General features: G+C 64.7%; 56 protein-coding genes (2 of these 56 running past the window's edge). 25 read left to right on the forward strand and 31 right to left on the reverse strand.

Features of this window, described 5'->3' with window-relative positions:
* Together F7P65_RS01970 and queF are read right to left on the reverse strand one after the other, a co-directional pair.
* A protein-coding gene (locus tag F7P65_RS01970; protein ID WP_150290066.1) for a M1 family metallopeptidase crosses the window boundary here: on the reverse strand, positions 1 to 1,131 show its beginning. 1,518 nt of this gene lie to the left of the window's left edge; only the first 1,131 of its 2,649 coding nucleotides appear in the window; it begins with the start codon at positions 1,129 to 1,131; its stop codon lies beyond the left edge, outside the window.
* Positions 1,132 to 1,428: 297 nt separating this feature from the next.
* Entirely contained in the window at positions 1,429 to 1,887 is a 459-nt protein-coding gene (gene queF, locus F7P65_RS01975; RefSeq protein ID WP_150290067.1) for a preQ(1) synthase, read from the reverse strand.
* Positions 1,888 to 1,971: 84 nt separating this feature from the next.
* On the opposite strand from queF, the gene F7P65_RS01980 reads away from it, so the two are divergent.
* The 5 genes from F7P65_RS01980 to F7P65_RS02000 all read left to right on the forward strand — a co-directional run bounded on the left by F7P65_RS01980 (position 1,972) and on the right by F7P65_RS02000 (position 7,733).
* Positions 1,972 to 3,219, forward strand: coding sequence for a hypothetical protein (locus F7P65_RS01980; RefSeq protein ID WP_240334166.1), 1,248 nt, complete (start codon positions 1,972 to 1,974; stop codon positions 3,217 to 3,219).
* Between the two features lie 181 nt (positions 3,220 to 3,400).
* Positions 3,401 to 4,273 (forward strand): sulfurtransferase, encoded by an 873-nt coding sequence (locus tag F7P65_RS01985; protein WP_150290069.1) that lies wholly within the window; start codon positions 3,401 to 3,403, stop codon positions 4,271 to 4,273.
* Complete coding sequence (metC, locus tag F7P65_RS01990) at positions 4,225 to 5,475, forward strand: cystathionine beta-lyase (protein WP_150290070.1); 1,251 nt, start codon at positions 4,225 to 4,227, stop codon at positions 5,473 to 5,475. Before F7P65_RS01985 ends, metC begins: the two co-directional genes overlap by 49 nt.
* On the forward strand, positions 5,472 to 6,728 hold the full coding sequence (locus F7P65_RS01995) for a mechanosensitive ion channel family protein (protein WP_150290071.1): 1,257 nt from the start codon (positions 5,472 to 5,474) through the stop codon (positions 6,726 to 6,728). The genes metC and F7P65_RS01995 overlap by 4 nt, the downstream gene beginning before the upstream one ends.
* A 255-nt stretch (positions 6,729 to 6,983) precedes the next feature.
* Positions 6,984 to 7,733, forward strand: a complete 750-nt coding sequence (locus F7P65_RS02000) for a TorF family putative porin (protein WP_150290072.1) — start codon at positions 6,984 to 6,986, stop codon at positions 7,731 to 7,733.
* 116 nt (positions 7,734 to 7,849) lie between these two features.
* Here the strand turns inward: F7P65_RS02000 and F7P65_RS02005 are convergent, their stop codons facing one another.
* From F7P65_RS02005 to coxB, 10 genes are all read right to left on the reverse strand, one after another.
* Positions 7,850 to 8,719, reverse strand: a complete 870-nt coding sequence (locus F7P65_RS02005; protein ID WP_150290073.1) for a class I SAM-dependent methyltransferase — start codon at positions 8,717 to 8,719, stop codon at positions 7,850 to 7,852.
* Between the two features lie 3 nt (positions 8,720 to 8,722).
* Positions 8,723 to 10,123, reverse strand: coding sequence for a threonine synthase (gene thrC, locus F7P65_RS02010; protein ID WP_150290074.1), 1,401 nt, complete (start codon positions 10,121 to 10,123; stop codon positions 8,723 to 8,725).
* A 44-nt stretch (positions 10,124 to 10,167) separates the two neighbouring features.
* Positions 10,168 to 10,794: an SURF1 family protein gene (locus F7P65_RS02015; RefSeq protein ID WP_150290075.1), complete on the reverse strand. Its 627-nt coding sequence runs from the start codon at positions 10,792 to 10,794 to the stop codon at positions 10,168 to 10,170.
* Entirely contained in the window at positions 10,791 to 11,201 is a 411-nt protein-coding gene (locus F7P65_RS02020; protein ID WP_150290076.1) for a DUF983 domain-containing protein, read from the reverse strand. The genes F7P65_RS02015 and F7P65_RS02020 overlap by 4 nt, the downstream gene beginning before the upstream one ends.
* Positions 11,202 to 11,278: 77 nt before the next feature.
* The gene (locus F7P65_RS02025; protein WP_150290077.1) at positions 11,279 to 12,109 is read right to left on the reverse strand and encodes a cytochrome c oxidase subunit 3; all 831 of its coding nucleotides are present in this window, start codon (positions 12,107 to 12,109) and stop codon (positions 11,279 to 11,281) included.
* 35 nt (positions 12,110 to 12,144) lie between these two features.
* Positions 12,145 to 12,720 (reverse strand): cytochrome c oxidase assembly protein, encoded by a 576-nt coding sequence (locus F7P65_RS02030; protein ID WP_150290078.1) that lies wholly within the window; start codon positions 12,718 to 12,720, stop codon positions 12,145 to 12,147.
* Complete coding sequence (locus tag F7P65_RS22460) at positions 12,720 to 12,851, reverse strand: hypothetical protein (RefSeq protein WP_275897541.1); 132 nt, start codon at positions 12,849 to 12,851, stop codon at positions 12,720 to 12,722. Before F7P65_RS22460 ends, F7P65_RS02030 begins: the two co-directional genes overlap by 1 nt.
* Positions 12,848 to 13,768: a heme o synthase gene (locus tag F7P65_RS02035; protein ID WP_150290079.1), complete on the reverse strand. Its 921-nt coding sequence runs from the start codon at positions 13,766 to 13,768 to the stop codon at positions 12,848 to 12,850. The genes F7P65_RS22460 and F7P65_RS02035 overlap by 4 nt, the downstream gene beginning before the upstream one ends.
* Before the next feature lie 122 nt (positions 13,769 to 13,890).
* The gene (gene ctaD / locus F7P65_RS02040) at positions 13,891 to 15,558 is read right to left on the reverse strand and encodes a cytochrome c oxidase subunit I (protein WP_150290080.1); all 1,668 of its coding nucleotides are present in this window, start codon (positions 15,556 to 15,558) and stop codon (positions 13,891 to 13,893) included.
* A gap of 18 nt (positions 15,559 to 15,576) precedes the next feature.
* Positions 15,577 to 16,590 (reverse strand): cytochrome c oxidase subunit II, encoded by a 1,014-nt coding sequence (gene coxB / locus F7P65_RS02045; protein WP_150290081.1) that lies wholly within the window; start codon positions 16,588 to 16,590, stop codon positions 15,577 to 15,579.
* Positions 16,591 to 16,868: 278 nt separating this feature from the next.
* Between coxB and pyrE the strand changes: the two genes are divergently transcribed.
* The 5 genes from pyrE to F7P65_RS02070 are packed head-to-tail and all read left to right on the forward strand — an operon-like array spanning position 16,869 to position 20,641.
* Positions 16,869 to 17,450: an orotate phosphoribosyltransferase gene (gene pyrE / locus F7P65_RS02050; RefSeq protein WP_150290082.1), complete on the forward strand. Its 582-nt coding sequence runs from the start codon at positions 16,869 to 16,871 to the stop codon at positions 17,448 to 17,450.
* A gap of 8 nt (positions 17,451 to 17,458) precedes the next feature.
* Positions 17,459 to 18,196: a pyridoxine 5'-phosphate synthase gene (locus tag F7P65_RS02055; protein ID WP_150290083.1), complete on the forward strand. Its 738-nt coding sequence runs from the start codon at positions 17,459 to 17,461 to the stop codon at positions 18,194 to 18,196.
* Complete coding sequence (acpS, locus tag F7P65_RS02060) at positions 18,193 to 18,594, forward strand: holo-ACP synthase (RefSeq protein WP_150290084.1); 402 nt, start codon at positions 18,193 to 18,195, stop codon at positions 18,592 to 18,594. The genes F7P65_RS02055 and acpS overlap by 4 nt, the downstream gene beginning before the upstream one ends.
* A 31-nt stretch (positions 18,595 to 18,625) precedes the next feature.
* Entirely contained in the window at positions 18,626 to 19,522 is an 897-nt protein-coding gene (gene lepB, locus F7P65_RS02065) for a signal peptidase I (protein WP_150290085.1), read from the forward strand.
* Between the two features lie 24 nt (positions 19,523 to 19,546).
* Entirely contained in the window at positions 19,547 to 20,641 is a 1,095-nt protein-coding gene (locus tag F7P65_RS02070; protein ID WP_150290086.1) for an AI-2E family transporter, read from the forward strand.
* Between the two features lie 120 nt (positions 20,642 to 20,761).
* On the opposite strand, the gene F7P65_RS02075 is transcribed toward F7P65_RS02070, so the two are convergent.
* Both F7P65_RS02075 and rpsU read right to left on the reverse strand, forming a co-directional pair.
* Positions 20,762 to 21,325, reverse strand: a complete 564-nt coding sequence (locus tag F7P65_RS02075) for an FKBP-type peptidyl-prolyl cis-trans isomerase (protein WP_150290087.1) — start codon at positions 21,323 to 21,325, stop codon at positions 20,762 to 20,764.
* A gap of 84 nt (positions 21,326 to 21,409) precedes the next feature.
* On the reverse strand, positions 21,410 to 21,616 hold the full coding sequence (rpsU, locus tag F7P65_RS02080; RefSeq protein ID WP_004208618.1) for a 30S ribosomal protein S21: 207 nt from the start codon (positions 21,614 to 21,616) through the stop codon (positions 21,410 to 21,412).
* A gap of 223 nt (positions 21,617 to 21,839) precedes the next feature.
* Here rpsU and F7P65_RS02085 point away from each other — a divergent pair, with 223 nt between their 5' ends.
* The 6 genes from F7P65_RS02085 (at position 21,840) to F7P65_RS02110 (ending at position 28,188) form a co-directional block, all read left to right on the forward strand.
* Positions 21,840 to 22,598 carry a class II aldolase/adducin family protein gene (locus tag F7P65_RS02085; RefSeq protein WP_150290088.1) on the forward strand — a complete coding sequence of 253 codons (759 nt, stop codon included), beginning with the start codon at positions 21,840 to 21,842 and terminating at the stop codon, positions 22,596 to 22,598.
* A 74-nt stretch (positions 22,599 to 22,672) separates the two neighbouring features.
* Positions 22,673 to 24,544, forward strand: a complete 1,872-nt coding sequence (locus tag F7P65_RS02090; protein ID WP_150290089.1) for a CHASE3 domain-containing protein — start codon at positions 22,673 to 22,675, stop codon at positions 24,542 to 24,544.
* 46 nt (positions 24,545 to 24,590) lie between these two features.
* Positions 24,591 to 25,847 (forward strand): putative DNA modification/repair radical SAM protein, encoded by a 1,257-nt coding sequence (locus F7P65_RS02095; RefSeq protein WP_150290090.1) that lies wholly within the window; start codon positions 24,591 to 24,593, stop codon positions 25,845 to 25,847.
* 74 nt (positions 25,848 to 25,921) lie between these two features.
* Entirely contained in the window at positions 25,922 to 26,263 is a 342-nt protein-coding gene (locus F7P65_RS02100) for a hypothetical protein (RefSeq protein ID WP_150290219.1), read from the forward strand.
* 59 nt (positions 26,264 to 26,322) lie between these two features.
* Positions 26,323 to 26,784 carry a hemerythrin domain-containing protein gene (locus F7P65_RS02105; protein ID WP_150290091.1) on the forward strand — a complete coding sequence of 154 codons (462 nt, stop codon included), beginning with the start codon at positions 26,323 to 26,325 and terminating at the stop codon, positions 26,782 to 26,784.
* A 6-nt stretch (positions 26,785 to 26,790) separates the two neighbouring features.
* Positions 26,791 to 28,188, forward strand: a complete 1,398-nt coding sequence (locus tag F7P65_RS02110; RefSeq protein ID WP_150290092.1) for a UdgX family uracil-DNA binding protein — start codon at positions 26,791 to 26,793, stop codon at positions 28,186 to 28,188.
* A 6-nt stretch (positions 28,189 to 28,194) separates the two neighbouring features.
* Here the strand turns inward: F7P65_RS02110 and F7P65_RS02115 are convergent, their stop codons facing one another.
* Both F7P65_RS02115 and mgtE read right to left on the reverse strand, forming a co-directional pair.
* The gene (locus F7P65_RS02115) at positions 28,195 to 28,593 is read right to left on the reverse strand and encodes a DUF1489 family protein (protein WP_150290093.1); all 399 of its coding nucleotides are present in this window, start codon (positions 28,591 to 28,593) and stop codon (positions 28,195 to 28,197) included.
* Between the two features lie 42 nt (positions 28,594 to 28,635).
* Positions 28,636 to 30,063, reverse strand: a complete 1,428-nt coding sequence (gene mgtE / locus F7P65_RS02120; protein WP_150290094.1) for a magnesium transporter — start codon at positions 30,061 to 30,063, stop codon at positions 28,636 to 28,638.
* Positions 30,064 to 30,219: 156 nt separating this feature from the next.
* On the opposite strand from mgtE, the gene F7P65_RS02125 reads away from it, so the two are divergent.
* The gene (locus tag F7P65_RS02125; protein ID WP_150290095.1) at positions 30,220 to 30,672 is read left to right on the forward strand and encodes a peptidylprolyl isomerase; all 453 of its coding nucleotides are present in this window, start codon (positions 30,220 to 30,222) and stop codon (positions 30,670 to 30,672) included.
* On the opposite strand, the gene F7P65_RS02130 is transcribed toward F7P65_RS02125, so the two are convergent.
* Entirely contained in the window at positions 30,659 to 31,330 is a 672-nt protein-coding gene (locus F7P65_RS02130) for a hypothetical protein (protein ID WP_150290096.1), read from the reverse strand. The genes F7P65_RS02125 and F7P65_RS02130 overlap by 14 nt on opposite strands.
* Positions 31,330 to 31,848 (reverse strand): hypothetical protein, encoded by a 519-nt coding sequence (locus F7P65_RS02135; protein ID WP_150290097.1) that lies wholly within the window; start codon positions 31,846 to 31,848, stop codon positions 31,330 to 31,332. Before F7P65_RS02135 ends, F7P65_RS02130 begins: the two co-directional genes overlap by 1 nt.
* 337 nt (positions 31,849 to 32,185) lie before the next feature.
* Between F7P65_RS02135 and F7P65_RS02140 the strand changes: the two genes are divergently transcribed.
* Positions 32,186 to 32,737 (forward strand): outer membrane protein, encoded by a 552-nt coding sequence (locus tag F7P65_RS02140; protein ID WP_150290098.1) that lies wholly within the window; start codon positions 32,186 to 32,188, stop codon positions 32,735 to 32,737.
* 263 nt (positions 32,738 to 33,000) lie between these two features.
* On the opposite strand, the gene ppc is transcribed toward F7P65_RS02140, so the two are convergent.
* Positions 33,001 to 35,700: a phosphoenolpyruvate carboxylase gene (gene ppc / locus F7P65_RS02145; protein WP_150290099.1), complete on the reverse strand. Its 2,700-nt coding sequence runs from the start codon at positions 35,698 to 35,700 to the stop codon at positions 33,001 to 33,003.
* 112 nt (positions 35,701 to 35,812) lie between these two features.
* On the opposite strand from ppc, the gene F7P65_RS02150 reads away from it, so the two are divergent.
* The gene (locus F7P65_RS02150) at positions 35,813 to 37,267 is read left to right on the forward strand and encodes a helicase HerA domain-containing protein (protein ID WP_150290100.1); all 1,455 of its coding nucleotides are present in this window, start codon (positions 35,813 to 35,815) and stop codon (positions 37,265 to 37,267) included.
* Positions 37,264 to 37,731, forward strand: a complete 468-nt coding sequence (locus tag F7P65_RS02155; protein ID WP_150290101.1) for a low molecular weight protein-tyrosine-phosphatase — start codon at positions 37,264 to 37,266, stop codon at positions 37,729 to 37,731. Before F7P65_RS02150 ends, F7P65_RS02155 begins: the two co-directional genes overlap by 4 nt.
* Before the next feature lie 77 nt (positions 37,732 to 37,808).
* Here F7P65_RS02155 and F7P65_RS02160 read toward each other — a convergent pair whose 3' ends face one another.
* The 6 genes from F7P65_RS02160 to F7P65_RS02185 form a co-directional block, all read right to left on the reverse strand.
* Complete coding sequence (locus F7P65_RS02160) at positions 37,809 to 38,597, reverse strand: PhzF family phenazine biosynthesis protein (RefSeq protein ID WP_150290220.1); 789 nt, start codon at positions 38,595 to 38,597, stop codon at positions 37,809 to 37,811.
* A gap of 67 nt (positions 38,598 to 38,664) precedes the next feature.
* Positions 38,665 to 40,443, reverse strand: coding sequence for an SLC13 family permease (locus F7P65_RS02165; protein WP_150290102.1), 1,779 nt, complete (start codon positions 40,441 to 40,443; stop codon positions 38,665 to 38,667).
* A 300-nt stretch (positions 40,444 to 40,743) separates the two neighbouring features.
* Positions 40,744 to 41,838, reverse strand: coding sequence for a chorismate synthase (gene aroC / locus F7P65_RS02170; protein ID WP_150290103.1), 1,095 nt, complete (start codon positions 41,836 to 41,838; stop codon positions 40,744 to 40,746).
* Between the two features lie 68 nt (positions 41,839 to 41,906).
* Complete coding sequence (fabI, locus tag F7P65_RS02175; protein ID WP_150290104.1) at positions 41,907 to 42,713, reverse strand: enoyl-ACP reductase FabI; 807 nt, start codon at positions 42,711 to 42,713, stop codon at positions 41,907 to 41,909.
* Positions 42,710 to 43,681 (reverse strand): YihY/virulence factor BrkB family protein, encoded by a 972-nt coding sequence (locus F7P65_RS02180; RefSeq protein ID WP_150290105.1) that lies wholly within the window; start codon positions 43,679 to 43,681, stop codon positions 42,710 to 42,712. The genes fabI and F7P65_RS02180 overlap by 4 nt, the downstream gene beginning before the upstream one ends.
* A 14-nt stretch (positions 43,682 to 43,695) precedes the next feature.
* Positions 43,696 to 44,634, reverse strand: a complete 939-nt coding sequence (locus F7P65_RS02185) for a DnaJ C-terminal domain-containing protein (protein ID WP_150290106.1) — start codon at positions 44,632 to 44,634, stop codon at positions 43,696 to 43,698.
* Positions 44,635 to 44,785: 151 nt separating this feature from the next.
* Here F7P65_RS02185 and pdxH point away from each other — a divergent pair, with 151 nt between their 5' ends.
* On the forward strand, positions 44,786 to 45,361 hold the full coding sequence (gene pdxH, locus F7P65_RS02190) for a pyridoxamine 5'-phosphate oxidase (protein WP_150290107.1): 576 nt from the start codon (positions 44,786 to 44,788) through the stop codon (positions 45,359 to 45,361).
* Between the two features lie 159 nt (positions 45,362 to 45,520).
* Positions 45,521 to 46,852 (forward strand): dicarboxylate/amino acid:cation symporter, encoded by a 1,332-nt coding sequence (locus F7P65_RS02195; RefSeq protein ID WP_150290108.1) that lies wholly within the window; start codon positions 45,521 to 45,523, stop codon positions 46,850 to 46,852.
* A gap of 26 nt (positions 46,853 to 46,878) precedes the next feature.
* Here the strand turns inward: F7P65_RS02195 and F7P65_RS02200 are convergent, their stop codons facing one another.
* The 6 genes from F7P65_RS02200 to F7P65_RS02225 form a co-directional block, all read right to left on the reverse strand.
* Entirely contained in the window at positions 46,879 to 47,442 is a 564-nt protein-coding gene (locus F7P65_RS02200) for an NADPH-dependent FMN reductase (RefSeq protein ID WP_150290109.1), read from the reverse strand.
* Positions 47,443 to 47,500: 58 nt separating this feature from the next.
* Positions 47,501 to 47,683 carry a hypothetical protein gene (locus F7P65_RS02205; RefSeq protein WP_007685461.1) on the reverse strand — a complete coding sequence of 61 codons (183 nt, stop codon included), beginning with the start codon at positions 47,681 to 47,683 and terminating at the stop codon, positions 47,501 to 47,503.
* Positions 47,684 to 47,687: 4 nt separating this feature from the next.
* Entirely contained in the window at positions 47,688 to 48,977 is a 1,290-nt protein-coding gene (locus F7P65_RS02210) for an adenylosuccinate synthase (RefSeq protein WP_150290110.1), read from the reverse strand.
* A 143-nt stretch (positions 48,978 to 49,120) separates the two neighbouring features.
* Positions 49,121 to 50,257: an ATP phosphoribosyltransferase regulatory subunit gene (locus F7P65_RS02215; protein ID WP_420853295.1), complete on the reverse strand. Its 1,137-nt coding sequence runs from the start codon at positions 50,255 to 50,257 to the stop codon at positions 49,121 to 49,123.
* Between the two features lie 55 nt (positions 50,258 to 50,312).
* On the reverse strand, positions 50,313 to 51,893 hold the full coding sequence (gene serA / locus F7P65_RS02220) for a phosphoglycerate dehydrogenase (protein ID WP_150290112.1): 1,581 nt from the start codon (positions 51,891 to 51,893) through the stop codon (positions 50,313 to 50,315).
* A 121-nt stretch (positions 51,894 to 52,014) separates the two neighbouring features.
* On the reverse strand, positions 52,015 to 53,175 hold the full coding sequence (locus F7P65_RS02225; protein ID WP_150290113.1) for a phosphoserine transaminase: 1,161 nt from the start codon (positions 53,173 to 53,175) through the stop codon (positions 52,015 to 52,017).
* Between the two features lie 216 nt (positions 53,176 to 53,391).
* Between F7P65_RS02225 and F7P65_RS02230 the strand changes: the two genes are divergently transcribed.
* The 3 genes in view from F7P65_RS02230 to F7P65_RS02240 are tightly spaced (at most 50 nt apart) and all read left to right on the forward strand, a layout consistent with a single transcriptional unit that may run on beyond the window.
* Positions 53,392 to 54,048, forward strand: coding sequence for an extensin family protein (locus F7P65_RS02230; RefSeq protein ID WP_420853296.1), 657 nt, complete (start codon positions 53,392 to 53,394; stop codon positions 54,046 to 54,048).
* 41 nt (positions 54,049 to 54,089) lie between these two features.
* Positions 54,090 to 54,968: an LOG family protein gene (locus tag F7P65_RS02235; protein WP_150290115.1), complete on the forward strand. Its 879-nt coding sequence runs from the start codon at positions 54,090 to 54,092 to the stop codon at positions 54,966 to 54,968.
* Positions 54,969 to 55,018: 50 nt separating this feature from the next.
* Positions 55,019 to 55,229 carry the start of a pyrimidine 5'-nucleotidase gene (locus F7P65_RS02240; RefSeq protein WP_150290116.1) on the forward strand. Its footprint extends 461 nt past the window's final position, so only the first 211 of its 672 coding nucleotides appear in the window; its start codon is at positions 55,019 to 55,021; the stop codon falls past the right edge of the window.

Below are 55,229 nucleotides of genomic sequence, written 5' to 3' on the forward strand. Positions count from 1 at the left end.
CCATTCCGGGTTCAGCTTGTCCGTGACCTTGGTGGCCATCCAACTCGCGAAACCTTCGTTCAGCCAGAGGTCGTCCCACCAGGCCATGGTGACGAGATCGCCGAACCACTGGTGCGCCATTTCATGCGCGACGATGGAATAGATAGTCCGCCGCGTGCTTTCGGAGGTGAAGCGCGGATCGACCAGCAGCGCCCGTTCGAAGGTGAAGATCGCGCCCCAATTCTCCATGGCGGAGAAGAACTGGCTCTGGCCCGGCCCGGCGACATTGTCGAGCTTGGGCAGCGGGAAGGGCACGCCGAAATAGTCGTTATAATAGGGCAGGATCGCCGCCGAGGCATCGAGCGCCAGCTGCGCCTTGCCGGTATTGCCCCGGCCCGTGATGACGCCGACCTCGGTATTCCCGGCCATCTTGGTCGCACGGTCCAGCTCGCCCAGGCCGAAGAACAGCAGATAGGAGGACATTTTGGGCGAGGTGCCGAATGTCACCAGCTTCTTGCCGCCCGCGCTGTCCGCGCTGCTCTTGACCGGCATGTTGCTGACCGCAAGCTGGTCGGCAGGCACAATGGCGGAGAGGTCGAACGTCGCCTTGTAGCTCGGCTCGTCGAAGCTTGGCACGAAACGGCGCGCGTCCGGCGCCTCGAACTGGGTGAACAGCGCGCGCTTCGCCTTGCCGGCATTGTCGGTATAATCGAGCGCGAACAGCCCATTCGCCTGCGTATTGATGATGCCTGCATAGTCGATGGCGAGGCTGTAGCTGCCCGGCTGGACCGGCTTGCCGAAATCGAAAGTCACGGTCTGCGCGTCGGCGTCGATCTTCGCCGTTCCCTTCACTGCCTTGCCCTTTGCCGGGGTGAGCGTGACCGAGCCGATCGTCAGATCGGCGGCGTTCAGCACCAGCACGGGCATCGTCTGCGACACGCTGATGTCGATCACCGTCTGGCCGCTGAATGTCAGGTTCGCCGCGTCGGGCGTCACCTGAATCGCGTAATGGCTGGGCGCGGCGCCGCGCGGCAACTGGGTGGTGACGCCCGCGGCAGGTCCGGCGGGCAGCGCCGTCTGGGCCAGCGCCGGAACAGCCATGGCAATCGGCGCAGCCGCCACCATCAGCGGAAGAATTTTCGAAAAGGACATGAGGTTCACAACTCCGACACGTTGGAACGGCACGGCGAAAACAGGCCGCGCCATGATGACAGGGGATCGCCCCTTTCGCCTCATCGGTCAAGCCGGGCGCCCCGTCGCTGATGTCGTTAGTCGAAGTTTGTTGTTCGTTTGTCAAACAAAGGGATGGCGACGAAGGGTCGGTTGGCTTTTCGTCCCGGTGGAGTCGAAAAGAGTGCACCGGAGCGCAGCGCGCTCATGAGGAGGTGAGCGCGGGAACGCAGGAAATCGCTCTTTGCAGGCCCGCATCGGCGGAATGACGGCCGATCCTCAACCCCGGCCGCGATAGCCCGGCACATCCTGCGCAGGCAGCCACAGACCCGCAGGCGGTTCCCCGGATTGCCAGAACACATCGATGGGAATCCCCCCGCGCGGATACCAATAGCCCCCGATCCGCAGCCAGATCGGGTTCATCTCGGCAAACAACCGTTCCCCGATCCCCACGGTGCAATCCTCATGGAAAGCCGCATGGTTGCGGAACGATCCCAGGAACAGCTTCAGCGACTTCGATTCAACGATGGTCGCGGCGGGCGCATAGTCGATCACCAGATGGGCGAAATCGGGCTGCCCGGTCACCGGACAGAGCGAGGTGAACTCCGGCGCGGTGAAGCGCACCAGATAGGGCTTGCCCGGCCGGGGATTGGGCACATAGTCCAGCGCAGCGTCTTCCGGGCGCGTGGGCAGGGCGCTGTTTTGCCCCAGATGAAGTGGAGTCGGCATGTCAGTCATGGACAGGCCGTCTACGCGATTGCACGGCCAATGTCATCGTCACGCCTCTCTTGCCTTTCATTCATGACAGGTTCAACAGACGCCATGCCTTGGCTGCCACCCATGGGGTTCCGTTTCTCGCCGCTGTTCGCCGCGCCGCTGTTGCTGGCCGCGCCCGCCCTCGCCCAGCAGGACAACAGCACGGAACCGGTCTTCAACCTGCCGAACAGCCCGCATCCGCAAACGACCAATCCCAAACAGCAAGGCCCCGAACTCGACGTCTTTCGGGGCGCGCCGACAAGCGTGACGCCGCCGCCGGTGGTCCTTCCGACGATTCAGGTGCCGCCCGCCGTCACGCCCGCGCCCCAGCCCGCGCCGCAGCCCGCGCCCCAACCGCAACAGCAGCAACCACGCCGCCCGGTGACGCCCCCCGCCGAAACCCCGGGCGCACCCGAACCGACGCCGCCCATTGCAAGCCCGGCACCCGTCGCACCGGCTCCAGCGCCCCAGCCGGTCGAGAATCAGGCGCTCCCGGCTGCCGACAATGCCGCCTCCGCGCCCCAGGCGCCGCCGCTCATGCCCGCCGAAGAGCCGGCCTCCAACTGGACCTGGATCGCTGGCGCAGCCGCAGTCGTCGCGCTGATCGGCGCCTTCCTCTGGCTGCGCCGCCGCAAGCCGGAAGCGGCCGATGCGCCGGCTTATCAAGAGGAACCCGCACCCCAACCGTCGGCGCCGCGCCCCATGCAGCCCCAGCCGGCACCGCCCCAGCCTGCTCCTGTCCCGCCACCGGGCCCGGTCAAGCCCGACCCCGCGCCGGCCGCCATGGATCGCCCCTGGCTCGACCTCGCCATGGACGTGCAGGCCGCTCGCCTGACGCTGATGGGCGCAACCATCGGCTACACGCTGACCCTCCATAATCGCGGCACCCACGCGGCGGAGGATGTCCTCGTCCGCAGCCTGATCGCGAATGCGGACGCCCAGCAACAGCTGCTGTTCCAGCAGTTCTTCGCCGGTGAAACGGGCCTTCCCGTGCACTCCATCGTCACCATCGCGCCGGGCGAAACGCAAAAGCTCAGCGGCGAAATGCGCCTCGGCGCCCCGGAAATCGCGGCGATCCAGATGGGCGAGCGCGCGCTGCTGATCCCGCTGATTGCCTTCGACGCGCAATATCGCTGGACGGGCGAAGGTGAAGGCGCTGAAAATCCGGGCATCGGCCGCACCGGCCGCGCCTTCATCGTGGGCGAGGAGCAATCGCCCCCGGTCGAACGCCTCGCCCCCTTCCGTCTCGACCTCGGCCCACGCCAATATCGCACCCCCGGCAGCCGCGCGACCGCACTGTCGCTCGCCAGCTAGAGCATCGTGCGAAAAAGTGGGCACCGGTTTCCAGTTGGCCGTACGGTCAGCGGCTCGGAAAATGCGGCATCGAAGGATGGGAGCGTTTTCGTCTGGAACGCAAACACGCCCACGCCGATCAGCCCTTCCCACCTTCGTCTGCCGATCCTAGAAAGGACGGGAGTACGAAGGAAAAGGCCGCATGGACATATTGGTATCCACCGACTGGCTCGCTGGAGAGCTGGGTAAAGCCGATCTCGGGGCCGATCTCGGGGCCGACCTCAGAATCGTCGACGCCAGCCTCTTCCTCCCCGGCACCCCGCGCGACCCCAGGGCCGAGTTCGAGGCCGCCCACATCCCCGGCGCCACCTTCCTCGACCTCCCTACCCTGGCCGATCCGGACGATCCGCGCCCCGGCATGCTGCCGACCGACGCCTTCATGACCGAGCGTTGCCAGCAGCTCGGCATCGACGCCGACAGCCGCATCATCGTCTATGACAACAGTCCCACCCACAGCGCCGCGCGCGGCTGGTGGATGATGCGCCTCTATGGCGTCGGCCAAAGCGCCGCGATCCTCGACGGTGGCCTCGTCAAATGGCTGGCGGAAGGCCGGGCCACGCAAAGCGGCAACCCCACGCCTCCGCGCGGCAACGCCGTGGCCCGCCGCGCCCCCGCGCAGGTCCGCACCAGGCAAGACCTGCTCGCCAACCTGCAAAGCCGGGCCGAACAGGTTCTCGACGCGCGCGGTGCCCCCCGCTTCACCGGCGAGGAAAAGGAACCGCGGCCCGGCATGGCGTCGGGCCATATTCCGGGGAGCCGCAACATCCCCTCCTCGACCTTCTACAATGCCGACAACAGCATGAAGCAGGGCGAAGCCCTTCGCCGTCTCTTCCTCGATGCCGGTACGGATTTCGACCGCCCGATCATCACCAGCTGCGGCAGCGGCGTCACGGCGGCCATCCTGCTCGCGGGCCTCGAGCTGCTCGGCAAGACCGACGTTACCCTCTATGACGGCAGCTGGTCCGAATGGGGCCTCGACCCCGCCACGCCGAAGGAAACCGGCCCCGCAGCATGACCAAGAACCGCAAGCCCCTCACCCACCTCGCCCAGGCGGGCCGCAAGTCCGAATGGACCGGCATGCCCGGTCAGCCCGGCGGCATCGTCAGCCCGCCGGTCTGGCGCGCCTCCACCATCCTCTACGACGATGTCGCGCATCTGCGCAGTGCGGCGCGCGGCAGCACCCATGAACGTCTCTTCTACGGCCGCAAGGGCACGCCGACGTCATGGAGCCTCGCCGATGCTCTCACCGAAATGGAGCCGGGCGCCGAAGGCACGATGCTCTATCCCTCCGGCGTTGCGGCCATTGCCTGCGCGCTGATGGCGGTGCTGAAGCCAGGCGACCGGCTTCTGATGGTCGACAGCGCCTATGACCCCACCCGCAATTTTTGCGAACAGATGCTGCGGCCGCTCGGGATCGAGACGGTCTATTACGACCCCGGCATCGGCGCCGGGATCGCGGACCTCATCACCGACACCACCCGCGCCATTTTCATGGAAAGCCCCGGCAGCCTGACCTTCGAGGTGCAGGACGTCCCCGCCATCACCGCCATTGCGCGCCAAAAGGGCATCGCAACCCTGATCGATAACACGTGGGCGACGCCCTTGTTCTTCCCCGCTTTGTCCCACGGCGTCGACATCAGCATCCTCGCCTGCACCAAATATATAGTCGGCCATAGCGACGTGATGATGGGATCGGTGACGGCCACCCCGGCCCTCTTCCCGAAAATCCGCCAGACGGCCTATCTCTTCGGCCAGATGAGCAGCCCCGACGACGCCTGGCTCGCCTCGCGCGGCCTGCGCACGCTGGGCGTGCGCCTTCATCAGCATCAGGCGAGCGCGCTGAAGATCGCCCAATGGCTGTCCGAACAGCCCGATGTCGCCCGCGTCCTTCACCCGGCGCTGCCCTCCTGCCCCGGCCATGCGCTGTGGCAACGCGACTTCACCGGCTCGTCCGGCCTGTTCAGCTTCATCCTGCGTGGCGGCGACGAGCAGGCCCGCGCCGCCCTGATCGATGGCCTCGCCCATTTCGGCATCGGCTATAGCTGGGGCGGCTTCGAAAGCCTCGCCCTGCCGGTCGATCCCGCCCGCTATCGCAGCGCCACGCTCTGGCAGGCCGAAGGGCCCGTGGTCCGCCTGCAAATCGGCCTCGAAGATCCCGACGACCTGATCGTGGACCTCGACGCCGGCCTTGCCCGCTTCCGGGCGGCGCGCGGATGACGCCGGGCTTCCCCGCGCTGCTTGCCCTGATCCCCGGCGATCCCGCCATCGTCCATCCGCTGGTCGCATTGGCGGTTGCCGGGCTGATCTATCTCATTGCCGACGCGGTCGCCCATATTCTGGGGCCGCTGATGCGCCGCCGTATCCGCCCGCTGGGCGACGCGCTGGCGGGGCATCTCCGCCCGATCCTGCGTCACCTGCTGGCGGGCGGGCTGCTCATCCTGCCCACCGCGCTCTGGCCGGTCGACAGCCTTGCCCATCTGCTGCTGGGCGCCGCGCTCGCCTTCGCTTTTTCGGCCCTCGCCGTCCACATCTTGCGCAGCCTCGCCATCCCGCGCTGGGCCGTGGTGCCGATTGCCCTGCTCCTCTTCGTCACGGTCCTCTCCAGCAGCAGCGGCGGTTTCGCGCCCGCGGCCGGCATGCTCGACGGTGTCGGCATCAATCTCGGCAAACGCCGCATCACTCTGCTCGGGCTGGTCAGCATGGCCGCGACTTGCGTCGCCCTGTTCGCGCTTGTCCGCCTCGCCAACCGCATGATCGGGCGCAGCATCACCCACGCCCACGGCCTGGACGCCACGCAAAAGCTGCTCGCGCAGAAACTGGCCGCGATCGCGGTGATCGTCGCCGCCTTCTTCATCGGCGTCGATCTTCTGGCGATCGACCTCACCGCCTTCACCGTCTTTTCCGGTGCGCTGGGTCTGGCGGTCGGCTTCGGCCTGCAAAAGACCTTCGGCAACCTCATCGCCGGGATCATCCTGCTGATGGACCGCTCGATCAAGCCGGGCGACGTCATCGTCGTGGGCGACAGCTTCGGCTGGGTGAACAAGATCGGCGTGCGCGCCGTCTCCGTCATCACCCGCGACGGCAAGGAGCACCTGATCCCGAACGAAAATCTGATGACGCAGGAAGTGGAGAACTGGTCCTATTCCGACCGCAATGTCCGCGTCCGCATTCCGGTGGGGATCGGTTTCGACAGCGATCTCAAGCTAGCGCAGGAGCTGATGCTCCGCGCCGCGCAGGAAAGCCCCCGCGTGCTTCGCAATCCCAAGCCCAATGTCTGGCTGACCGCCTTTGGCGAGAATCGCGTCGAACATGACATATTGGTGTGGATTAGCGATCCGGAGAGCGGGGTCGGCAGCGTGAAGTCGGACGTGCTCAACCGGCTGTGGCTGCTGTTCCGTGAACATGGGATCACCATCCCCTATCCGCAACGCGTCATCCACGCGCCCCCCGGCGGCTCGCGGCCGCAATAGCTTTCCCTCACGGCAATTGCGGCGGAAAGCGCGCGTCCAGGGGATTGTCGCGCCACATTCATGCCCGATTTTGTTGCAGGTCAGCAACATTACGGAACCAAAAGACATGCATCAGCAATAAAATCTTGTGCACCGCAACGGAGACAGGCATCCCAAGGCCGTTGAGACAATCCGGTCCATCCCCCCGCGGGCAATAGAGACCGGGCGTCATGACGCAGGCGGGACGATCGCAGATAACCATCAAGGGGAAACCTCATGCGTAAGTCCATAATCGGCCTCTCGGCCCTCGCTCTTGCCGCGACCGTGTCGACACCGGCCCTCGCCCAGGACGTGCCCACGTCCGACCTGACCGTGTCCGGCAACGCCGCCGTCGTCACCGACTATCGCTTCCGTGGCATTTCGCAGACCGACAAGCGCTTCGCGCTTCAGGGCGGCATCACCGTCACCCATTCCTCGGGCTTCTATGTCTCGACCTGGGGCAGCTCGATCGACGACTATGTCGCCAATGGCAGCGACCAGGAACTCGACCTGATCGCCGGCTATTCCAAGACCATCGGCGCCGCCACGGTCGATGTCGGCGTACTCTATTATTACTATCCCGGCTCGCATGGCGCCAACACCGACTTCGTTGAACCCTATGCCTCGATCAAGGGCACCTTCGGCCCGGCAACCGCCAAGCTGACCGCCAATTACGCGCCGAAATCGCGCGCCCTCTCGGTCGACGGCGGCCTGACCCGGGAAGATAATCTGTACATCGCCGGCGACCTGTCGACCAGCATTCCCAACACCCCGCTGGGCGTATCGGCACATCTGGGCCACAGCTTCGGTCCCAGCTATCTGACCATCGGCAAGGAATATACCGACTGGAACATCGGCGCGACCTACAGCTGGAGTCACCTGACCTTCGGCGTGTCCTATGTCGACACCGACAAGTCGGCCTACAGCCCGAGCGGCCGCAACATCAGCAAGGCCGGCGTGGTCGGTTCCGTCACCGCGTCCTTCTGACGGAATAATCGCACGATCCAAATCCTCCCCATCGCCGGATGGGGAGGATCGAGTGCATCACACCCACTGCCTGTAGCAAGAAAGGGCGCATTTCGCGCCCGCATCCTGTCAATGGATCAGCGGCTCCACCGCGCCCAGATCGCCGTGGGCAGGCGCAATCCCCGCGCCTCTTCCCGCACCGCCAGTTCCCCCGCCTCCACCCTGCCGGGCAGATCGGCAAAGGCCTGTTTCAGCAGTTCACCGATCGCCAGCGCCGACATCCGCACGGCATAGACGGTCAGGAACAGGAACCGGCTGTCCGCGTCCAGCAACTGCCGACAATTGGCGATGAGGCCAGGAAGATCCTCTTCCAGCCGCCACACCTCGCCGTCCGGTCCGCGCCCATATTTGGGGGGATCGAGCAATATTCCATCATAGCGCCGTCCGCGCCGCACCTCGCGCGCGACAAATTTGGCGGCGTCGTCGACGATCCAGCGCACTGGCCGATCCTCCAGGCCCGACAGCGCCGCATTGGCCCGCGCCTGCGCCACCGATTTCTTGGAGGCATCGACATGCACCATCTGCGCGCCCGCAGCCGCCATCGCCAGCGTGCCGACCCCCGTATAGCCGAACAGGTTCATGACCTGCGCTTCGTTCTTGTCGGCGATCTTGCCCCGCATCCAGTCCCAGACCGGCGCCATGTCGGGAAAGAAGCCGAGATGCCGGAAAGGGGTGCAACTCGACTGGAAAGTCACCTCATTCCAATGCAGCGGCCAGCCCTCTGCGGGGACCGGCCGTTCATAGAACCAGCGCCCACCGCCTTCCTCGTCGGAACCGGGCACGAACTCGCCATCGGCCTGCCAGTCGGCCTGCGCCGGTGCCCACATCGCCTGCGGTTCAGGTCGGATGAAGCGAAAACGACCGTAGCGCTCCAGCTTCCGCCCATGGCCCGAATCGATCAGGCCATAGTCGGACCAGGGTTCACCAAGAAGGGCTTGAAGGTCCACCCCTCAAGCCCTCGGCGTCGCCCGCTCCGCGACATAAGCCGTGACCGCGTCGAAGGTGCCGGGCAGCTTGGCATAGGCTTCTTCCCGCGCGAACAGATCGCCCACGCGCGACGGCAGGGCCGGACGGGTGCCGGTCGCCCGCTCGACCGCCGTGGGGAATTTCGCTGGATGCGCGGTCGCCAGCGTCACCACCGGCACTGACGGGTCGAGATCGACCGTGCGTGCCGCAGCGAGGCCAATGGCGCTGTGCGGGTCGATCACCTGTCCCGCCGCGTCATAAGCCCAGCGCATCGCCATGGTCATACCGTCGGCATCGACCCGGGCGGAGGTGAACAGCTTCGACGCGCCATCCCGCTGCGCATTGGTGAGGCGCATCGCCTTGCTCGCCTCGAAACCCTTCATCTGCTCCGCCAGCGCCTTGCCGTCGCGCCCACCGGCATCGAACAGCAGCCGCTCGAAATTGGAGCTGACCTGGATATCCATGCTCGGCGTTGCCGTCGCCACCACCTGACCCTGGCTATAGTCACCCTCGGCGAGGGCACGGTGCAGGATGTCGTTGACGTTGGTGGCGACCATCAGCTTCGCTACCGGCAGGCCCATCTGCGCCGCGACATAACCCGCGAACACATCGCCGAAATTGCCGGTCGGCACGGAGAAGGCAATCGCCCGCTCCGGCGCGCCCAGCCGGACGGCAGCGTAGAAATAATAGACGACCTGCGCCATCAGCCGCGCCCAATTGATGCTGTTCACCGCCGACAGGTTGAACCGCCGCGCGAAGGCCGCATCGTTGAACATCGCCTTCACCAGCGCCTGCGCATCGTCGAAGCTGCCGTCGATGGCGATATTGTAGACATTGGGCGCCAGCACCGTGGTCATCTGGCGGCGCTGAACGTCCGACACGCGGCCTTCGGGATGGAGCATGAAGATGTCGATCTTCGCCCGGCCCGCCACCGCATCGATCGCCGCCGACCCGGTATCTCCGGAAGTCGCGCCGACGATAGTGAGATGATCCTCCCGCCGCGACAGGAAGCGCTCGAACAATTGGCCGAGCAGTTGGAGCGCCACGTCCTTGAACGCCAGCGTCGGGCCATGGAACAGTTCGAGCAGCCAGTGCCGGTGATCCAACTGCACCAGCGGCGTCACCGCATCATGGCTGAAGCGGCCATAGGCGGCGGTGCACAGCTCCCGCAGTTCCTCTTCGCTGAGCGATCCTGCGACGAAGGGCGCCATGACCCGCACCGCCGTCTCAACATAGGAAAGGCCCGAAAGCGCGCGAATATCCTCGGCGGAGAAGCTCGGCCAGCGTTCCGGCAGATAGAGTCCGCCATCGGACGCCAGCCCTGCCAGCGTCACATCCTCAAACCCGAGCGCGGGCGCGCTCCCCCTGGTGCTCACATATTGCATGATGGGGTAGCCCGGTAGCGCTGGACGCGGCTTCGAGCAAGCATTTAAGGCGTGGACCGCCGCCTGAAAGCCGCCAGAAGATAGATGATGACGGCAATGGCGGCGAAGATGAACCATTGCACGGCATAGGCCAGATGGTTGTTGGGCACATCCGCCACCGTCGGCGGCGCCAGCGGCTTGAGGCCCGGCACGGCCTCTCCGGCGATCAGCATCGGCCTCAGGGGAAGCGACTTGCCGCCGATCCGCGAGAACAGGGATCGATGATCCGGCTCCTCTCCAATCCACCCGCGGATCTGGCCGCCGCGCCATTGCGGCGTGGCATCGGGTCGAGCCGCCACGCCCGCCGCGACCAGCACGCCCGGCCCCTCGGCACCGGTCGCGCATTCGGCGATATAGCGATAGCCGGTCGATCCATCGGCCGCGCGGCCCGCCTCGCTATGCCAATGAATGACATGCAGGCAATGAACGGAAGAGCGGCGGAAGAGCAGGTCGGACGGCACCGGCGGAAAGGCGGGGAAAGCCACTGCGGGTCGCGCCGGATTGGCCGCGACCAACGCAAGCATCGCTTCCTTTTCCGCCCGCCGCTGCAATTGCCAGACACCAAGGCCGATCATCACCAGCACCGCCGCCGCGACGATCAGGGTCGGCAGGAGGGGGAGGCGCCGGATCATTGCTCACGCTCCTTGACCTTCCATTGCCCCTCACGCGCCCGGTTGCGATATTCCAGGATCAGCAGCATGGCCTTTGCCACCCGGAGGCTCCCGACGACAGCAAGCACCGTCAACGGCGTCCACAGCAGGATATGAAGCCAGAGCGGCGGATGAACCTTCAGTTCCAGGGTCAGCGCCAATACAACCATCACGGTGCCCACGATCAGGGTCAGGAAGGCCGCCGGGCCGTCGCCGACGTTGAACTGCGCAAGATCGAGCCCACAGGCCCGGCAGGAAGGGGCGAAGCGCACCGGTCCGACGAACAGCGTCGCCGCCCCGCATTGCGGGCAGCTTCCCTGCGCCGCTGCGACCAGCAAGGGCTGCGATGCGCCGGAACCGGGATCGGTCGATAGCATGGAATCAGGCATAAGGCCGCCTTTCCAAAAAGAAAACGGCCGGAATGCATCCGGCCGTTTCCACCCAAATCATGGACGGAGCCGTCCGATCAACCGCCGTGAACCGGCGCGCCCCAGCCGCCCCAAACATAGATGACCACAAAGAGGAACAGCCACACCACGTCGACAAAATGCCAATACCACGCAGCCGCCTCGAAACCGAAATGCTGGCGCGGGGTGAAATCGCCCCGATGCGCGCGGATCAGGTTCACGATCAGGAAGATGGTGCCGATCAGGACGTGGAAGCCGTGGAAGCCGGTAGCCATGTAGAAGGCCGAGCTATAGGGCGTATGACCGAAGGGGAAGGGCGCATGCGCATATTCATAGGCCTGGATCGAGGAGAAGAGCAGGCCGAGAATGACGGTGACGGTCAGGCCCCGCTTCAATCCCTCGCGATCGCCATGGATCAGCGCATGGTGCGCCCAGGTCACGGTCGTGCCCGAACAGAGCAGGATCAGCGTGTTGAGCAGCGGCAGTTCGAAGGCGTTCATCACCTCGATGCCCTTGGACGGGAACATCCCTTCGATCGGCGCGAGTTGGCTCGGGAAGAGCGAAAAATCGAAGAAGGACCAGAACCATCCGACGAAGAACATCACTTCCGATGCGATGAACAGGATCATGCCGTAGCGCAAATGAAGCTGCACCACCGGCGTATGGTCGCCGGCATGGGCCTCGGCAATGACATTGCTCCACCAGCTGAACATGGTGAACAGCACGCCTGCCACGCCGATCAGGAAAACCCAGCCGCCGCCGGCCGGCGTGGCGTCGGGATGCAGCCACATGATCGCACCAAAGGCCATGACCAGCGCCGACATGGACCCGAAAAAGGGCCAAATGCTGGGCGGAAGAATATGATAATCGTGGTTCTTGGCGCCTGCCATGACGTTCTCATCCCCGTTCGCGTTATTGTTGTTGCTTAGCTTGGCTTTTTATCCTGCTCAACAGGATAGAAGGTATAGCTCAGCGTGATTTCCTGCGTGTCCTTATTGTCGGAATCGCTCAAGATCTTCGGATCGACATAATAGATCACCGGCATGCGGACTTCTTCCCCCGGCTGCAAGGTTTGCTGGGTGAAGCAGAAGCATTGAATCTTGGTGAAATAGGCCCCCGCCTGCAGAGGCGTGACGTTGAAGCTGGCGGTGCCCGTGACGGGCTTGTCCGACATGTTCTTTGCCAGGAAAATCGCCATGCTGCGGGCACCGACGGTGACCGTCTGGGTCGGATGCTCGGGGCGAAATTGCCAGGGCATGCCGGGCGCCACGTTGGAATCGAAACGAATCGACATGCGGTGTCCGGCGGCTTCCCGGACCTGGACATCATCGCCAGCCCGTTGCGTGGTGCCGCCAAAGCCGGTGCGTTCGCAAAAAATCCGGTAGAGCGGCACCGAAGCGAAGCCGAGGCCCAACATGGCCAGCCCAATGCCCGCCATCCCGATCATGGTGCGCCGGTTGCGCCGGTCCCGGTCGAACGGAGAGGGAGGCAAGCTCGCCATCAATGGCCTCCGCCGATCTTGGCGATGGTGATCGCGTAGAAAAGAAGGACCAGCGCACCCAGCAACAGGCCCGTCACAATGGCCCGGCTTTTCTGGCGGGAGCGGATCTGGCGGTCTTCTTCGGGCGTCATGCGAATATCCAACGGTCGATCACCACCGCCCCGAACAGCAGGAAGAGATAGAGGATCGAATATTTGAACAGCCGCTTTTCCGGTCCCATGCGCACGGGATCGCTTTCGCGGCGACGGAAGACCTGAAAGGCAAAGACTGCAAAGAGCGCGGTGCCCAGCAGGGCCGCCGTGCCATAGACGGGGCCGGTCAGGCGCAGCAACACAGGCGCCATCGCGGCGACCGCCATGACTGCGGTGTAGAACCAGATCTGGCGGCGGGTGGCGACTTCACCCGAAACGACGGGCAGCATCGGAATGCCGGCGGCGGCATAATCGGTCTTCACGAAAAGCGCGAGCGCCCAGAAATGCGGCGGGGTCCAGAAGAAGATCAACATGAAAAGAGCGATTGGCAGCGCGCTGATATGGCCTGTCGCGGCCGCCCAGCCAATCACCGGCGGGAACGCGCCCGCCGCGCCACCAATCACGATATTCTGCGCCGTCCGCGGCTTCAGCCAGATGGTATAAACGAAAACATAGAAGAGGATCGACACCGCCAGCACGGCGGCCGCGAGCCAATTGGTGGCGATCCCCATCAGCAACACCGAAAAGAAGGACAGGCCAATGCCGAAATGCAGGGCCGATTGCCGATCCATCCGTCCGGCCGGGATCGGGCGATTGGCGGTACGCTTCATCTTGGCGTCGATATCGGCCTCATACCACTGATTGAGCGTCGCGGCCGCGCCCGCGCCCAGGGCGATGCAGAGAATCGCCGTGAAGCCCAACACCGGATGAATATGACCCGGCGCGGCAAGCAAGCCGCATAGCCCGGTGAAAACCACCAGGGTCATTACCCGCGGCTTGGTCAGCGCAACGAAATCCCGCCAATGCGCGGGAATCACAGAAGCCGAACCTTCCGACATGATCGGCGAACTTGCCATAATCTCCTCATGCGGCAGCCCGGCACGATGTCCGCGCCGGGTCTGCTCCCTATGTGCTGGGAACTGGCGCGCCCTTACGCCAATCCCGGCATTCCCGCAAATCGGAATGCCTCCGGCCGCGGTCAGTCGATGACCGGCAGCGTTTCGAACTGGTGGAAGGGCGGCGGGCTGGACAGCGTCCATTCCAGCGTCGTGGCGCCTTCGCCCCAGGGATTGCCCTCCGCCTTCTTGCCGGCAACGAGCGACCAGACAAGGTTGACGAAGAAGATCAGCATGCCGGCTGCCATGATTTCATAGCCATGGCTCGCGACCTTGTTCCAATAGGCGAACGCCTCCGGATAGTCGGGATAGCGGCGCGGCATGCCCGACAAGCCGAGGAAATGCATCGGGAAGAACAGCAGGTTCACGCCGATGAAGAACACCCAGAAATGCAGGTGGCCGAGGAATTCGTTATACATCTTCCCCGACATTTTCGGGAACCAGTAGTAGAACCCGGCGAACAGACCGAAGACGGCCCCCAGGGACAGCACATAATGGAAGTGCGCGACGACATAATAAGTGTCGTGCAGCACGTCGTCGACGCCGCCATTGGCCAACACCACACCGGTCACACCACCCACGGTGAACAGGAAGATGAAGCCCAGCGCCCAGACCATCGGGGTCTTGTAGCTGATGGAACCGCCCCAGATCGTCGCGATCCAGGAGAAGATCTTGATACCGGTCGGCACCGCGATCACCATCGTGGCGGCGGTGAAATACATCTTCACATTCACCGACATGCCGGTGGTGAACATGTGGTGCGCCCAGACGACGAAGCCGACCACGCCGATCGCGACCATGGCATAGGCCATGCCCAGATAACCGAAGACCGGCTTGCGGCTGAAGGTCGAAACGATCTGGCTGACGATGCCGAAGCCCGGCAGGATCATGATATACACTTCGGGATGGCCGAAGAACCAGAAGAGATGCTGGTACAGTTCCGGATCGCCACCGCCGGCGGCATCGTAGAAGGTCGTGCCGAAATTGCGGTCGGTCAGCAGCATAGTGATCGCCGCGGCCAGAACCGGCAGCGCCAGCAGCAGCAGGAAGGCAGTGACCAGCACCGACCATACGAACAGCGGCATCTTGTGCAGGGTCATGCCCGGCGCGCGCATGTTCAAAATGGTGGTGATGAAGTTGATCGCCCCCAGGATCGAGCTGGCGCCCGCAATGTGCAGCGACAGGATCGCCATGTCGACCGCCGGCCCCGCAGAACCGCTGGTGGAAAGCGGCGCATAGACTGTCCAGCCGGTGCCCGCACCATTGCCGGTACCGCCGGGGAAGAAGGTCGAACCCAGCAACAGCGTAAAAGCCGGGATGAGCAGCCAGAAGCTGATGTTGTTCATCCGCGGGAAGGCCATGTCCGGCGCGCCGATCATGATCGGCACGAACCAGTTGCCGAAGCCGCCGATCATCGCCGGCATCACCATGAAAAAGACCATGATGAGCCCGTGGGCGGTGATCAGCACGTTCCAGAGATGATAGGCTTGGTCGAGCGTGGCGCTTGGGCCATCGCTGAACTGCGCCCAGGTCTGGAGATACTGGATGCCCGGCTGCGCCAGTTCGGCGCGCATCAGGCCCGAGATCGCACCGCCGATGATGCCGGCGACGATCGCGAAGATCAGGTAAAGCGTGCCGATATCCTTGTGGTTGGTCGACATGAACCAACGCTGGAAGAAGGCCGGCTTGTGATCGGCGTCATGATGCTCGTGCACATGATCGCCGTGATGGTCTGCGGTAATCGTGGTCATGGCGTATATGCCCTTACATCAAAGCTTTGCGGCGGGAGCGGCGGCGGGCTGCGGCGCCTGGGCGGTCGTTGCCGCCCCTGCGCCCTGGAGCTTCCCGCCCTGCGAGAGCAGCCACTGGTCGAACTGGGCCGGCGGCAGCGCCTCGACCGCGATCGGCATGAAGCCGTGGCGGGCGCCGCACAGTTCCGAACACTGGCCGTAATAGACGCCCGGCTTCTCGATGGTGAAGCTCTTCTCGTTGAGACGGCCCGGCACCGCGTCCATCTTCACCCAGAGCGAAGGCACCGCGAAACTGTGGATCACATCGGCGCCGGTGATGATCAGCTTGATCGGACGACCGACCGGCAGGACCAGACGGTTGTCGGGCGCCAGCAGATAGGGCTCGCCATTGGCCCCCGCCTTGTCTCTGGGCAGCAGGTTGGAGACGAATTCCGGAATGCCGTTGTCGGGATATTCATAGCCCCAATACCATTGATAGCCGGTCACCTTGACGGTCAGCGCATCCTTGGGCGCGGGCTTGTACTGGTCGGCCAGCAGGCCGATCGAGGGCACCGCGATCACCAGCAGGATCACCACCGGCACCACCGTCCAGATCACCTCGATCAACGTATTGTGCGAGGTTTTGGATGGGATCGGGTTCGCGCTGCGGCGGAATTTCCACATCGCATAGGCCATCAGGATCAGGACCAGGATCGAGATCGCGAAGATGATCGGCAACAGCATCACGTCATGCAGCCAGCGGGCCGTATGGCCGGTCGGCGAAAACTGCTTCTGAAGGGTGATCTCCCCTGGCATCGGCATGCCGATGCCGAGGGTCGGCTTCATCCGCGGCGGCGCGGCGACCTTTTCCGCCGGAGCGGCTTCGGCGGCAGGTGCCGCCGCATGGCTGGCCGAATCGGCGGCCGCCGTGTCATTCCCGGTGGCGGGCGCCGCAACTGCGGCATTCTCCTGCGCCAGTGCCGGACCGTTCATCGCGAGTGTGGGCGCAAAGGCCAACAACCCGGCGAGGACGAGCGATTTCACCTTTTTCATAGCGTCTTCTTACCCCGTAACCCCTTGGCGCCGCTGCAACGAAGGCACATGCGTAGTTACGCCTCCCCCCGCCTGTTTCGGTCCGCCACGGCTTATAAGCATCGTTTTTTTATGCCTCAACCTTCCACAACCAGATTTTCTTCGCTGTTGCAACGCCTAGTTGGTGAGCCTATCTCGCTCCCCGCGCACAGGGGCGCGATCATGGGGCGACCCATGAGGGAAAGCCGGACCGCTTCCGCATCAGGCAGGCGGCGCGGACGAATGGATCGAAGAATCGAATGACCGACGAGGAAGTATTAGCGGAATTCAGGGCTGCCGGCGCATTGCTGGAGGGACATTTCATTCTGTCCTCCGGCCACCGCAGCGCCAATTATCTTCAGTGCGCCCGCGTGCTGATGAACGCCGAACGCGCGGGCCGGCTGGCGCGGGCCGTGGTGCAGAAACTGCCGCGCGAAATGCGGCAGGAGATCGACATGGTCGTCTCGCCGGCCATGGGTGGCCTCATCATCGGCCATGAGGTCGGTCGCGCGCTCGACAAGGATGCGGTGTTCCTCGAACGCCCCGAAGGCACGTTCGAACTGCGCCGCGGCTTCGCCATCGCGCCGGGCCAGAAAGTGCTGATGGTCGAGGATGTGGTGACCACCGGCCTGTCCTCGCGCCAGGCGATCGAGGCGATCGAGGCGGAAGGCGCCATCGTCGTGGCGGAAGTCGCGTTGGTCGATCGGTCCGCGGGCGAAGTCGATCTGGGCGTGCCCTTCTACCCACTCGTCAGCATCAATTTCCCGGTCTATGAAGCCGATCAGGTCCCGCCCGAATTGGCGGCGATCCCGGCGACCAAGCCCGGCAGCCGCAAGCAATAGGATCGCCCATGCCGCACTCCCCCGCCGCTTTGCGCCTGGGCGTCAACATCGATCATGTGGCGACCATCCGCAACGCCCGGGGAGGCGGGCATCCCGATCCGGTGAAGGCCGCGTTGCTGGCCGTCAAGGCCGGGGCGGACGGCATCACCGCTCATTTGCGCGAAGACCGCCGCCATATCCGCGACGAGGATATCGCGACCCTGATGGCGGCGCTCACCGTGCCGCTCAATCTGGAAATGGCGGCGACGCAGGAGATGCTGGGCATCGCGCTTCGGCATCGCCCGCATGCCGCCTGCATCGTGCCGGAAAAGCGCGAGGAGCGGACCACCGAGGGCGGGCTGGACGCCGCCGGGCAGATCGACGCGCTGCGCCCGATCGTCGGCGCGCTCAATGAGGCGGGCATCCGCGTCAGCCTGTTCATCGAGCCCGATCCGGCGCAGATCGAAGCGGCGATCCGTCTCGACGCGCCGGTGGTCGAGTTCCACACCGGCCGCTATGCCCATCTCACGGGCACAGAGCGGGCGGAGGAACTGCGCCGCCTGTCCGATGCCGCCGCGCTGGCCGCCAAGAACGGCATCGAGCCACATGCGGGCCACGGCCTGACCTATGACAATGTCGGTCCGATCGCCGCGATTCCGCAGGTGGCGGAACTCAATATCGGCCATTTCCTGATCGGCGAGGCGATTTTCAGTGGTCTGGAAGGCAGCATCCGCGAAATGCGCCGGCAGATGGATCTGGCGCGGTGATCATCGGCCTGGGTTCCGACCTCTGCAATATCGAGCGGATCCAGAATTCCCTCGACCGCTTCGGCGAACGATTCGAAAATCGCGTCTTCACCGATATCGAGCGGGCCAAGGCCGAACGCCGCCCCTTCACCAAGGCGGGTACGCTGGCGAAGCGCTTCGCCGCCAAGGAGGCTTTTTCCAAGGCGGTGGGCACAGGCTTCAACAAGGGCGTGTTCATGAAGGATATCGGCGTGGTCAACCGGCCCGGCGGCGCGCCGACGCTGGCATTGACCGGCGGTGCCCTGGCGCGGCTGGAATCGTTGGTCCCGGCGGGCCACCGCGCCGTCATTCACCTGACGCTCACCGACGATCATCCATGGGCGCAGGCCTTTGTTATCATCGAAGCCCTGCCGCTATGACGATGGGGACTCTTCAGCCGGAAACCCTCCCATGACGGCAGCGGACATGACCGAGAACAGCCCCCTCCCCTCCGAAGAGCCGACCACGCCCCCGGCAGAGGGCCCGGAAAAGACCTCGGTCGACTGGTGGCAGGAAGCCAAAAGCATCGGGCTGCTGATCCTGGCGGTGCTGGCTTTCCACAGCTTCGTCGCCAAGCCTTTCTATATTCCCAGCGAATCGATGATGCCGGTGCTGTTGAAGGGCGACCGGCTGGTGGTGAGCAAATTTCCCTATGGCTGGTCCTATGTCTCGCCCAGCTTCCATCCGCTGCCTTTCCTGAAGGGGCGGATTTTCGGGCACATGCCCCAGCGCGGCGACGTCGTCATCGTGTCGCCGCAGAACAAGCGCGAGGATTATATCAAACGCGTCATCGGCCTGCCCGGCGACATATTGGAAGTGCGCGGCGGCCAGATCATCCTGAACGGCGTGCCGGTACCGCAGAAGGTGCTGAAACCCATCCGCATTCCCGTGGACGGCAATGCCCCCTGCCCACCTCTGCAATTCCCCGGCGCGCTGATGACCGACGCCCAGGGCAAAAGCTGGTGCGAACTGCCCGTGCGGCAGGAAACCCTGCCCAACGGCAAAACCTATCTGGTCATCGACATGGGGCCGAGCACGCTCGACTGGTATGGACCGGTGCGGATTCCGGCAGGCCATGTCTTCCTGATGGGCGACAATCGCGACAACAGCGCCGACAGCCGCGCGCCGCTGGAGGAAAACGGTCTAGGCGGGCCGGTGCCGTGGGAAGCGCTCGGCGGCCGGGCGGAGTTCATCACCTTTTCGCTCGATGGCGATTCGGGCTGGAACCCGCTGGGCTGGCTCCACGCCTTGCGCAGCGGGCGCGCGGGGAACAGCCTGCGCCCCGCGAGCGTTACCGTCCCGAAATAAGCTATGGCATCAAAGGGGCATGGGTTGAGCGACGAACAGGTCCATATCGAGCAACCCGGCCCCAGCGAACGGCAAAGCCCGCTCGTCCAGCATGAGGCCAAGCGGGCGGGCGTCTGGTTCGCCCTGGGCATCGCCGTCGCGCTGATCGTGCTGCTGGCCCAACCGCTGCTGCTGGTCATGGGCGCGCTGGTCCTGACGACGATGATGGACGGCGGCACAAGGCTGCTGGGACGGATATTGCCGATCGGCCGGGGCTGGCGTCTGACGATCGTGCTGCTCGCCGCGCTCGCCTTCCTGATCTATACCCTCTACCTCACCGGATCGAGCCTGGCGGCGCAGGCGCAGGCGATGCGCACCATCGTCGAAACCCAGGTGAACCGCATCGGCGGCTGGCTCCAGCAGATGGGCGTCACCACCACGCCGGAGGATTTCAAGAGTCTCGCCAGCCAGGCGATGAGTTCGCTGGGCCGGGTGACGGCGGCGGTCGGAACCGCCGTGGGCGCGATCACCAGCGGGGTGATGATGCTGGTCCTCGCCATCTTCATCGCCGTCGAGCCCAAATTGTACGAACGCGGCGTCGCCTGGATGCTGCCGATGGACAAGCGCGGTCATTTCTACGCCATTGCCGACCGGATGGGCTGGACGCTGCGCCGGCTGATGTTCGGGCGGCTGATCGGCATGGCGGTGGAGGGCGTCGGCGTCTGGCTGCTGCTCTGGGCGGGCGGCATTCCCATGGCCGGACTATTGGGCATATTGACGGGGCTTTTCGCCTTCCTGCCCAATATCGGGTCGATCATTTCGGGTGTGCTGATCATCTTGGTGGGCTTTTCGGCGGGCGTTCATGCGGGCCTTTATGCCTTTGGCATCTATCTGGCGGTGCAGATCGTCGACGGCTATCTGATCGTGCCGATGGTGGCCAAACGCGCCACCGACCTCGCCCCCGCCCTTGTCCTGGCGGCCCAGATCCTGTTTGGCGCGCTGTTCGGCATCATGGGTCTGTTCTTGGCGGATCCCATCGTCGCGATGATCAAGGTGTGGTTGGAGGAACGATCCAAAACATTGGAAGCCAGGGCGGAGAGGTCCGCCACTGGCCCGGTTGCAGCGCAGGGTCTTTCCTGACCGGCTGGCCCGTTCGTCCGCTCGCCCGCGAAGGCGAGCGGCGTCCTCCAAGAAAAGGGCCGGCAAGAAAAAGGGCCGGGAAAATCCCGACCCTTTTCGCTTTTCGACTTTGACCGGAAATCAGTGCGCCGGCATAGCCTGCGGCATCCCGCCCTGCTGCTGCATCATCTGCTGCATCCGCATGATCTCCGCCTTGGACTTGAAATCATGCAGCTGGACGTCAAACACCAGCACCGAATTGGCCGGGATCGGGCCTGCCGCCTGATCGCCATAGCCAAGCTGCGGCGGAATCCACAGGCGGTATTTGCCGCCCTTCTTCATCTTCTGCATACCTTCGGAGAAGCCCGGCACCACGCCGTCGACCGGCATGGCGGTCTGCGGATTCTCATCGAACACCGTGCCGTCGAGCAACGTGCCCTTATAGCCGACCAGCGCCACATCGGCGGGCGTCGGGCTGGGGCCGGCGCCTTCTTCCAGCACCTTGTACTGCAGGCCCGATTCGGTCGTCACCACACCCGCCTCATGCGCATTGCGCGTCAGGAAGGTGGCAGTCGACGGCTCGACGCCGCGCTGCCCGGCCCAGGCCAGACCGCCTGCGGCCAGCGCAACCGCGGCAACACCGATCCAGAGGCGCGTCAGCGACCCCTTGGGGATAGGACGAAGGGGAACAGCTGTCGTGGACATGAACCTGGGCCTCGCAGTTGGTGCGGGTGGATTTTTCAGCAGAAGAACGGGACGATCGGACGACCGTCCCGGTAACGGCGATCCTTAACGGACGCCGTCGCGCTCGGCGCGCTTGCGCTCCAGCTTGCGCGCGCGGCGGACGGCCGCCGCCTTTTCACGGGCGCGCTTCTCGGAGGGCTTCTCATAGTGACGGCGCAGCTTCATCTCGCGATACACGCCCTCACGCTGCAGCTTCTTCTTGAGCGCGCGCAGGGCCTGGTCGACATTGTTGTCGCGAACGATGATTTGCATAAGCCAGTCAAACTCCAGTCGAAAACGAACGGATCGCCAGGAATAAACCCTTCCCGACGGGCCGCCCGAATAAAATAGCGGTGAGTCGCCGCAGGTCACCCTGCGCCGTGTGGGGCGCGCCCTACCAGCAGAGTCGGGCAAATTCAACCCAAAAGCCGCGCCTCTCGACACGGGCCGCCGCAAGGCGGATAGTCCGCGCCACAGGATAGTGAGGAGGATCGCCATGGCAACCGCCGCCAAGACCCCGCGCATGTCGGCTTCGGAATGGGAGGCGCGCCTGCAACTGGCGGCCTGTTACCGCGTCTTCGATCATCTGGGTTGGTCGGAACTGATCTACAACCATATCACCCTGCGCGTGCCGGAAGAGGAAAATGCTTTCCTGATCAATCCCTTCGGCCTTCTCTACAGCGAGGTGACGGCATCGAATCTGGTCAAGATCGACATTGACGGCCATGTGCTGGACGGCAGCCCCTATCCGGTCAACCGCGCCGGCTTTACCCAGCACAGCATCTTTCACCGGCTCCTGCCCGACGCCCATTGCGTCATCCATACCCATACGACGGCAGGCATGGCGGTCAGCGCGACGAAGGAAGGCCTGACCCCCACCAATTTCTATGCCGCCGCCTTCATCGGTCGAATCGCCTATCATGATTTCGAAGGCGTCACGATTCGGCCGGAGGAAGGGGAAAGGCTGATTGCCCATCTGGGCCAGCACCGGATCATGATGTTGCGCAACCATGGCACGCTGGTGATGGCGAAGAGCCTGCCACAGGCGTTTCTCACCCAATGGATGCTTCAGCGCGCCTGCGAGATCCAGATCGCGACCGGAGCCGCTGGCACGCCCCTCGACATCGCTGAGGATGTCATCGCCGTGCACCAGCGCGATCTGTCCGGCGTGCAATTGCCCGTCGGCCCCGGCATCCCCGATTTCGAGGCGATGGTCCGCCGGATCGACCGGATCGATTCGAGCTGGCGGGACTGAAGCGGCAACGGGCCATCCTTTCGCATCTGGCGCATCGCGCTTGCTCTCGCCTGATATTTCAGCATTCTGCATCCATGCCCGCCACCCGCCCAGAACGGTCGATCCTCCTTTTGCTCTTGGCATCGCTCATCGTCGTCGTGGCGGTAGGCGGCACCTATTGGCTTTATGCGGTGCAGCAGCGGGTGAATATATGGGTCCAGCATACGCTGCGCACCGAAAACCAGCTTTCCACGCTGCTCCTGCATGCTCAGGAGGCGGAAAGCAGCCAGCGCGGCTTCATGCTGACGCGCAAGGAATCGTTCCTTGGACCTTATGAAAGCTTCCGCAGAGAATGGCGGGGGGAAGTGGCGGCCCTGCGGACGGAGATGCACGACAATCCGCTCCAGATTCAATCGGTCGAAACGCTTGAGGACCTGCTCGACGACCGGCTTTTCCTGATGCGAAGCGGGATTGAGCGCCGCAGCAAGGGCGAATTGATCGCGCCGGACGATTTCAACGCCGGCATGGTCACCATGACGAAAATCCGCGCGCTGGTGGCGACAATGCGGGCGCGCGAGGCGCAATTGCTGAAGAGACGCACCGCCAACGACTATCGCCTGAGCCTGATGGTGTCGGTCGGCATGGCGATGTCCGCCGTGCTGGTCACCTTGCTGGGCGCGCTGGCGCTGCGTACCGCCCGCCGCCGCGTGGCGGAGGCGATCGAAAGCCAGCGGGCGCTGCGCCATGCCAACAAGCGGCTGATCGCGGAGGGGCTGGAGCGCGAAGCGGCCGAGGCGCAACTGCGCCAGATGCAGAAAATGGAATCCATCGGCCAGTTGACCGGCGGCATCGCCCACGACTTCAACAATATGCTGGCGATCGTCATCGGCTCGCTCGACATTGCGCGGCGGCGCCTGACGCCGGACATCGACCCCCATATCGCCAAGGGCATCGACAATGCGGCGGAGGGTGCCCAGCGCGCCGCGCAACTGACCGCGCGACTGCTCGCCTTTTCCCGGCAGCAGCCGCTCGACCCGCAACCGACCGATCTCAACAAGCTGGTCGGGGGCATGTCGGAACTGCTGCGCCGGACAATCGGGGAAAGCATCCGCGTGGAGACCGTGCTGGCGGGCGGCCTGTGGCGCGCGAGCATCGACGCCAGCCAGTTGGAAGCGGCGATCATCAACCTTTGCGTCAATTCGCGCGACGCCATGCCGACCGGCGGACGGCTGACGATCGAAACGGCGAACGCGCATCTCGACGATGCCTATGTCGCGGCCCATGAGGATGTCGCGGCGGGACAATATGTGATGGTTTCCGTGACCGATACCGGTACGGGCATGCCGCCTGAAGTGGTGGAGCGCGCCTTCGACCCCTTCTTCACCACCAAGGGGGTGGGCAAGGGCACCGGACTGGGCCTCAGCCAGGTCTTCGGCTTCATCAAGCAGTCGCGCGGTCATGTGAAAATCTATTCCGAACCGGGCGAAGGCACGATCATCAAAGTCTATATGCCGCGCCATTACGGGCCGGAGACGGCGGTTGGTACCATGGCTGCAAGCTCCACCGAACTGCCCCGCGCGCGCGGGGAAGAAATCATCCTTGTCGTCGAGGATGAGGAACGGGTTCGCCACATGTCGGTCGATTCCCTGAGGGAACTGGGATACACCATCGTCCAGGCATCGGATGGCGAGCAGGCGCTGGAAATGCTGGCCATTCAGCCGCGCATCGACATGCTGTTCACCGACATCGTCATGCCGGGCATCAATGGCCGGGTGCTGGCCGACCGCGCCCGCGAAACCCGCCCCGGCCTCAAGATCCTCTACACCACCGGTTACACCCGCAATGCCATCGTCCATAATGGCATGCTGGATCCGGGCGTGTCCTTCCTGGCCAAGCCCTTCACCCTCGATCAACTGGCATGGAAAGTCCGGCAGGTGCTGGATGCCGACGCGGTGGAACCGGCTTGATGGAGATTATGGACAGTGCGCAAAAAAGAACATATCAAGAACAATTATGGCCGCACTCACTGTCCGTCAAAAATTGGAGATTCTTGCCGACGCCGCGAAATATGATGCGTCCTGCGCCTCGTCGGGCACGGCGAAGCGGGACAGCGCGTCGGGTCGCAAAGGCGGGATCGGATCGACCGAAGGCATGGGCATCTGCCATGCCTATGCGCCCGATGGGCGATGTATCTCGCTCCTCAAGATTTTGTTGACCAATAGCTGCCTGTTCGATTGCCATTATTGCATCAACCGCCGGTCGAGCGATGTCCGCCGTGCCCGCTTCACCGTGAAGGAATTGGTGGAGCTGACGCTGAGCTTCTACCGCCGCAATTATATTGAGGGGCTATTCCTCTCCTCCGGCATCATCCGCTCACCCGATTATACGATGGAGCAATTGGTGGCCGTCGCCCGTTCGTTGCGGGAAGAGCATGATTTTCGCGGCTATATCCATCTCAAGACGATTCCGGACGCCGATGCCGAACTGATCCATCAGGCAGGGCTTTATGCTGATCGGCTGTCGATCAATGTCGAACTTCCGACCGAGGGAGGCTTGCGGCGGCTGGCTCCGGAAAAGAACGCCAAACGGATCGAGGGCGCCATGGCGGTCCTGCGCACCGCCATCGACGATGGCAGCGACGCGCGCCGCCGCTACGCCCATGCGCCGCGCTTCGCCCCGGCGGGTCAGTCGACCCAGATGATCGTCGGCGCCGATCAGGCGGACGATCGCGCGATCATCGGCCGCGCCAGCGCGCTGTACACCCGCCACCGCTTGCGCCGGGTCTATTATAGCGCTTTCTCGCCCATCCCTTCGCCCAGCGCCGTGTTGCCGCTTCAACGCCCGCCGCTGCTGCGCGAACATCGCCTCTACCAGTCGGACTGGATGATGCGCTTCTATGGCTATTCCGCGCAGGAGGTGGCAGCCGCGACCGATCCCGCTACCGGGTGCCTGCCCCTCGACATCGATCCCAAGCTGGCATGGGCGCTGCGCCATCGGGACGCCTTTCCCGTGGACGTCAACCTCGCTCCGCGCGAGAGGCTGCTGCGTGTGCCGGGATTGGGGGTGAAAGCGGTGGATCGCATTTTGACGAGCCGTCGTCATCGCCGGCTGCGGCTTGACGATGTCGCGCGCCTGACGAGTTCGATCGCGAAGCTGCGGCCCTTTCTGGTGGCCAGCGATTGGCGACCGGTGCGACTCGCGGATCGGGCGGATTTGCGGCCGCGCGCGCCTGTCCTCGCGCAATTGGAGCTTTTCGATGAATCGCCATGATTTTGCCGTTGATCGGAGCAGCCGTTCATGTTTTGCTGATCCGATAGCTGGAAAGGGTCAGGCATTTGGCGACGATGTGGAAGGATGGCGCAACGCACCCCATGGGCTTTGCCCGGCGGATGAGTACGCATCTGGCCGCGGCTCTGGTCGTTTTCTGCCTGCTTCAGATTTTCATCGTTGCCAAAATGGGCGGATCGCTTCTCCTCCACCTCGGCATCGTCATCGCGATTGGCGGCTTTGCCATCGCGGCGCGGGGACTGGAACGCCGCTGGGACATGCTGGACCGATCCGGCATGCCGCCCCAGAGACTTGTTGTGCGATTCCGCCGCGATGTGCTGCAACTCTGGACGGCGAGCGTCGGCGGCGGCCTGCTCTGGATTCCCGTCGCCATCATCTTCCGCGCATTCTTCGGTTAGGGCCGGACCCAAAGCGTCGGAGCGTCGTTGTCCTTCCTTCTCAAGAAGGACATGCCCCCATGGCCGATGCCAATATTTTCGACCGTCTGAAACAGGATCATGACGCCCATCGTCAGCTATTCGACAAGATGGCCGATGCACAGGACCAGCCGGACCGGCTGCAAAAGCTGTTCCAACAATTCCAGGTGGAAGTGAGCGCCCATGCCGCCGCGGAGGAGGAAACGCTCTACGCAACCATGCTGGCCCGCCCGGATTTACGGGAGGACGCCCAGCATAGCGTGTCCGAGCACAAGGAAATCGACGATTATCTGGAGGAATTGGATGGCCTCGCTTTCAATGGCGACGCCTGGCGGCGCAAATTCGCCGAGATGAAAAAGCGGTATCTTCATCATATCGATGAGGAGGAGGAAGAGATGTTTCCCGACGCCGCGAAAGAATTGACGGTCGAGGAGGAAAAGAAGCTGGCCGAACTGTTTGCCAAGCGCAAACCAGCAGAATTGCAGCGCGCGGAAAGCCAATAGCAGGATATGTACCGGGCGCGGTTGAACGGGCCGGATGATTTTGACGGCTGGCGGGACGCCGCGCGAAACTTTGCCATGGCGGGGATTCCGCCCGACGCCATTGTCTGGGAGAGTGGAACCGACGCGCCCGACCTGTTCGCTTCGGACACCCCACCGGCTGCGGTCGTCCACGGCACATTCCCGGTCCCGCGCGCTTTTCTCGACCTTGCCGAAATGGCGATCCTGCATTCCGATCCGGAACGTTTCGCTCTCCTCTATGCCCTGCTGACACACATGCGCGATCGACCGGGGAGCCTGGAGGATCGGGCCGATCCGCTGGTTCGGCGCGTCGAGGCCTTGGCCAAGGCGGTGCGGCGCGACATCCATAAGATGCGGGCCTTCGTCCGTTTTCGCGAGTTGGCCGACACGGACGGCCCCCGCTTCGTCGCCTGGTTCGAACCGGAGCATCACATCGTGCGGACCAATGCCGGGTTCTTCATGCGGCGGTTCGCCTCCATGCGCTGGTCGATCCTGACCCCGGAGCTCAGCATCCATTGGGACGGCGAGACGTTGACCGAAGGACCGGGCGCCAAGCGCGAAGATGCGCCCATGGACGATCCGGTCGAGGAAATCTGGAAGGGCTATTATGCGGCGATCTTCAATCCCGCGCGCCTCAAGGTGGGCGCCATGCTGTCCGAAATGCCCCGCAAATATTGGCGCAATCTGCCGGAGGCCGCGCTCATCCCGGAACTGGTGGCAGGCGCGCAGGCGCGGGAAGCGGCCATGATCGCGACGCCCCCTAAAAATGCGCGCCGGCCCGGAAATGCGGCGACCGTCTGGCAGGCGCTGCGCGAAGAGGCCATGGGCTGCACGCGCTGCCCGCTCTACAAGGACACGACGCAGACGGTGTTCGGGGAGGGGCCGGTCGACGCGCCGCTGATGTTCATCGGCGAACAGCCCGGCGATCAGGAAGATCTGGCCGGTCGTCCCTTTGTCGGCCCGGCCGGTCAAATTTTCGACGAAGCGCTGGAAACGGCGGGCATCGACCGGACGCGCGCTTATGTCACCAACGCGGTCAAGCATTTCAAGCATGAGCGGCGCGGCAAGCGCCGCATCCACCAGACGCCCGAAACACCCGAAATCCAGGCTTGCCGCTGGTGGCTGACGCAGGAACTGGAACTGGTCCGCCCCAGGATCATCGTCGCTCTGGGCGCCACGGCGGGGCGTGCCCTGCTGGGCAAGGCCGTGACGATCAGTCGCCTGCGCGGCGCGCCGATCGCGCTGGAGGGTGCGGCACAGGGCTGGATCACGGTCCACCCCAGCTATCTGCTGCGCATCCCGGATGCCGCGCGCAAGGCGCAGGAGCGGGCCCGTTTCATTCAGGAATTGCGCGCCATCGCCAAACAGCTCGAAGCGATCGGCTGAACGGAGTCAGATCAAGCCCAGCTTCGACAGTTCGCCGATCATCGCTCGCGGCATGGCGTCGAGATCGTTCGCCTCACCCGCGCCCAGATCAGGCGGCGCATCCTCTCCCTCCAGATAGCGCCAGCCCTGATGCGCGCGCTTGGGAACGGCGCGCACAGGAATGAGGCAGGGACGCAGCCTGATCCAATAGCGTCCCTGGCCGGTTTCCTGAAAGCCCAATATCGGGCTGCGGCCCACCAGTTGATGCCCATGAATCCAGTAGAGCGAACCGCCCGTCAGTTCCTCCAGCCGCTTGGGCAGATAGCGCGTGGTCAGCCGCGCCTCCTCCGCATGGCTTTCCAGCCAGGCCCGGAGCGTCGCGGGGCTTTCGCTCTGAAAGGCGATCTTGGTGAGGTGCAGCGACATGGCGAAAAGATCGGATGCCGACGCGGTCCGGTCAAGGGGCGGTCATAGTCCCCAGACCGTCGCCAGCCCCAGGAAGGAGAAAAAGCCCATCACATCCGTCATTGTCGTCACGAACACGGCGGAGGACACGGCGGGATCGACATTCACCCGGTCCAGCGCGACCGGGATCAATATGCCCGCCAGCCCGGCGACGAGGTTGTTGATCAACATGGCCAGCGCGATGACGATGCCCAGATCGTGATTGCCGTAGATCAGCCCCACAGCAACCCCGATCAATATGCCCAACGCCGTGCCATTGGCGCTGGCGATACGGAATTCCCGAACGATCTGGCGGATGGTGTTGGAACTGGTGAGCTGGTTGGTGGCGAGCGCGCGCACCGCCACCGCCATGGTCTGCGTGCCCGCATTGCCGCCCATGCCGGACACGATGGGCATCAGCACCGCCAGCACCACATATTTGGAGATGGTGGCCTGGAACAGCCCGACCACCGACGCCGCCAGGATCGCCGTGCCCAGATTGACCACCAGCCAGGACAGGCGCGTGCGCACCGTTTCCCAAATCGGCTGGTTGATGTCGCCCTCGCCCGCGCCCGACAGGCGCAGAATGTCCTCGCCCGCTTCCTCGGAGATGATGTGGACGATGTCGTCCACCGTGATCATGCCGACCAGCCGGCCGCTGCCATCGACCACAGCGGCGGAGATCAGCGCATATTTCTGGAAGCGCAGCGCCACCTCTTCCTGATCCATGTCGACCGGGATCAGCGTCTGTTCGCGCTTCATCAGGTCGGCCATGGCGACGCTGCGCGGGCAGGTCAGCACCCAGCTCAACTGGCAGGTGCCAATCGGCTTGTGCGCTTCGTCGACGACGAAGATTTCCCAGAAGTCGCTGGTCAGGTCGCGATTGTCGCGCAGATAGTCGATCACCTGCCCGACGGTCATATGCTCCGGCACCGCGACCAGGTCGCGCTGCATCAGGCGACCGGCGGATTCCTCCGGATAGGACAGCGCGCTTTCGATGGCGGCGCGGTCTTCGGGGTCAAGCGCTTCGAGGACGGCCTGCTGATCGGCCTCCTCCATGTCCTCGATGATCGCGACGGCGTCGTCGGTGTCGAGTTCGGCGGCAAACTCGGCCACCTGCTCGGGCGCCAGCGCGTCGAGAATATCCTCGCGGACATAGTCGTTGAGTTCGGACAAAACCTCCGCGCCGACGAGATCGCCCAGCGCCGCCGCCACTTCGCCGCGCCGTTCGGACGGGGTGAGTTCGAGAAGGTCGGCAATATCCGCCGGGTGAAGCGGCGATACCAGTTCGCGCGCCCGTTCGCGATCGTCATCCTCCACCGCATCCAGCACGGCAGAGACGAATTGCCCTTTCAGCCGGTCATCCTCGTCATGACGGGATTCGGCCTGCTCAGCGGCAATATCTTCCAGTTCGTCCGGCCGGGGTTCGGCCGTATCGGCTCGTTCGCTCATCGCGTCCCCTACTGTCCGGTTCCTGTAACATGTCGCTGCTTTTGCCGATGCTCGTCATAATTGCAATGCCCCAACGGTCGATGAAGCGCTTCCATCCCCGTCCCAACGCTCTATATGAACGAACATCCGCATTTTTCCCCCAAGAGAGGATTTTTCATGGCTGATGAAACCCTGACCCTTAGCCTCGACAGCGGTGGCGATGTCGTCATCAAGCTGCGCCCCGACCTCGCCCCCGGCCATGTCGAACGCATCACCGAACTCGCCAAGGACGGCTTCTATGACGGCGTCGTCTTCCACCGCGTCATCCCCGGCTTCATGGCCCAGGGCGGCGATCCGACCGGCACCGGCATGGGCGGTTCGAAACTGCCCGACCTGAAGGCGGAATTCAGCCGCGAACCCCATGTCCGCGGCGTCTGCTCCATGGCCCGCGCGATGAATCCGAACAGCGCGAACAGCCAGTTCTTCATCTGCTTCGACGACGCCACCTTCCTCGACGGCCAGTACACTGTCTGGGGCGAAGTCTCCTCCGGCATGGAACATGTCGACGCCCTGCCCAAGGGCGAGCCGCCCAAGACCCCCGGCAAGATCCTGAAGGCTACGGTTTCTTAAGCAGCCCGTCGGTGGCGGAGATGGCGTTGCCCGTCTCCGCCGTTTCCTGCGCAGGCGGTTGATAGGGGCCGATGCTCTCGATATGCCAGCGGCGATCCGCCTCGCTGGACCCGGGCACGTCATTGACCCGCCGCAGCGTCACCTGCCGCAGCCGATACCAGGGCTTGCCATTGGCGGCGAGCCGGCCATAGACCTGCACCGGCACGGTGACGAACAACGATCCCGCTGCCCCCTCCACGTCGCCCGGCGCGCCGATATTGGCGTGCACCTCGCTGAAATTGCGGAAGCGCGCGGCGAAGCGGACATCATCTTCGGCGCCGATGGCGCTGTTCTGGTTCCACAAATCCTGCGCGTCGTCGTAGCGCTTTTCCTCCAGCAGGCCGTAATAGCCCTGCACGACCTGCGCGGCGCCTTGAGCCCCCTTGGGATCGACCGCATCCTCCTCGACCACGGACTGCGGCTCGACCGGCAGGCCCCCCGGCGTACCCGGAGCGGGCGGCGCCAGCGGCTCCATCACCGCCTGCGCCTCCGCCCGGACATTATTTTCAACCTGCGTCGCATTCGCGCCATTGGCGAGATTGTCGATCGCACTCTCCTCCCGGCCGTCACAGGCCGACAGCAGCAGCAGACAAAGGGCCGCGCCGTGCCGAACCCGCATCAGTCGCGCCGGCTCCGCCAGCCGTCACGCCGCGACCGTCCGCCGCCATCGGAACGCGCCCGGGGAGTCGTATCCCGAGACCAGGTCCTTGGTGTCATATTCTCTTGTCCCCTTCCTGCCTGGGGCGACTGGGCGTTCGGGCGAGACGCCCGCCAGCCGCCATTCCAGCGATTGCCTTCACCATTTGGGCGCACCCGCCAGGCCGGTCCATCGCCGCGCCGCGATTCCCGCCTGCCTTCCCAATAGCGGCGCTGCCCATCGTTCCAGCGATGGCGGCGCCCGCCCCGGTCATAGACATAATAGCCGCTGCCCGGATAGTAATAGCCATCATACCAACCGTTATAATAGCCGGGCCGGTAATAGCCCGAATCCCAATAATCATCATAATAGCCGCCGCCATAATAGCCGCTGCCAACACTCACACCGCCATAATAGCCATCGTCATAGGCGCAACCGCCAAGGGCAAGTGCACCGACGAGACCGACCGCAGCCAACAGCCTGTGTCCGGTCCAGGTCATCGCCTTTCTCCTTATCCTTCCTATTGTGCCTGAATAACGCGCCCTGCTTGAATTGGTTGTGAATGAGAGTCGGTTTGGGAATGCGCGAAAGACATTTTGGGCGCGATCCGTTTATCGGAGGTTCAGAAACGCCGGTTCCGGTTCATCCTGCTGACAGAAACCGTTGTATTCCGGCCACAAATAATGGTTTTGCCGTTTTTCCGGTCCGGTTCATGCAACCTTCATGGGCCGGTGGGGATTGGTTGGGCATCGCCGGAGCCGCTTGCAGCAGCCTGACGCGATTGCCGCCGGGTCCACACCGGCGACCATATTTTCCAACAAATGAAGGGGAAACCCCATGAAGACTCTGCTGTTCACAGCGGCTGCCGCCGCGTCGCTCGTTCCCGCCGCCGCCATGGCGCAGGATGACGCCGGATCGCGCCGCATCGAACCTTATGTCGGCGTGATGGGCGGCATTCATAATTTCGACAGCGAAACCGGCAAGGAAGGCATTCCGCCGGTCGGCTATAAGGGCCGCATCATCGAAGGCGTGGCGGGCGTGAATGCCCGTGTCGCCGGGCCGATCGTGGTCGGTGTCGAAGGCACCGCGTCCAAGGGCGTCAGCGGCGATATCGACTGGGAATATGGCGTGGCGGGCCGCGCCGGGGTGAAGGCCGGCAAGGACAGCCTGATTTTCGGCAAGGTCGGCTATAAATGGGTCAATTTCGATGCTCTCGGCCCCGACAGCCGGGATTATCACGGCATGACCTATGGCGCAGGCGTGGAATTGTCGCCCGCCGACATGGGCGGATCGGCGCAGAGCAGCAATATCCGCCTGCGCGTGCAGGCCGATACGATGGGCAATTTCCGTTCGATCCGGCCGATGGCGGGTGTTGTCGCCAAATTCTGACGTGACCGATCGGGCGGGTCGTCCCTTGCGATCCGCCCATCCTGTCCAGTCCTCCGGCAAGGAGGATAGGGGTCCGGGGCGGCCATCGGACTGCGGCCGTCCCGGATTCTCCTTATGCGCGCGCGCCGCTCCGCCTGGGAGCAAGCTGCGCTGAATCAGACGCGGGCCGCTGGCTCTGCTCCTTTGTTGTCGCATCGGTTTTTACGAAAAACCCGAGCTCGGAGTCACGTGCCTCCGGCTCGCCCACTTTTTCGCACGATGCTCTAGCCGCTGTTGCGCAGGGCCGTGGCGATGGCGTTGATCGAGAGTTCGATGCCTTCCTTGATGCGGGGATCGTTCTCTCCCGTGCGGTGGCGCTTCATCAGCTCGACCTGAAGCAGATTCAACGGCTCGATATAGGGCAGGCGCAGGCGGATCGACGTGTCCAGCTTCGGATTTTTCTCCAGCAGGCGCGATTGGCCGGTGGCGGCAAGCAAGCCGTCATGGGTCATATCCCACCCCTCGCGAATGCGTTCGAAGATCGCAGCGCCGCGCGGCTGGTCTTCCACCAACGGAAGATAGTGGGCGGCGATGCCGAGGTCCGATTTCGCCAGCACCATTTCCAGATTGGCCAGCGCCGATTGCAGGAAGGACCAGTGCTGCGCCATGTCGGCCAGCAGCGCCTTGTCTTCGAAGGCGCTCAGTGCATGGCCGACGCCGTACCAGCCCGGCAGCATCACCCGCGCCTGCGCCCAGCTGAATACCCAGGGAATGGCGCGCAAATCCTCGATCCGCTTACTCTTCGTGCGGCTGGCGGGGCGCGAGCCGATCTTGAGGCCGGAGATTTCCTGGATCGGGGTAAGCTGGCGGAAGAATTCCTTGAACCCCTCCGTGCCGTAAACGAGATCGCGATAGGCAGCGAAGGCGGATTTCGACAGCTCGTCCATGGCGGCGGCGAAGCGGGCGGCGTCGCGATCCGAAAGGACTTCGGGTTCAAGACTGGCGAGCAGGGTCGCGCTGGTCATCGCTTCCAGATTGGTCATCGCGACATCGCGGGTACCGAATTTGGCGGCGATCACCTCCCCCTGCTCGGTGATGCGGATGCGGCCTTGTACCGTCCCCTTGGGCTGGGCCTGGATCGCCGCGAAAGAGGAACCGCCGCCCCGCCCGACCGCGCCGCCACGACCGTGGAAGAGTTGCATCGACGTGCCCGCCTCGGCAAAGACCGGGGCCAGCGCCTTGCTGGCCTGGAACAGCCCCCAGGTCGAGGTGATGTAGCCGCCATCCTTGTTGCTGTCGGAATAGCCGATCATCACTTCCTGATGACCGCGTTCCCGCACCACGCCCGCGATTTCGGGCAGGGCGAAATAGGCGGTCATGACCGTGGGCGCGGCCTCAAGGTCGGCGATGGTTTCGAACAGCGGCACGGCCATGATCGCGGCGTGCGGGGCATCGCCATTGCTGCCCGCGCGCCACAGGCCTGCTTCCTTGAGGAGGATGTTCACTTCCAGCAGGTCGGAAACGCTTTCCGCCTTCGAAATGATATAATGGGTGATGCATTGCGGGCCGTAGACGCGGTGCGCCTCCGCCGCGGCTTGCACAATGGCGAGTTCGGACGCGGTTTCCTCCGAATATTCGGAGAAACGCGTGCCGAGCGGGCGGTTGCTCGCCAGTTCGCGGCGCAGCAGCGCGACGCGGGCATATTCGTCGAGCGCGGCATAGTCCGCCTCGACCCCGGCGACCTTCAGCAGTTCCGCCACGACGCGCTGATGCACGTCGCTGTTCTGGCGCATGTCGAGCGTGGCGAGATGGAAGCCGAACGTTTCCACCGCACGGATCAGGCGGCCGAGCGCGCCGCCGGAGGCCAAGGCGCCGTCGCCTTCGCTGGCAAGGCCCTGCGCCACGGTGACAAGATCGCGGCGCAGATCCGACGGTCCGGCATAGGGTTCGCCCCGGAGGGTCGAGGGACGCGAAGGTTCCTTGCCTGTCAGCGCGCGATAGGTGGCGGCGAGGCGGGCGTAGATGCCGGAAATGGCGCGGCGATAGGGCTCGTCCCGGCGGCTGGGCGAGAGGTCACCGCTGGCTTCGGCGAGGTCCAGCACCGCCTGCGGCACCTGGGCGAGCTCGGTGGAGAGGGAGAGTTCGGCGCCGAGCGCATGGGACGCGTCCATGTAGAAGCCGAGCGCCGCCTCGCAACCCCGGGCGAGCGCCAGGCGCAACTGCGGCGCCTGGACGAAGGGATTGCCGTCGCGGTCGCCGCCGATCCAGTTGCCGACGCGCAGGAAGCTTTGCGGGCGGGCGCCCAGCACCCGTTCCCAGCGGGCATAAAGGGCGGGCAGAACGGGCAGGAACACGTCGCGGAAATAAGCGAGGACATTCTCGATCTCGTCCGCGACAAACAGCTTTTCCCGGCGCAGCGGGCGGGTCTGCCAGAGCAGGGCGATCTGGCGGAAAATCGCTTCGTCCAGATTCTCGCCATCATCGGTTTCGCTGCGGCCCGCGTCCTTGAGCAGCATCAGATCGGCGATGCGGTTCTTGTGATCGATCATGCTCTTGCGCCGCACCTCGGTCGGGTGGGCGGTCAGCACGGGAACGATCAGGGCGTGGGCGAGCAAATCGAGAACCGCGTCCCGCTCGATGCCATGGGATTGGAGCCGGCCCACGGCGGAGGCGACGTCGGCGCCCGGTTCAGCCTCGACCCCCTGCCGGTCCTCCGCGAGGTTCGCCAGCATCGAGAACAGCATGAAGCCGCGCACGAAGGACAATGTGTCGTCCAGGCTGAGCGCATCGAGGCCGGTATCGACCACGTCCGCGCCGTGCAGGCCGCGCGCCCGGTCGACCGAGGCCGAACGGATATATTCGGTCTGCTTGTAGATCTTCTCCCCGCCATAGGCGCGAATGACATCGCCCAGCAGGCGGCCGAGATAGCGGATATCGGGGTTCTGCGTGATCGCAGGGGCGGAGGAAGATGCAGGAGTCGCCATGGCGATCGATGCTGCATCGCAACAATGAGACGGTCAAGGAAATCGTTTCCCATAACGGCGCTTCCGCCAAATCCGGTTGCGCTGGAGCCACAGGCTGGGCCAAAGGACATATGTGACCGCCAGCATCAGCATAGGAAGCGACAGCAACGGCAATGCCGTTCTGATCGATGTGGAAGAATTGCTTGCCACCCGTCTGCTCGTCCAGGGCAATTCGGGGTCGGGCAAGTCGCATTTGCTGCGCCGGCTGCTGGAGGAAAGCGCGGCTTTGGTCCAGCAGGTGGTGATCGATCCCGAAGGCGACTTCGTAACCCTGGCCGATGAATATGGCCATGTGGTGATCGACGCGGGCGACTATAATGAGCGCGAGATCGTCAAGATGGCGGCAAGGATTCGCGAACATCGCGCTTCGGTGGTGTTGAGTCTCGAATCGCTGGAGTTGGAGGCGCAGATGAAATGCGCCGCAACCTTCCTGTCGACCCTGTTCGATGCACCCAGGGATCATTGGTATCCGGCGCTGGTGGTGGTCGATGAAGCGCAGATGTTCGCGCCGGTGGCGGCGGGCGATGTGTCGGACGAGGCGCGGCGCCTGTCGCTGGCGGCGATGACCAACCTGATGTGCCGGGGGCGCAAGCGGGGGCTGGCCGGCGTGATCGCAACGCAGCGGCTGGCGAAGCTGGCGAAGAATGTCGCGGCCGAGGCGTCGAACTTTTTGATGGGGCGCACCTTCCTCGACATCGACATGGCGCGCGCGGCGGACTTGCTCGGCATGGAACGGCGGCAGGCAGAGCAGATCCGCGATCTGGAGCGTGGGCGCTTTCTGGGACTGGGGCCGGCCATCTGCCGCCGTCCGGTCGCGGTGAAGATCGGATCGGTCAAGACCAGTACGCGCGGAGGCACGCACAAGCTGATGCCGCCGCCGGTCGCGGCGACCGGGAATTTGCAGGAATTGCTGTTCGCGAGCGCGGGCGAGGAAGAGGCTTTGCCCCCTCCCCCGGTGCGTTCGGAACCACCACCTTTGCCCGCCGAGGAATTGATGCGGGCGCTGGCCGCCGCGCCGTCTGCCAAGCCCGCCGCGCCGGAACTGGATTTCGGGCAGAATGAGCCGGTGGTGATTGCCGTGCTGGAGGAGATCGTCGCCGATCTGGGCGAGGCGCAGCCGAGCGTGTCGACACTGTACCAGGATTTCGGGGTGCGGTGCCGGATGAAGGGGCTGAAGACCCCGCCGCTCGATCTGCCCGCCTTCCGCAAGCGTTTCGCCATGGCGCAGGCGGGGATGTTCGATGCCGACGATCCGCGCTGGGCCGATGCGATGAAGGCGGCGGAACCGGTGCCGGAGGATATGTTGGCGCCCTTCCTGCTGATCGCGCGGGCGGCGATGCAGGGCCTGCCCTGCCCGGACGATGTGGCGCTGGCGCGGGCCTATGGCACCAGTTCGCCGGGGCGCGTGCGGCGGCTGATCGATTATATGGAGAAGTTGGGCGTGATCGTGGCGCGGACCGATTTTGGCGGGCGGCGCTCTATCGGCGTGCCGCAACTCGGCCTCAGCACGGCGGCGGCGGAGGGATGAGCATCTCGGTTCTCTTCGTGTGCCTGGGCAATATCTGCCGGTCGCCGCTGGCGGAAGCGGCTTTGCGGGCCGAGGCCGCGCGCGCCGGGCTGGATATGGAGGTCGATTCGGCGGGAACCGGCGACTGGCATGTCGGATCGCCGCCGGACAAGCGGGCGCAGGCAGTCGCGCTGCGCCACGGCATCGACATTTCGGGCTATCGCGGGCGGCAGGTGACCGCGGAGGATTTCCAGCGCTTCACCCATATCTTCGCGCTGGACGGCGAGAATCTGAAAAATCTGCGACGCGTTCGGCCTTCGGACGGGTCGGCGGAATTGCGGTTGCTGATGGATTGGGTGGCGGGGCGCGAAGGCAGCGGCGTTACCGATCCCTATTTCGGCGACGATGCCGGATTCGACGTGACCTGGGACGATGTGACGCGGGCAGCACAGGCGATTGTGGCACGGTTTCAGGTCGAGATGTAATAGCAAGCCCGTGCGGCGCTGGAGCCTTTCCAATCCGTGATGCGCCAGCATCTCAGCGGATTGGTATAACGCAGACGCTACAGCAGGAAATTCCCCTCGATCACGGTGCAGCAGGCGCCCGTCAGGATCACGCGGCTACCCGAAAGGCGGCACCCCAGGCGACCACCACGCCGGGACGCCTGATAGGCCGTCAATTTGCTCTTATCGAGCCGCTTCGCCCAAAAGGGGGTGAGCAGGCAGTGGGCAGAGCCGGTGACCGGGTCCTCATCTACGCCCGCGCCGGGGACGAAAACGCGGCTGACAATGTCGCTGTCCTCGCCGGGAGCGGTAGCGATCAGCATGATGTCTCCAGCCTTTTGGAGAGTGGCGAAATCGGGTTCCAGCGCGCGGATCGCAGCAGCGTCGGGATAGACGAAAATCGCATAGCCGCCCTCCCGCCAGTGGGTTTCCAATATGTCGCCGCCCATCGCGGGGGCCAAAGCGGGCAGCGGTTTCGGTTCGACCGCCCAGGACGGGAGCGAGAGGGCGTAGCCGTCCCGGTCGCGCGAGACCGTCAGGACCCCGGCCTGACGCGTGCGGAAGCGGACAGCGGTGTGGCCGCCCATCAACACATGGCCGCTCGCCAGCGTGGCGTGGCCGCACAGCTTGACCTCCAACGCCGGGGTGAACCAGCGCAGCGCATAGTCGGCGTCGGGATCGTCGGGCGTCGGGACGGCGAAGGCGGTTTCGGACAGATTATTCTCCTGCGCGATGGCCTGGAGCGTGGCGTCGTCCAGCCATTGGCCCAGCGGCATGACGGCGGCCGGGTTGCCGGTGAAGGGCGCGTCGGCGAAGGCGTCCACCTGGACGAAGGGCAGGTTGGTCATGGGCGCCATCATGGCGTCGCCATCCGCCACCGGACAGGGCCGGTTGGCGCGAATTGGTCCTGTATCCTTACCCCAGCAGCACCAGCGTCGTGCAGACCGCCAGCCCGACGATCAGGTTGAGCGGAACGCCGATCCGGACGAAGTCGGAGAAACGATAGTCTCCCGCCGCATAGACCAGCGCATTGGTCTGGTAGCCGATGGGCGTGGCGAAGCAAGCGGACGCGCCGATCATCAGCGCAATCACCAGCGGACGCGGATCGGTGCCCAGTTGGTGGGCCAGCGCGATGGTGAGCGGGGTGAGCAGCGCCGCGACCGCATTGTTGCTGAGCAGTTCGGACAGGAGCAGCGAGAAGAAATAGATCAGGAAGACCAGCGACCATGCGGGCGCCGTGGCCAGCAACGGCTTGATCCACCCGACGATCAGCGCGACGCTGCCCGCCTGTTCCAGCGCCAGACCGACCGCGAGCATGGCGAAGATCAGGATCAGCACATCGCCATCGATCGCGGCCCAAGCTTCCTCCGGATCGATGCAGCGGGTGACGAGGATCACTCCGACCGCGATGAAGGCGGCCAGCCCGATGCCGATCACATCCATGGCGGAGAGCAGCACCACCGCCGTCATGGCGAGAATGGCGATCCATGCCTTGCGCGGGCGGAAAGCGCGGGTGCGGCTGATGCCCACACCGATCAGATGGGCATTGTCCTTGAGCGAGCGGATGCTGTCGTCGCTGCCCGCGATCAGCAGGCGGTCGGCGCCCCGCACGCGGCTGCCGCCCAGATCGGGGCCGGGCAGATGGCGGGCGCGGTTGATGCCGATGATGCGCACGCGCAGGGCATGGAGGAAGGGAATATCCACCAGCCGCTCCCCGATGGAAGGATGGCTGGGCGCGATCATCGCCTCGATCACCGTACCGCCGCCGGGTGTTTCGGAGGAGGCGGCCAGCCCCATTTCGAAATGGCCGGATTCGCGGATGGTCATGATCGCCGTGCCGTCGGCCCGCACGATCAGGCGGTCGCCGGCATGCAGTTCCTCCTCCTCCAGATCGCGGCGGCGTATCTCCCCCGCCCTTTTGAGGCCGAGCAGCACGACCGAACGGCCGAATAGCGGGAGCGAGCCGATTTCCCGGCCGATCAGGTCGCTTTCATGGCCGACGATCAACTCGGTCAGATATTCCTGCGCGACGCCGCCATCCTCGCCGCCGATGGAGGGCGGGTCGCTCGGAAGCAGGAAGGATAAAGCGACCAGCGCCACGATGCCCGCCGCCACGCCGGCAAGGCCATAGGGGGTGATGGCGAATATGCCGAAGGGAACCATGCCCTGTTCGGCGGCGATGCCCGCAACGATCAGATTGGTGGAAGTGCCGATCAGCGTGACGCACCCGCCCAGCACGGCAATGGCGTTCATCGGGATCAGCAGCTTCTTGACCGGATAACCGGTTGCCTGTGCCAGCTTGAACATGATCGGGATCAGCAGGACGACCACCGGCGTGTTGTTGAGGAAAGCCGATAGCAGCACGGTGCCCAGCGCCAGTTCAGCCATGGCCAGGCGCGGGTGGCGTTCGGCGCGGGCCGTGATGAGGTCGGCCACGCGATTGATCGTGCCGGTGCGGACCAGCGCGCCGGAGAGGATGAACATCGCCCCCACCGTCAGCGGCGCGCTGTTGGAAAAGACCGAAAACAGGCCCTTCTCGTCGATCAGGCCGAGCACCGCATAGGCACAGGCGCCGACCACCGACACGACGGTGGGCGAATAGCGCTCCCGGACAAAGGCGATGAACATGAGGGCGAGGATGAGAAGCCCGATTTCCGCGCGATAGACGCCCATGAGCGCGGTGATGAAATGCATATGTGCGAAGGCCCCCCGATTGCCCTGCCGGTTAGCCGAACCTAACCCGTCTCTGGACGGAGGGAAAACGAAATGGGCCAGCCATGGTTGCATGGCTGGCCCGTGTTCGCGGCTTAAGGGGACGTTTTGACCGTCATGACATGCTTGGCACGATGACGCTCCCCAGGCTTACGCACTGCCGCTCGCCCTCCCGCGGGCGATCTGTGACAGGGATGTTACCGCAGATCGGGCGAGTCGTCTCGCGGGAATCGCATCTTCACCGACATTATGGTGCGGTTCGGCGTGTAAAAAAGCGGAGGGTCAGCCTTCGCCGCCGCACTGGGCGCGGTGGAGGAGTTTCTGATCGGCGAGCACCAGCGCCATCATCGCTTCGACCACCGGCACGCCGCGAATGCCGACACAAGGGTCATGGCGGCCCTTGGTGACGATTTCCGACGCTTCGCCCTGACGGGTGACGGTTTCGACCGGGATCAGGATCGAACTGGTCGGCTTGAAAGCGATGCGGATCTTGATCGGCTGACCGGTGGAGATCCCGCCCGCGATCCCGCCGGCATGGTTGGCGAGGAAGAGAGGATTGCCGTCCTCGCCGGGCCGCATCGGATCGGCATTCTGCTCGCCGCGCAGGCGAGCGGCGGCGAAACCGTCACCGATTTCCACACCCTTGACCGCATTGATGCTCATCATCGCGGCGGCGAGTTCGCCGTCGAGCTTGGCATAGAGCGGCGCGCCCCAGCCGGCGGGCACTCCGCTGGCGACGCATTCGACCACCGCGCCGAGCGAGGAGCCGTCCAGTCGGGCGTCGTCCACCAGCTTTTCCCAACGCTTCGCGGCTTCCGGGTCGGGGCAGAAGAAGGGATTGTTGTCGATCTCGCCCGCATCGAAGCGGGCATAGTCGATGGCGTCGCCGCCAATCTCGCTGACATAGGCGAAGATGTCGACATCGGGGATGACAAGCCGTGCCACCGCGCCCGCCGCCACGCGGCTGGCGGTTTCGCGGGCCGAGGACCGGCCCCCGCCGCGATAGTCGCGAAAGCCATATTTGGCGTCATAGCTATAGTCGGCATGGCCGGGACGATAGGCCTTGGCGACGTCGCCATAATCCTTGGAGCGCTGGTCGGTATTTTCGATCAGCAGGCTGATCGGGGTGCCGGTGGTGCGCCGGATTCCGTCCGGCGCCTCGAACACGCCGGAGAGGATGCGGACCGCATCGGCTTCGCGGCGCTGGGTGGTGAATTTCGACGTGCCGGGTTTGCGCTTGTCGAGGAAAGGCTGGATGTCGGCTTCGCTCAAGGGCAGGCCCGGGGGGCAGCCGTCGACCATCGCGCCGATGGCGGGGCCGTGGCTTTCGCCCCAGGTCGAAAAGCGCAAGACGCGGCCGAAGGTGTTGAAGCTCATATCTGCCTTTCATGGGGAGGGCTTGCGCCCTCACCCTCCCCTCTCCCGTCAGGACAGGGGGTCATGACTTACTTGTCCAGCGCGATGTCCGGGGCGTCCTCGGCCTTCATGCCGATGACGTTATAGCCGGCGTCGACATGGTGGATTTCGCCGGTGACGCCCGCCGCCAGATCGGACAGCAGGTACAGGCCAGCGCCGCCCACATCCTCGATCGTGACATTGCGGCGGAGCGGGCTGTTCAGTTCGTTCCACTTCATGATGTAGCGGAAATCGCCGATGCCGCTGGCCGCCAGCGTCTTGATCGGGCCGGCCGAGATGGCATTGACGCGGATGCCTTCCGGTCCCAAGTCCATCGCCAGATATTTGACGCTGGTTTCCAGCGCCGCCTTGGCCACGCCCATGACATTATAATGCGGGATGACCTTTTCCGCGCCATAATAGCTGAGCGTCAGCAGGCTGCCGCCCTCCGCCATCAGTTCGCGGGCGCGCTTGGCGACGGCGACGAAGCTGTAGGCCGAGATGTTCATCGTCAGCAGGAAGTTTTCCAGGCTGGTGTCGACATATTTGCCGCGCAGCTCATTCTTGTCGGAAAAGCCGATGGCGTGGACGACAAAGTCCAGCTTGCCCCAGCGCGCCTTGATTTCGTCGAACGCCGTATCGAGCTTGGCCATGTCCGACACGTCGCAATCGATCAGGAAATCGGAGCCGAGTTCCTCCGCCAGCGGCTTCACCCGCTTGGCGAGCGCATCGCCCTGATAGGAGAAGGCGAGTTCAGCCCCCTGCGCGCGCAGCGCCTTCGAAATTCCCCAAGCCAGCGACTTGTCGTTCGCCAAACCCATGATCAGACCGCGTTTTCCCGCCATCAAGCCTGTCATTTTACCGTCCCATTTCCTTTGTCGACCTGTGCGGCGGCTTCGGATTCCTCTTCGGGAAATTCCGCCATCGCCGCATTCAATTCCGCGCCAATTACCACGCCAAGCCCGACAAGGAAGAAGAAAATGAGCGTGATCATCACGCCCGCCAGGCTGCCATAGGTGCGGTCGTAACTGCCCAGCAGCGAAAGCGTCGGCGGCAACAGCATGGTGACGCCGTACCACCAGAGCGTCGTGGCGATGGCGCCGGGCCATTTGGGGAAGCGCGGATCCTTGTACAGGCTGGGGGTCAGCGAGACGTAAAGATAATAGAGCGCGACGCACAATATCGCCATCGGCGCCAGCTTGGTCAGGCTGACGATCTGGATCGCCTGGTCGGCAAAGGGCAGGATCTGGTGCAGGAACTGGTCGATGCCGGTGATGACGACCTGAAGCGAGAAGGCGAACATCACCGCAAAGACGCTGACCAGCGTGATGCCGATGGCGGTCAGGCGATAATGCCAGAAGGGTCGCGTACTTTTCGTCCCATAGGCGCGGCGGAGAATGTCGCGGATCGTCTCGATCAGGCTGCCGACGGTCCAGAGGCCGACCAGTCCGCCCAGCCACAGCAGCGGACCGGTGCGGGCGTGCAGCACGTCATGAATCGGCTGCCGCACCACATCGGCGACGCCGTGCGGCACATTGTCGAGAAAGGCGTTCACCGCCGCCAGCCCATCCTGCGACCGGCCGAAGATGCTGGCCACCGCCGCCGCGACGATGAAGAAGGGAAACAGCGTCATCAACGAGAGATAGGCGAGGTTCCCCGCATGGATGAAGCCGTCGCTATAGGTGCCGACGATGACACGCTTCGCGATTTCAAAGGGTTGCGTGCCCGGCTTCACCCGGTCGATCTGACGGTCGAACCGGTCGCGAACATGGTCGGCAAGGTGATGACGGCGCGATTCGGGGGAGAGGGGGGAAGGTTGCGGCATTCCTCCCTAACCCCTCAGACGCCCAGATGGGTCCGCACGGCCCGGCTGTCCTGCCAGCCTTCGACCAGCGCCTGGATCGCCGGATCGTCGGCGGGCACGTCGATCAGCAGGGTGACGAGCTGATCGCCGCGCTGGCCGCCCTTGCCGGTAAAGCCCTTGCCGCGCAGGCGCAGCGTCTTGCCGGACGTCGCGCCGGCGGGGACACCGAGCATCACCGGGCCGTCGACCGTAGGCACCTTGACCTTCGCGCCCTTGACCGCCTCGTCCAGCGTGATCGGCAGATCGAGCAGCACATTGTCGCCGTCACGGGTGAAGAAGGGGTGCGGCTTGATCTCGATCGTGACGATGGCATCGCCCGCACCGCCGGGACCCGGCTGGCCCTTGCCGGACAGGCGCATCTGGGTGCCGCTCTCGACGCCCGCCGACAGTTTCAGATCAAGGGTCTTGCCGTCCTGAAGCGTGATCCGTTGCGGCGCGAGCGTGGCGGCGTCGACGAATTGCACGGCGAGGCGATAGGAGACATTGGCGCCCTTTTGCGGCGGCGCGCCCCGGCCGAAGTCGCCAAAGCCGCCGCCCCCGCGACGGCCCGCACCGCCGCCGCCGCCGAACAGCCCTTCGAAAATATCGCCGAAATCGCCGCCGCCGCCGTTGAATTCAAAGCCGCCGCCCTGGCCGCCCGGATGCCCGCGAAAGCCGCCGCCCCCGCCGCCGAAACCGAAGGGCGCGGTCGGATTGCCGTCACCGTCGATCTCGCCCCGGTCGAAACGGGCGCGCTTGTCCTTGTCGGACAGCAGGTCATAGGCGGTGGTGACGGAAGAGAATTTCTCCGCCGCCTGCGGATTGTCCTTGTTCCGGTCGGGATGCAGTTCCTTGGCCAGCTTGCGATAGGCCGACTTGATTTCGGCCTCGCTCGCGCCGCGCGCCACGCCCAATGTCGAATAAGGGTCGGCCATGGCCGGGTGCACATCCTTCTTGAATGAAAAAACTTTGGCATCCTATGTGGCGAAAGGCGACGGATCGTTCAAGCGTGGGAAAGCCTTATCCAACAAGCCTTATCCTTGCCGCCTTATCGACATCGCAGGCGCCCGCGCCTAAATCATCGCCATGACCGATCCCTTTGCCCTGTTCGACGCCTGGTATCATGAGGCACGCGAAACCGAGATCAACGACAGCAACGCCATGGCGCTGGCCACCGCCGATGCGCGCGGGCGGCCTTCGGTGCGGATGGTGCTGCTGAAGGGGCATGGGCCGGACGGTTTCGTCTTCTACACCAATTTCGAGGGGCGCAAGGCGGAGGAACTGCACGTCAATCCCCATGCGGCGCTGCTGTTCCACTGGAAATCGCTGCGCCGGCAGATCCGCATCGAGGGACCGGTCGGGCCGGTGGACGATGCCACCGCCGACGCCTATTTCGCCACGCGCAGCCGGGACAGCCAGCTGGGCGCCTGGGCGTCGGACCAGTCGCGCCCGCTGGCGTCACGCGACCTGTTCATGGCCCGCTATGAGGAGGTGAGCCTGCGCTTCGAGGGCGGGCCGGTCCCCCGGCCGCCGCACTGGTCAGGCTTTTGCGTGAAGCCCGACCGCATCGAATTCTGGCAGGACCGCGAGCATCGGCTGCATGAACGGCGCCTGTTCGAGCGCGCCGGCGACGGCTGGCGCGAGGGGATGCTCTACCCCTGATCCGCCCGCCGCGGCGCGGCCCAACCGGTCCCTGATTGGTTGAATGCGATAGCCGCCCGGCGCGCTCCGATTGCGGGCGCTTCGGGCGCCTGTTAGGTGTAGCCGTCTGACAGGGGCAAAAACAGACGCGTGCCGGACAGGCCGGGCAAAAGGATCAAGATGCGAAATCGACTGACGGCCTTCATCCTGACGGGCATGGTTCTGGGGGTGATTGTGGGCTTCGCCACCAACCTCTGGGTCGGCGGCGACAAGGCGCTGGCGAAGGATGTTGCGGGCTATTTCCATCTGCTGGCCGACATCTTTCTTCACCTGATCAAGATGATCATCGCGCCGCTGGTCTTTTCGACGCTGGTGGCGGGCATCGCCCATATGGGAGACAGCGCGGCACTGGGGCGGATCGGCGGGCGGGCGCTGGGCTGGTTCATCATGGCCAGCCTGATCTCGCTGGCGCTGGGCCTCCTCCTCGTCAATGTCTTCGCGCCGGGCGAAGGGCTGAACCTGGTCCGGTCCGGCGCGGATGCGGGCGTCAATACCGAGGCGCTCAATTTCCGCGACTTCATCCTGCATGTGTTTCCGACCTCCATGGTCGGCGCGATGGCGGAAAATTCGATCCTGCAGATCGTCGTCTTCTCGCTGTTCGTGGGCGTCGCGCTGACCGCCATCGGCGAGAAGGGCAAGCCCATCGTCACCGTGATCGAGGCGATGGTCGAGTTGATGCTGCAAGTCACCGGCTATGTCATGCGCATGGCGCCGCTCGCGGTGTTCGGCGCGCTGGCGTCGGCCATCACGACCGAGGGGCTGGGCGTGCTCAAGACCTTCGGCCAGCTGGTGGGCGAATTCTATCTGGCGCTGGGTGCGCTGTGGCTGCTGCTGTGCGCGGCGGGATCGATCTTCCTGGGCAAGCGGATGCTGACGCTGATCCGCTATGTGCGCGAGCCGGTGCTGATCGCCTTTTCCACCGCCTCTTCGGAAGCCGCCTACCCCAAGATGCTGGAGCAGCTCGACCGGTTCGGCGTGCCGCGCCGCATCTACAGCTTCGTGCTGCCGCTCGGCTACAGCTTCAACCTGGACGGGTCGATGATGTATTCGACCTTCGCGACGATCTTCATCGCCCAGGCCTATGGCATCGACCTGCCGATCGCGACGCAGATCATCATCCTGCTGGTGCTGATGGTGACCAGCAAGGGCATCGCCGCCGTTCCGCGCGCCAGCTTGGTGGTGGTGGCGGCGACGCTGGGCCAGTTCGACCTGCCGGTGGAAGGCGTGGCCTTCATCCTGGCGGTCGATCATTTCATGGACATGGGCCGCACCGCGACCAATGTGCTGGGCAATGCCATCGCCACCTCCGTCATCACCAAATGGGAAGGCATGCTGGAGGTCGAGGAGCCCGAATATGGGGTCCATCCCCGGGCGCCCGCGCACACGCCGTCCCACGGCCGTGCAGGACTGGAGCTGGCGTCCGATATGGTGGACGAGGAAAAGCGGTCCTGAACCGGGGATAGTGGACCGCGGTGGCGTCAGCGGCGCACCGCTTCCCCCCAATAGACGAGGCTGCGGGCGAAGCTGGCAAAGCCGCGTTCCAACGCCGCGCCGCTTTCGCCATGGGGGCGGGCTTCGGCATCCAGCGTATCGCCGATCTGGCCGACGCTGAGGCGCTCGGGGATGACGGTCATGCCCATGGCATTGAGCGTCACGGTCCAGGCGGCATGGCTGTTGACCCCGGCGAAGCGGCCCATGGAATAGCTGGCGACGCCCGCCGGGCGGCCGTCGAATTCCTTGAGGAAATGGTCGGTGAGGTTCTTGAGGCCGGGCTGGACGCCGCGATTATATTCGCCCGCGACAAAGACGAAGGCATCGGCGGCCGCGAGCCGTTCGGAGAGCGCGGTCATGGCGGCGGGCGCTTCGCCGGCGGGATAGTCGCTGTAGCGCAGGTCGAGCATGGGCAGGCCAATGGCCTTGGCATCGATCAACTCAGCCGTATGGCCGAGTTGCTGGAAGCCCCGGATCAGATAATCGGCCAAGCGGATGCCGAGGCGGCCCCGGCGATAAGAGCCGTAAAGGAGGAGGATGTCGAGCGCCATGGGAGACTCCCTTGCTGGGTCGAGGGAGTGTCGCACTGGCGCTCGACAGCGTCCAGTCCTAGCGGAGTTTCGCGATGTTCAGCCCGTCCTGCTTGGCGCGGGCCTTCACCGATTCCTCGCTGCGGGTCAGGGCCTTGGCGATCGCCTTCAGCGCCATGCCCTTCTTCGCCAGCGTATGGAGCTTTTGCAGCTCGTCGGCCGTCCAGGGCTGCTTGTGCCGCTCGAAGCGATCGCCGGCCATCGGATCAATCCGCGAAAGGATCGCGGACGAGGATGGTGTCCTCGCGCTCGGGGCTGGTGGAGACGAGCGTGACCGGGCAGCCGATCAGTTCCTCGATGCGCCGGATATATTTGATCGCCTGCGCAGGAAGTTCCGCCCAGCTGCGGGCGCCCGCAGTGGTGTCGTGCCAGCCTTCGATCGTCTCATACACCGGTTCGGCCTTGGCCTGATCCTGCGCATGGGCGGGAAGATAGTCGAAGCTCTGGTCGCCGATCTTGTAGCCGACGCAAATCTTCAGTTCGTCAAAGCCGTCGAGCACGTCGAGCTTGGTCAGCGCGATCCCGGTGACGCCGGACACGGCGACCGACTGGCGCACCAGCACGGCGTCGAACCAGCCGCAACGGCGCTTGCGACCGGTGACGGTGCCGAATTCATGGCCGCGCTCGCCCAGACGCTGGCCGGTCTCATCTTCCAGTTCCGTGGGGAACGGACCGGAGCCGACGCGGGTGGTGTACGCCTTGACGATGCCCAGCACGAAACCGGCGCCCGACGGGCCAAGGCCCGTGCCGCTCGCCGCCGTTCCCGCGATCGTGTTGGAAGAGGTGACGAAGGGATAGGTCCCATGGTCGATGTCGAGCAGCGTGCCCTGCGCGCCTTCGAACAGGATGCGCTTGCCCTTGGACTTGGCGTCGTTCAGCGTCAGCCAGACGGGCTTGGCGAAGGGCAGGATGAAGCTGGCGATGTCGCGCAGTTCGGCCATCAGCGCGTCGCGGTCGATCGGCGCTTCGTTGAAGCCTGCGCGAAGGGCATCGTGATGCGCGGTCAGGCGGTCGAGTTGCGGACCGAGATCGTCCAGATGCGCCAGGTCGCAGACGCGGATCGCGCGGCGGCCAACCTTGTCTTCATAGGCCGGGCCGATGCCGCGGCGGGTGGTGCCGATCTTGCCCGCGCCCGATGCGTCTTCGCGCAGACCGTCCAGGTCGCGGTGGAAGGGCAGGATCAGCGGACAGGTTTCCGCGATCTGGAGGTTTTCGGGGGTGATGGCGACGCCCTGCCCCTTCAGCTTGGCGACTTCATCCCGGAAGTGCCAGGGGTCGAGCACCACGCCATTGCCGATGACCGACAGCGTGCCGCGCACGATGCCCGAGGGGAGCAGCGAGAGCTTGTAGACCTTCTCGCCCACCACCAGCGTATGGCCGGCATTGTGGCCGCCCTGGAAGCGGGCAACGACGTCCGCGCGTTCCGACAGCCAGTCGACGATCTTGCCTTTGCCTTCGTCGCCCCATTGGGCGCCGATCACGGTAACATTTGCCATGGATATAGTCCTCCGCCCGCCGCGCGGACCGGCCATGCCCTTCGACGGGACTCGGCATGCCGGTGGGATAAAGCGGGCGCATTGCCCTGTGTTGCGGGCCGCGCGTTAGCCGCGCTGGCCCGGTAAAGTCAATAGGCGCAAAGTCAATAGGCGCGCGGATCGTGGCCGTCGAGCCAGTGGGAGCAGCGCAGCATCTCGCCATTTTCCTGGCCCGTGAGCGCCGCGATGGTCTGCCAGCCTTCCGCCCGCAATTCGGCGGCGCGGGCCGCGTCATGGTGCAGCGGGAGGAACAGGCGTCGGGGTGCCTCGCCGCCGAAGCCCGCATCGATCAGCGGATCGGGATAGAGCGAGAAGCCCATCGCCGGTTCGTCCGAGCCGTCGGCGCGGGTGATGGCATAGCTGCCGCCCCGGCCGATCTCCCCGATGAAGCCCTCCGCGAAGATCGAGAAGCCGAACCAGTTCTGATATTCGAAGCCATGGCGCTCGGTCGGATCGAGCGTCAGGGTGATGTCCCAGCCAATGGGCTTGGCAATGGCGCGCAGGCCCGCGATCCGGCTGTCGATGGCGCCGCCGAGCTCGGCATTGAGCGCTTCCAGCCGCTCCATCGCGGCGTGGAAGGGACCGGTGGCCTCGATCAGCGGCAGATAGGCGGCGGCGGCCGGGCTGATCGCGACAAGCGCGCCAGCATCCTTGGCGTCGAGTTCGGCACGGACGGCCTCGACCTCTTCCGGCGCCAGCGGCAGCGGGCCGGCGGCGAGGCTGTCGATCAGGTCCGGCAAGGTGAAGTCGATGGTGATGCCGGTGACGCCGGCGGCTTGCAGCGCCTCGATGGCGACATTCACGATTTCGACGGCGGCAGTCGCGCTGTCGCTGCCGATCAGTTCGGCGCCGATCTGGAAGCGTTCGCGCTCGGGGCGAAGCTGATTCGCGCGCAGGCGGATCACCGGCCCGGCATAGGAGAGGCGCAGCGGACGGGGCGCGGACGCGAGGCGGGTGGCGGCGATGCGGCCAATCTGCGCGGTCATGTCCGGGCGGAGGGCCAGGCTGCGCTGGGAAACAGGGTCGATGGCGCGGACAAGGTCCTGCGCGCGCATCGTTTTCAGGCGGCCGACCAGCGTGTCCTCGAACTCCGCGAGCGGCGGCATGACACGTTCATAGCCATGCCCGGCGACGGTATCGAGCACGCGGCGCGCAAGGCGCGCGGAAGCCTCTGCCTGCGGGGGCAGGCGGTCTGACAGTCCTTCGGGGAGGAGGCCGGGCGGGATCGTGGCGCTCGTCATGGTCATGGGGCTGGCCTTTAGCGGATTATACGCAATAGGCCAGCCCGAACCGTCTTTATGCGAAGCGCAGCAGCTTCACGGTCTTGACGCCTGCGAGTTTGCAGATGTCGGCCAGAACGGCTTCGTTCACCGCGCCGTCGACCGAGAGCAGCAGGACGGCTTCGCCACCCTGATTGCGGCGGCCGAGGTGGAAGGTGCCGATATTCACCTGCGCCTCACCCAGCGTCGAACCGAGGCGACCGATGAAGCCCGGCGCGTCCTGATTGACGATGTAGAGCATGTCGCCCGCGAGGTCGGCCTCGACCTTGATGCCGAACAGCTCGACCAGACGCGGCTGCGAATGACCGAACAGGGTGCCCGCAACCGACTTGTCCCCGCTTTCCGTCTTCACGGTCACGCGGACGAGGGTCTGGTAGTCGCCCTCGCGGTCATGACGGACCTCACGGACATCGAGGCCGCGTTCCTTCGCCAGGAAGGGCGCGTTGACCATGTTCACCGTGTCCGAATAGACGCGCATCAGGCCCGCCAGCACCGCTGCGGTGATCGGCTTCTGGTTGAGTTCGGCGGCATGGCCCTCGACCTCGACCGAGACGCTCTGGATGCGGTCGCCTTCGAGCTGGCCGACCAGGCTGCCCAATTCTTCGGCCAGCGCCATATAGGGCTTGAGCTTCGGAGCTTCCTCAGCGGACAGCGACGGCACGTTCAGCGCATTGGTGATGCCGCCGTCGAGCAGATAGTCGGACAGCTGTTCCGCCACCTGAAGCGCGACGTTCACCTGTGCTTCGTCGGTCGACGCGCCCAGATGCGGGGTGCAGATGAAGTTGGGGGTGCCGAACAGCGGCGATTCCTTCGCCGGTTCGGTCACGAAGACGTCGAGCGCGGCGCCCGCCACATGGCCCGCGTCCATCGCGTCCTTGAGCGCGGCTTCGTCGATCAGACCGCCACGGGCGCAGTTGATGATGCGCACGCCCTTCTTGGTCTTGGCAAGATTTTCCTTGCTCAGGATGTTGCGGGTCTGGTCGGTCAGCGGCGTGTGCAGCGTGATGAAGTCGGCCTTCGCCAGCAGCGTGTCGAGATCGGCCTTTTCCACGCCCATTTCGACGGCGCGTTCCGGGGTCAGGAAGGGATCGAAAGCAACGACCTTCATCTTGAGGCCCAGCGCGCGGCTGGCGACGATCGAGCCGATGTTACCGGCGCCGATCAGGCCCAGCGTCTTGCCGGTGACTTCCACGCCCATGAAGCCGTTTTTCGGCCACAGGCCCTGCTGCGTCTGGGCGTTGGCTTCGGGCAACTGGCGGGCCAGCGCGAACATCAGCGCGATGGCGTGCTCGGCGGTGGTGATCGAGTTGCCGAACGGGGTGTTCATCACAATCACGCCCTTGGACGAGGCGGCCGGGATGTCGACATTGTCGACGCCGATGCCGGCGCGGCCGATGACCTTCAGGTTGGTCGCGTGATCGAGAATATCCTTGGTGACCTTGGTCGAGCTGCGGATGGCGAGGCCGTCATACTGGCCGATGATCGCCTTCAGCTCGTCCGGGGTCTTGCCGGTGATTTCGTCGACTTCGACGCCACGCTCACGGAAGATCGCGGCGGCGCGGGGGTCCATCTTGTCGGAAATAAGTACCTTGGGCATGACGAATTGCCTTTCAATTCGTCATCCCGGCGAAGGCTGGGATCTCGGGCCTCCAGGATTGGCCTGGCCGCCCGAGATACTGACCTTCGTCAGGATGACGGGGAATAGGGAAGAAGTTTGCTTAAGCAGCCTTGACGGTGGCGTAGGCCCAGTCGAGCCAAGGACCCAGCGCTTCGATGTCGGCGGTCTCAACCGTCGCGCCGCACCAGATGCGCAGGCCCGCCGGGGCGTCGCGATAGCCCGCGACGTCATAGGCGGCGCCTTCCTTCTCCAGCAGAGCCGCGAAGCTCTTGATGAAGGCTTCGTCCGCACCCTCGACCGTCAGGCAGACGCTGGTGGTCGAGCGCGACGCTTCGTCGGCGGCGAGATGGCCGAGCCAATCGCGCTCCTCGACGATCTTGTTCAGCGCCGCCGCATTGGCGTTGCTGCGCGCGATCAGGCCTGCGGAGCCGCCCAGCGACTTGCCCCATTCCAGCGCGAAGATCGCGTCCTCGACGGCCAGCATGGAGGGGGTGTTGATCGTCTCGCCCTTGAAGATTCCTTCGGCCAGCTTGCCCTTCGCCATCAGGCGGAAGACCTTCGGCAGCGGCCAGGCGGGGGTGTGGGTCTCGAGGCGTTCGACAGCGCGGGGGCCCAGGATCAGCACGCCATGGCCGCCCTCGCCGCCCAGCACCTTCTGCCAGGAGAAGGTCGCAACGTCGATCTTCGCCCAGTCAATGTCATAAGCGAAAACCGCGCTGGTGGCGTCGGCGAAGGTCAGGCCCTCGCGGTCGGCCGGAATCCAGTCGGCGTTCGGCACACGCACGCCCGAGGTGGTGCCGTTCCAGGTGAACAGCACGTCGTTCGAGAAATCGACGGTGGTGAGGTCGGGCAACTGGCCGTAATCGGCGCGGATGATCGTCGGATCAAGCTTGAGCTGCTTGGCCGCGTCCGTCACCCAGCCCTCACCGAAGCTCTCCCAAGCGAGCGTCGTGACGGGGCGGGCGCCCAGCATCGTCCACATCGCCATTTCGAAGGCGCCGGTGTCGGAGCCGGGAACGATGCCGATGCGGTGGGTTTCGGGCAGGTTCAGCAACTCGCGCATCAGGTCGATGCAATAAGCGAGGCGGGTCTTGCCGATCTTGGCGCGGTGCGAGCGGCCGAGGGACTCGGCGCTCAGCTTGTCAGCGCTCCAGCCCGGAGGCTTGGCGCAGGGACCGGAAGAGAAATAGGGGCGGGCCGGACGGGTGGCGGGCTTTTCAGCAGGCGCAATGGTGGCGTCAACGGCAGTCAGATCAGTCATGTAATGCGTCTCCTTACAGAGAGCACGCGCGGCGTTGGGACCGCGTGGCCCGCTGGCCGACCTAAAGAGTTGGAGCGAAGAGTCAAGCCGCCAAAGAGTCCAATCGAATGGCTGGATGCGATAAACCGAGTCCGCTGTTAACCCTTGATCCAGCCGGACGTGGTAAATGCTTTTTCCATGTTTGAGCGGGTTAGGGGGAAAGCGATCCTTCGCGGCATGGGCTTTGCGGCCCCGGCGGCGGTTGCGTTGATGCTGGCGGGCTGCGGCGGCGATCTGGTGCCGCGGGGCCGCGTGGAGCGCCCCTCCAAGCCGGTCAGGACCGCCCGTCCCGCTGCGCCGCCATCGATGGAAGTACGCCAGTGCATGGCGAAGCTGAATTCGCAATCGGTGTTGTTCACGCCCCTGCCCGACCAGAATTTCGGTGGTGGATGCAGCGCGGTGGGCAGCGTCAAGCTGCTCGACATCGGCGTGCCCGCGACCAATCTGGGCGCCATGACCTGCAACCTTGCCGCCAATTTCGCGGCCTGGGCGCGCTATGGCGTGCAGCCTGCCGCCCGGCTGATCCTGGGCGCGGAGATCGAGCGGATCGAGACGTTCGGCACCTATAATTGCCGGCCGATCGCGGGCAGCGGCAAACTCAGCGAACATGCGCACAGCAATGCGGTCGACGTGTCGGCCTTCGTGCTGAGCGACGGGCGGCGGATTTCCGTCGAGCGGGACTGGAACGGCGACAAGCGGACGCGCCAGTTTCTGGAGGTTGTCCACGCCAGCGCCTGCAAGCGGTTCCGCACGGTGCTCAGCCCCGACTATAACGCCGCGCATCACGATCATTTTCATTTCGACATGGGTGGAAAAGGCGGGTTTTGCCGCTGAGCGCCTTGGCTTTGTCGCTCCGCCATTCTACCTTGCTGGCAATGACCAGAAAAGAAATCGAAGAACGCAAATTCCGCCCAGCCCGACAGGAAGCGGCCGATGCCCGCAAGAATGTCGACACCCCCCAGACCAGCAGCGCCGCCTATCGCCTGGCTTTTCAGGACACCGAATTCCTGCTGCGCGAGGATTTGCGGCCGGTGCGGTTCCAGCTGGAATTGCTGAAGCCCCAATTGCTGATGGATGAGGCGAAGATCGAATCGACCTTCGTTTTCTACGGGTCCGCGCGCATTCCCGAGCCCGACCAGGTGCAGGAGCGGATCGACGCCGCGACCACGCCGGACCAGAAGCGAATCGCTGAAAATCTGGGCAGGAAGGCGCGTTATTATGACGAAGCGCGCAAGCTGGCGCGAATCGCGGCCCAATATCCGGTGAACGAGGCGGGATGCCGCCACTTCGTCGTCTGTTCGGGCGGCGGCCCCTCGATCATGGAGGCGGCGAATCGCGGCGCGGCGGATGTCGGCGCGACGACCATCGGCATGAATATCGTCCTGCCCCATGAGCAGGCGCCCAATCGCTTCGTCACGCCCGAACTCAGCTTCCAGTTCCACTATTTCGCCCTGCGCAAGATGCATTTCCTGCTGCGGGCGCGGGCGCTGGCGGTGTTTCCGGGCGGCTTCGGCACGTTCGACGAGATGTTCGAACTGCTGACCCTGATCCAGACCGGCAAGATGAAGCCGATCCCGATCCTGCTGTTCGGGCGCGATTTCTGGACGCGGGTGGTGGATTTCGAGGCGCTGGCGGAAGAAGGGGTGATCTCGCCGTCCGATCTCAACCTTTTGACCTGGGTGGAGACCGCCGAGGATGCATGGGCGGCGGTGCAGACCTTTTACAAGGATTCACAGGCACCCGGCTGCGGCTGAAGCGCAGGAGAATCCTTGCCCTTGCCCCCGCACGGGACTAGGGCGCGGCCATGCGCAGCGCCCTTAGCCATATCGATTGCTGGATCTTCGATCTCGATAACACGCTCTATCCGGCCAAGGCCGACCTGTTCGCGCTGATCGACGTCAAGATGGGCGAGTTCATCCAGGGGTTGCTGGGTTGCGATCCGGTCGTCGCCAAGGAAACGCAGAAACGCTATTTCCTGGAGCATGGGACGACCCTGTCGGGCCTGATGCACCATC

It is taken from the genome of Sphingobium estronivorans, assembly GCF_008692605.1.
Taxonomy (GTDB): domain Bacteria; phylum Pseudomonadota; class Alphaproteobacteria; order Sphingomonadales; family Sphingomonadaceae; genus Sphingobium; species Sphingobium estronivorans.

Excerpts from the sequence above, each read along its gene's own strand:
- F7P65_RS02195 (WP_150290108.1), top strand. The coding sequence starts at position 45,521 with ATGCGAAATCGACTGACGGCCTTCATCCTGACGGGCATGGTTCTGGGG.
- F7P65_RS02115 (WP_150290093.1), bottom strand. The coding sequence starts at position 28,593 with ATGTCGCTGCACCTCACCAAGATCGCCTTTCAGAGCGAAAGCCCCGCG.
- F7P65_RS02155 (WP_150290101.1), top strand. The coding sequence starts at position 37,264 with ATGAGCATCTCGGTTCTCTTCGTGTGCCTGGGCAATATCTGCCGGTCG.
- F7P65_RS02075 (WP_150290087.1), bottom strand. The coding sequence starts at position 21,325 with ATGTCCACGACAGCTGTTCCCCTTCGTCCTATCCCCAAGGGGTCGCTG.
- F7P65_RS02200 (WP_150290109.1), bottom strand. The coding sequence starts at position 47,442 with ATGGCGCTCGACATCCTCCTCCTTTACGGCTCTTATCGCCGGGGCCGC.
- ctaD (WP_150290080.1), bottom strand. The coding sequence starts at position 15,558 with ATGACCACGATTACCGCAGACCATCACGGCGATCATGTGCACGAGCAT.
- F7P65_RS02135 (WP_150290097.1), bottom strand. The coding sequence starts at position 31,848 with ATGACCTGGACCGGACACAGGCTGTTGGCTGCGGTCGGTCTCGTCGGT.
- F7P65_RS02125 (WP_150290095.1), top strand. The coding sequence starts at position 30,220 with ATGGCTGATGAAACCCTGACCCTTAGCCTCGACAGCGGTGGCGATGTC.
- F7P65_RS02185 (WP_150290106.1), bottom strand. The coding sequence starts at position 44,634 with ATGGCCGACCCTTATTCGACATTGGGCGTGGCGCGCGGCGCGAGCGAG.
- F7P65_RS02025 (WP_150290077.1), bottom strand. The coding sequence starts at position 12,109 with ATGGCAGGCGCCAAGAACCACGATTATCATATTCTTCCGCCCAGCATT.
- mgtE (WP_150290094.1), bottom strand. The coding sequence starts at position 30,063 with ATGAGCGAACGAGCCGATACGGCCGAACCCCGGCCGGACGAACTGGAA.
- F7P65_RS01995 (WP_150290071.1), top strand. The coding sequence starts at position 5,472 with ATGACGCCGGGCTTCCCCGCGCTGCTTGCCCTGATCCCCGGCGATCCC.
- F7P65_RS02105 (WP_150290091.1), top strand. The coding sequence starts at position 26,323 with ATGGCCGATGCCAATATTTTCGACCGTCTGAAACAGGATCATGACGCC.
- F7P65_RS02035 (WP_150290079.1), bottom strand. The coding sequence starts at position 13,768 with ATGGCAAGTTCGCCGATCATGTCGGAAGGTTCGGCTTCTGTGATTCCC.
- thrC (WP_150290074.1), bottom strand. The coding sequence starts at position 10,123 with ATGCAATATGTGAGCACCAGGGGGAGCGCGCCCGCGCTCGGGTTTGAG.
- pyrE (WP_150290082.1), top strand. The coding sequence starts at position 16,869 with ATGACCGACGAGGAAGTATTAGCGGAATTCAGGGCTGCCGGCGCATTG.
- aroC (WP_150290103.1), bottom strand. The coding sequence starts at position 41,838 with ATGAGCTTCAACACCTTCGGCCGCGTCTTGCGCTTTTCGACCTGGGGC.
- F7P65_RS02215 (WP_420853295.1), bottom strand. The coding sequence starts at position 50,257 with ATGACGAGCGCCACGATCCCGCCCGGCCTCCTCCCCGAAGGACTGTCA.
- F7P65_RS02100 (WP_150290219.1), top strand. The coding sequence starts at position 25,922 with ATGTGGAAGGATGGCGCAACGCACCCCATGGGCTTTGCCCGGCGGATG.
- F7P65_RS01985 (WP_150290069.1), top strand. The coding sequence starts at position 3,401 with ATGGACATATTGGTATCCACCGACTGGCTCGCTGGAGAGCTGGGTAAA.
- F7P65_RS01980 (WP_240334166.1), top strand. The coding sequence starts at position 1,972 with ATGCCTTGGCTGCCACCCATGGGGTTCCGTTTCTCGCCGCTGTTCGCC.
- F7P65_RS02095 (WP_150290090.1), top strand. The coding sequence starts at position 24,591 with ATGGCCGCACTCACTGTCCGTCAAAAATTGGAGATTCTTGCCGACGCC.
- F7P65_RS02110 (WP_150290092.1), top strand. The coding sequence starts at position 26,791 with ATGTACCGGGCGCGGTTGAACGGGCCGGATGATTTTGACGGCTGGCGG.
- rpsU (WP_004208618.1), bottom strand. The coding sequence starts at position 21,616 with ATGCAAATCATCGTTCGCGACAACAATGTCGACCAGGCCCTGCGCGCG.
- F7P65_RS02020 (WP_150290076.1), bottom strand. The coding sequence starts at position 11,201 with ATGCCTGATTCCATGCTATCGACCGATCCCGGTTCCGGCGCATCGCAG.
- F7P65_RS02235 (WP_150290115.1), top strand. The coding sequence starts at position 54,090 with ATGACCAGAAAAGAAATCGAAGAACGCAAATTCCGCCCAGCCCGACAG.
- F7P65_RS02085 (WP_150290088.1), top strand. The coding sequence starts at position 21,840 with ATGGCAACCGCCGCCAAGACCCCGCGCATGTCGGCTTCGGAATGGGAG.
- F7P65_RS02210 (WP_150290110.1), bottom strand. The coding sequence starts at position 48,977 with ATGGCAAATGTTACCGTGATCGGCGCCCAATGGGGCGACGAAGGCAAA.
- F7P65_RS02015 (WP_150290075.1), bottom strand. The coding sequence starts at position 10,794 with ATGATCCGGCGCCTCCCCCTCCTGCCGACCCTGATCGTCGCGGCGGCG.
- F7P65_RS02030 (WP_150290078.1), bottom strand. The coding sequence starts at position 12,720 with ATGGCGAGCTTGCCTCCCTCTCCGTTCGACCGGGACCGGCGCAACCGG.
- F7P65_RS02180 (WP_150290105.1), bottom strand. The coding sequence starts at position 43,681 with ATGCCGCAACCTTCCCCCCTCTCCCCCGAATCGCGCCGTCATCACCTT.
- F7P65_RS02225 (WP_150290113.1), bottom strand. The coding sequence starts at position 53,175 with ATGACTGATCTGACTGCCGTTGACGCCACCATTGCGCCTGCTGAAAAG.
- F7P65_RS02130 (WP_150290096.1), bottom strand. The coding sequence starts at position 31,330 with ATGCGGGTTCGGCACGGCGCGGCCCTTTGTCTGCTGCTGCTGTCGGCC.
- F7P65_RS02230 (WP_420853296.1), top strand. The coding sequence starts at position 53,392 with ATGGGCTTTGCGGCCCCGGCGGCGGTTGCGTTGATGCTGGCGGGCTGC.
- F7P65_RS02090 (WP_150290089.1), top strand. The coding sequence starts at position 22,673 with ATGCCCGCCACCCGCCCAGAACGGTCGATCCTCCTTTTGCTCTTGGCA.
- lepB (WP_150290085.1), top strand. The coding sequence starts at position 18,626 with ATGACGGCAGCGGACATGACCGAGAACAGCCCCCTCCCCTCCGAAGAG.
- metC (WP_150290070.1), top strand. The coding sequence starts at position 4,225 with ATGGGGCCTCGACCCCGCCACGCCGAAGGAAACCGGCCCCGCAGCATG.
- pdxH (WP_150290107.1), top strand. The coding sequence starts at position 44,786 with ATGACCGATCCCTTTGCCCTGTTCGACGCCTGGTATCATGAGGCACGC.
- queF (WP_150290067.1), bottom strand. The coding sequence starts at position 1,887 with ATGACTGACATGCCGACTCCACTTCATCTGGGGCAAAACAGCGCCCTG.
- ppc (WP_150290099.1), bottom strand. The coding sequence starts at position 35,700 with ATGGCGACTCCTGCATCTTCCTCCGCCCCTGCGATCACGCAGAACCCC.
- F7P65_RS02140 (WP_150290098.1), top strand. The coding sequence starts at position 32,186 with ATGAAGACTCTGCTGTTCACAGCGGCTGCCGCCGCGTCGCTCGTTCCC.
- F7P65_RS02205 (WP_007685461.1), bottom strand. The coding sequence starts at position 47,683 with ATGGCCGGCGATCGCTTCGAGCGGCACAAGCAGCCCTGGACGGCCGAC.
- F7P65_RS02165 (WP_150290102.1), bottom strand. The coding sequence starts at position 40,443 with ATGCATTTCATCACCGCGCTCATGGGCGTCTATCGCGCGGAAATCGGG.
- F7P65_RS02160 (WP_150290220.1), bottom strand. The coding sequence starts at position 38,597 with ATGACCAACCTGCCCTTCGTCCAGGTGGACGCCTTCGCCGACGCGCCC.
- coxB (WP_150290081.1), bottom strand. The coding sequence starts at position 16,590 with ATGAAAAAGGTGAAATCGCTCGTCCTCGCCGGGTTGTTGGCCTTTGCG.
- F7P65_RS02055 (WP_150290083.1), top strand. The coding sequence starts at position 17,459 with ATGCCGCACTCCCCCGCCGCTTTGCGCCTGGGCGTCAACATCGATCAT.
- serA (WP_150290112.1), bottom strand. The coding sequence starts at position 51,893 with ATGCCCAAGGTACTTATTTCCGACAAGATGGACCCCCGCGCCGCCGCG.
- fabI (WP_150290104.1), bottom strand. The coding sequence starts at position 42,713 with ATGACAGGCTTGATGGCGGGAAAACGCGGTCTGATCATGGGTTTGGCG.
- F7P65_RS02000 (WP_150290072.1), top strand. The coding sequence starts at position 6,984 with ATGCGTAAGTCCATAATCGGCCTCTCGGCCCTCGCTCTTGCCGCGACC.
- F7P65_RS22460 (WP_275897541.1), bottom strand. The coding sequence starts at position 12,851 with ATGACGCCCGAAGAAGACCGCCAGATCCGCTCCCGCCAGAAAAGCCGG.